Genomic DNA, 57671 nt, shown 5'->3' on the forward strand with positions numbered 1-57671 from the left:
TCCGGATCCTCGGAAACAGCGTCGGCAAAATCTTGGCCCATGGTCCGCGAGCGACGGGAGATCGAGTCCTCGGCATCAAAGGCGTCATCCTGCAAACTGCGACTGCTAAACTTTTTGCCCATCAGGTTCTCCTCGTCTCCCGGTTGATCGTCAAAGCTGTTTGGGAAGGAACACCAAGCACTGTTGGTGCCAGCGGAGAACTCAGGTAACGCATGGATCATCGCAAGTAATGGCCGCACAATAGGTTAGGCGATCAAATCGCCGGGGATCAGAGAAGCGTAGCGGCGCGGGGTGTGGACGAGGCTCATCGTGATGTTGCTCGCACGCAACATCCGGTGAATGCTTTCAACTCGTCCCACAACGGGCGATCGGTTGTCGATCTCACGTTCCCCAGCGTTCGCATGTCCAAAGGTAGGTTAGGTTTTGCGAGGGCAGCGCCAAAAAATCCATGAATTACCCGTCCACCGACTCCGCTACACCAACTCCCCACGGGGGCGTAAACTCGGGGCGATACGTCCCTAGCAAGTTTAGATGCCATCGAGTCGGGAAAGTTCCCGCCACACGCAGCAGCTAATCCCTCGGGAATGTCTACTAAATAGTGCTTCGCAGCGTTACGCTTCGGGCCGAATTCCCTCCCGGAGACGTGGAGCACTACCACACGGTGAAGCCGCACGACCCCCACGTCTCTGCGGAGGACAATCTGCCCCATCCACAAAATGCCCCGATGACGACTGCTGTGAATTCGTTCAACGACTACCATCCGCTCAGTGGCAATCGCTTCGCTGACCCGACAAGCGTCCTCAATGCACTGGGCCAAATCGCCGCCAGTGGTGTCGCACCGGACCTGTTGACGGGGTTATGGACGGCCCTGCACGACCATTTGGGGTTGGTGGACGAGCCGGATGAGGCGGTGCGTTTATTGAGCCGATTCGTGGACGTTTCACGCAGCCCGACCTCGTTGCTGGCCCTATTCGACCGCGATCCCCAAGCCCTTCCCGCGCTCCTGCAGGTGCTCTCGACCAGTCCCGCGGTGGCGGAATTGCTAATCAGCGACCCGGAAAGTTTTGACTTGATCCGTGCCAGTGACGGGCGCCCGACGTCGCGGGAGCAGCTTCGCGACGAATTGGCACATGAACTCGGCACGACCGCATCAAATCCCCGCGCCGCGGTCGCGATTCGCAGGTACGTCGGTCGGGAAGTTCTGCGAATTGCCTATGGCGAATTCGTCCGCGGTCTCGCTCCCGATCGCGTCGCGCGGCAGATCAGTCATCTGACCGACGCCGTGCTTTCATGCGCACTGGATTTCACCATCGAGCAGGTTGCCTCCCAGTTCCATTACCCGCAACGGATCGATGCCAGTCGACCGAAGTACGCGATCATCGCCCTGGGCAACTACGGTGGCGAGGAAATTGGCTACGACTCGCCGTTGGACCTGTTGCTACTATGCGATCAGATCGACCGCAAAAACGAGAGTCATCTCAAGTTCAACCGTCACATCGTGGCTGGATTGATCAGCCTGCTCGGGTCCAACCGCGGGCCGGTCGTATCGATCCACATGCGGTTCGTGCAGCAGCCCGGTGAAGAGTTCGCTGCCGCCGATACCCATCGGCTCAGTGATTTTGTCCGCATGGGAGACTCGTCCTCACGGCAAATTGACTTTCACGCTGCCAGCGATGCGGCGGCCTATTACGAGCGTGAGAACCAAACCTTTCAGCGTCTCGCATTCGTGAAAGGGCGGGTCGCCGCAGGCGATAGCGGGCTGGGCGATTGGTTCCTCCAGCGGATGGAACCGTGGGTTTACCATCGACTCCTGAGCCGCAGTGAGATTGCCGACATCCGGGTATTGCGACGAAAACTTGAAAAACGCGCCCTGTCCATCGACACGCAGCGTGGCACGCCGATCGCCGATTGTCCCGGGGGTCGTCGCGACATCGAGCTGACGATCCAGTTTTTGCAGCTTCTGCATGGCGGTGAACTCCCCGAACTTCGCGTGCCGGGCACCCTCGATGCGATCGCGGCCCTGAACCGACACGGTTGTTTGACGCAGCAGGAAGCCTCGATCTTGTCGGAAAATCACGCGCGACTGTGTCGGCTCGAGCATCATCTCGCCGTCCTGTTGGACCACCGCGTCACCTATCTGCCGGATGACGATCAGATTCGCACCCGGTTGGCCTGGCGATTGGGCGTACGCCGGTCATCGGACCCGCAACCCAACAGCGGTGATGGGCCCGACGACGATGTGGCGGTGGGTGACCGCGAGCGGTTTGAAACGCTGCTGGACGAAACGTTTGACGTCAATCGGAAGATCATCAATCACTTGATGGCCCAGAACGTCGCCGCCAGTCCGACCTCAGCATCCGACGTTGCCGGACCCACGGCGGCCCCGCAGTCGAATCTTGCCCCCGATGTCGATGTCGTCGAAATCGAAACCGAACTGATTCTCGATCCGGATCCCGACCCCGATACCTTTGCGGAGGTCTTACGAGGTCATGGTTTCACCGACCTGGACCGCGCCAGGGATCAGATTTCATCGCTCAGCCATGAAACGGTTTCGTTCCTTTCACCACGCCGGTGTCGCCAATTCTTCGCTGGCCTGGCACCCCATCTGCTGCGTGAGATTGCTCGCACTCCCGCTCCCGATCGAACGCTCGACCAACTCATTGAGGTCGCCGATTCCATTGGAGCGAAAGCGACCCTGTGGGAGCTGCTCGGAGCCAACCCGGCAACGTTGGCCTTGATGGTCAATCTATGCTCGCTGACCCCCTACCTGACAGGGATTCTGACCGAGAATCCGGGCATGATCGATGAGCTGGTCGACTCGTTGCTGATGAACCGCCTGCCGCCTTCGGAACGACTCGATGCTCAGTCCATTCGGTTGTGCCAATCTGCCGACGATCTCGGGCCCATTCTGCAAACGTTCCGCGCCGGTTGCCATTTGATGATTGGCACCCGTGACCTGTTAGGGAAAGAGACGGTTGATGCAATCGGACAATCACTCAGTGACACCGCCGATGCATGCCTGCGGCGGGTGATCGAGCGCGAACACGATCGCTTAACGGCGCGGTTCGGTGATCCCGTCAGCGAGCAAAATGAGCCCGTCGAAATGGTCGCCGTTGCGCTGGGGAAATTTGGCGGTCGTGAGCCCAACTATCACAGCGATCTCGATCTCACGTTTTTGTACACCGCCGAGGGGCAAACGCAGCGCCGCGTCGGCGGGCCGAAAGCAACGCTATCGAACCGCCAGTTTTTCAATCAACTCGCTCAAAATGTCGTCCGGCAAGTCGATTCGGCAGGCGATCGTCTCTACGAAGTTGACCTGCCGTTGGCTCAAGGCGCCGATGAAACCGTGCTCGCTTACTCGATCGACCAGTTCATCAAACCCTTTCGGCTCGGCGGCGCGCCGCTGTGGCGGCGAGCGGCGTTATGCCAAGCTCGGCCGTTCTCGGGGTCACGCCGCAACCGCGAACTGGTCAGCGACGCGATTGCCAAAGCGATCCGGCAAACGCCATGGCGAGAGAGCCAATTCGCCGAGTTCAAGACGCTGCGTCAACGCGGCGAATCCACGGCCGCGCCAGGCAATTTGAAACGCGGCATCGGCGGTACCGTGGACGTGCAGTTCATCGTGGCCGCGGGAGTACTGAAGTCAGCGGGCAGCCTCGGCACCGAAATCGCCACCGGCGTTGCCGCTGCACTCAGTGACCTCGCTGCTGCGGGCGTTTACGACCGGGCCGACGCTCAAACGCTGATCGACAACTATCGCTACTTGCGCCATGTCGAAACAAAACTTCGGCTGATCGATACACCCGCCCGGCACGAATTGCCCCTCTCCGCCGACGGCAGGGCCGACACGCTCGAAATGAAACAGCTCGCGGCCCTGCTCGGCGAATCCGACCCAGGGCAAATTGTCCGCCGCTGCGACGATGTCCGCTCCTCGAACCGCAGCCTGTTTGAGCGTTTGCTGTCACCGTGATGGTGCCTGCCGTTTTTGCCTGTAAAGCTTGGAAGGTCGTGGATCGCTCGCCGGTCCAACGTTCTGACCGCGGCGCGATCAGCGGGCCGTCATCCAGCCCGGTTCACGAGGGGCTCTCACGCAGGTGGCCGGCGCTGGTTTGAAACATCCGGTGTCGGCGTGTTTGCGAATCGCGTTCTTGGGCGATTGCCTGGTTCAAATCGTCGAAATTCGCGTTGCACACACGGCAGCCAATTTCCTCGAGATGAAATCGAATGTAGTCGCTTTCGGCGCCCGCCAATTCGCCGAGTAGATGGCGACGGAGCGATTCTCGATTCGGGCAGCTGAGCCGCTCACGCCGCCAGATCGCACCGATGGTATGTAGGCCGGCAACGTTTTGTCCTCGCAGTCGCACCAGTCGTTGGTGCAGCAGGGGACGCTCCCGGATCGCCACCTCAATTTTGGCGGACTCTTCCGGTGCGAGCGACTCATCCAAAAACGCGAGTAATTCAATATCGCTGAACTCCGGTGAGTCGCTGTCGTTGTGCTCGTGATTGTCGTGCTCGTGATTGTCGTGCTCGCCGTGGCCCATGCGGTCGTCATCCGGGAGAGGGAGTGGTTGGGGACGAGCATTCGTTGGAGTCGACACTGAACGCTCGGCACCGTTGTTTTCGCCGACGTCGTCGGGGCAATCGGTTAGGGGACGGCTTCGAGTACGGTTTTTAAGACATCGATCAATTGGTCCAAGCGAAATGGCTTGTACAGAACCGCTTTGGGGTGCAGTCCGTTTTGTTTCGCTTTGACGATCGAATGCCCAGGATCGTATCCGAAGCCCGTCATCAGGATCATCGGTACGTGATCCATGAACTTGCCGAGTCGCAGCATCAACTGATATCCGCTGTAGTCCGAAAGTCGGATGTCGCTGATGATCGCATCGTAGGAATTCTGGCCGCCACTGCGGCGGACCATGAGCAGGGCTTCGTCGCCCGCATGGGCCGTCTCAACGACGCATCCGTAGCGTTCGAGTAGACGGTGCGCGTCCTCGCGAACCTGCTCGTCCTCATCAACGACGAGGATCCGCTTGCCGCGTAGGATCAGGTGTCGTTCTGATTTTTCATCAGCGGCGACCGCTTCGAGCGGCGTCATCTTCTGGCCGATCTGCTGGATGGTGCGCTTGATGTCTCGTGAATTCTGCAGGATCCTACCGAGTCGATCCATCACCTCGCTGCTGTGTCCGATGTAGCCTTCCATCACATGCACGGCATCGTTGAGGATCGCATCGACTGGCATCGCGACCGCACTGTGAATGGCGTCGCAACTCTGCTGGGCCGTATTCGCTTTCTGAGCTACGAGCAACTCGAGCGTATTGAGCGCAAAGGCAATGTCACGAGCAAAAATCTCCAGAAATTGCAGGTCGCTGTCCGTGAACGTCGCAACGTCTGGACTCTCGACGTTGATCGTCCCGAGCACCTGGTCGTGCAGGATCAGGGGCACCGTTAGCGAACTGCGGGTATCGGCAACGCCGGGAATGAACAGCGGGTCATTGAGCACGTCGTGGCAGATGTACGGCACTCCGCTGGCGGCGACGTACCCGGTGATTCCATTTTCGTGCATCCGTGCCAGCAGCTTGCGGTCGGAGGCCTCCTCGTCAATGCCCACGCTCAGCAGCGGCAGTAGGTCGCCCGTGGATTGCTCGAGCACGCGGATTTCAATCACTTCAAAGTTCAGCAAATCACGCAGGTAGTGCTGGATATTGTCTTTGAGCAGATCGATCCGCTCATCGACCTCCATCATGAAGATTTCATTGGGGCGAAGATCAGCGAGTTCGCGGCCGGCTTGGTGAATCGCCGCCAGCTTCTGTTCCTGAAGGATCTCTTCGGTGATGTCACTGACGGTGACAATGAGATGCCGCGATGCTGCCGACGAGTGAATCGGAGCGGCATGCACCTTGAAGTACTGATTGCGGGTGCTGTGCAGGGTCGAATGGCTCGGATCGCCCGTCGCCAGCGACGTGTGGAACGGACAGAAATCCGGTCCCATGATTTCCGGATTGTGCAAAAGCTCGTAAAAAGTCATGCCCAACGGCGGGCCTTCGTCTCGTTCGGCCCACTGCAGTAGCTGCCGGTTGGCCCAGATCACTCGCAAATCCGAATCCAATAGGGCGACACCCTCGGGCATGTCACGCAGCATCAGTCCGCTTTGCGTGATCCCGCGAATCTCGGAAATTTGCGGCAGAGAGGAGCGTTCTAGCCAAATCCCGGAGACCGATTCGTCCTCGAGCATGGGAAATGCGTCGACAATCGAATCCGCATGGACCCACTCGATGTCACCGGGCAAATCGATGGAGTCGGCGGAGATCGCCTCGGGCGGCTGTCCCCCGTTGCCTACCCAAATCATTCTTGACACAGCTTGATTTCCCCCACCTCTGGAAGCCATTCATCCCGTCGCACAAAATGCGTATTCCAACGCTACACTCAAAACTATAGACGAAAAACCATGGCGGGACGTTCCTTATGTTTGCAGATTGGTCGCCGTTTTCGACGGCACTGAGGAAATTGCCTGATGGCTCGCCAGCGAGAATTTACCCGCCGCCAAACGCCGGCCGATCCGGCTGGGAGACAAGGGAGCGTTCGCCCCCCAAGAAGCCCGGATGGCGGGAGCCAGGTTGAAATAAGGCAAGCGTCCTCGAAATTCGCCCGAATTGCCGGCCGACGCGGCTGGGAAGGACCTCCTCCCCGACAACTGTCTCAAAAAGATCTAAATAATTTTTTTCGATTTATGGCAAGTACTTTTGAAAAATCCGTGAAACTTGCCGCCGAATCGTGCCCGGATTGTTGACATAGACTACCCAGCATCTACCTTGGATCGTTGTAGGGTGATGTCCACCCAAATTACGCAGCCGTTAAAGCTTGCCCGTGTTTCTTCTGTTGCCTCACGGCCACGTGAGCATTTCGAGAGGTTTTCAATGAAGTCTAGTGTTTTGAGGATGTTTATGGGGGTCGCCGCAGCGATGTTATTCGCTGCTTCGGTCCACGCAGGATGCGGAAGTTGTAGCGGTTGCGCCAGTGGAAGCGGTTGTGCTTCACAGGGTTCAACGGCTGGTTGTGGCGGTGGCTGTGCCAATGGTGGCGGAGCAGGCTGCGGCGACGCTGGAGCCTGTGGCTCGACAGTGTCCTATCAAACGCAAACGGTCATGCGTTCGCAGTACGTGACGGAAACCCGCTTGGTTCCCACCACCACGTACGAGCGTCAGACTCAGACACGCACTCGAAACGTGACGAAGCAAGTTGCCCGCGTCGAAACACGCTCGCAAGAATACACCGTTAACGTGCCCAAGACGGAAACACGTACCGAAACCTATGACGTTCAAGTCGCTGTGCCTTACACCGAAGAACAAACCTACACGGTCTCGGTGCCTGTGACGACGCAAGTCGAACAGACTTACAAGGTCTCGGTTCCTTACACCGACCAAGTCGAACAGACTTATTCGGTTTCGGTCCCCTACACCGAAACGAAGACCCAGGAATACACCGTCTGCGTTCCTTACACCGAGGAAGTGGAACAAACTTACAGCGTTCAAGTTCCCGTAACGAGCACGCAAACCCAAGAATATCAGGTTTGCGTTCCTTACACCGAAACCCAAACGCAAACGTACACCGTTCGTGTTCCGCACACCGAGACCAAGACCCAAGAGTACACGGTCAGCGTGCCTTTCACCGAGCAAGTTGAACAGTCCTACAACGTGACGGTTCCCTACACTGAGGAAGTAACTCAGACGTACAACGTCATGGTTCCCTACACCGAGGAAGTTGCCCAAACGTACACCGTACGTGTGCCTGTGCAACAAACTCACACTGCCCACCGTACCGTCAGCAAGTGCGTCCCCGTGACCAGCATGCGAACCGTACAACGCGATTTGGGTAGCTACGAGTGCCAAGCAGTAGCGGCCTCGAGTGCTTGTGGTTGTGGCAGCAGCGTCAATGCCTGTGGCAGCCCTTGTGGCGGCTGTGGTGGATGCCAAAGCAGCTGTGGTTGCGGTAGCAGCACAGCTTGTGCTCCAGCAGTGACTTATCGTCGCGTCTATGTTCCTAACATTGTGACCGAAGAAGTACCGACGACCTCCTATCAGCGTACGACTGAGCAAGTCCCTTACACCTACACCACGACTTCGTACAACTGCGAAACCAAGACCCGTATGGTCCCGGTTACTCGCATGCGTAGCGAAACGCGTGAGCGTAAAGTCAACGTGACTCGCTGTCGCACCGAAACCCGCACCCGCATGGTTCCTGTGACTCGTTGTCGTCAAGAAACTCGTACTCGTGACTACCAAGTCACCACGTACACGACCGAAGAACGCACCCGCGAAGTTCCCGTTCGCCGTACTCGCATGGAAACTCGCACCCGCGAAGTTCCCGTGACGACGATGACGACCGAAGAACGTACGCGTACCGTGACGCTTCATAAGACTCGTCAAGAACAACGCACTCGCGAATATCAAGTCACCAAGTGCCGCACCGAAACTCGGACTCGTACGGTTCCCGTCCAACGTTGCCGTACGGAAGATCGCACTCGCATGGTCAATCAAACGACCATGACGACCGAAGATCGCACACGCACTGTTAACTTGACTCGCATGGAAACGCAACAACGCGAACGTGAAGTTTCGCACACCGTCTGCGTTCCCGAAAAGCGTACTCGCACCTACAACGTGACTGTTTATGACACCGTCACCGAAGAAGTGCCAGAAACCTACACCGTTTGTGTTCCTGTGCAATCGACGAAGGAAGTTCAAGTCCGCGTCTGCAAGCAGGTTCCAACAACGATCCAGGTTCCTGTCTACAACACATCGGCTGCCGGATGTGGCTGTGGTTCGGTTCAAGGAGCTTCCGTTCAAGGAACTCCTGTCATGCAAGCCGGTGCTGGTTGCACCAACTGCGGAAACTAATCGAGCTCTCCGGCCGGCTCACTCCTCGGAGTGAGTCGCTGGAATCGAAACTACGAAACCGCGTGAGTTCCCACTCACGCGGTTTTTTTTTGAACGTAGGATGGGACCATTGTCCCGTCCGAGAGTTCGTCCACGCACACCGTCGGTGCACACCGTCCGAGAGTTCGTCCACGCACACCGTCGGTGCACACCCGTCCGAGAGTTCGTCCACGCACGTCGTCGGTGCACACCCGTCCGAGCGTTCGTCCACGCACGTCGTCCGATCGCACGTAATCCGTTTCTAAACCCAGTCCAGCTGCGTGATCTTGCGCAGTCGGTCGTCGAAATTGCCGATCAGGCCGCCGACCATGACCCATTCATGGGACTGGCGTAACTCAATTTCTCCGAACTTGTTAATTCGCAAGATCGAGTCGCCGGTGACACCGGAATCATGCAATTGACGCATGTCGATCTCTCCTTCGTTGACGATATCCAGCAATGTTTTGCCGGTGAGTTCGATGAACTGCATGACTGAGGTTGCCGACATGGCTTGCCGAGGAGCTAGAGGGAATCGAGAACCGGTCGTTCGGTTCCCCGTTGCCTTCAATTTTAGTTTAACGAATCCGCTTTTGAACCTCGGCGGTCAAATCTTCACCGGAAAAATCGAGGTGAACAACTCGCCCCTCGGCATCAATGACCGCGACAAACAGCAAGGTCACGGCACCAAATCGATAGGCGACTTCGTTGACGATCTCGGCTCTCGGATCGGATTCACTGCGGAAACTGGGGAAATCCAGCTGGTCGTGGCGCACAAACCCTTCCACGTCCGTCCCCGCCACGTCCAGGTTCATGCCCACGATCGCGACGCGATCTGGATATTGCGATTGAATGTCCTGCAGATTGGGCACGACCGCCAAGGAATCGGGGAACGCACTGGACCAAAACGGCATCAAGACGACTTTGCCGCGGTAGTCACTCATTTTCAGAGGCCGCCCATCAACCGAGGGCAGATCGGGATCGAACTCTCGACCAATGACCGCGTGTCGATTCTCCCTGGCGCGCAGAGCCGTCCGCGCCACCCGGCCGATGGCGTCTTGTCGGTCGGCGAATTGTTGTTGGAGCACGTCGTACGTGGCGTCGGCGATATCCTCCCGACCGACTGCTTCGGCTTCCAGACTGGAGCCACACAGGAACTCGACCGTCAATAGATCCGCGGGGGTCGCCAGGACCTCATCGATCGCCGCCTTCCAGGCCGACACACTGACGGGCTCTGCGTTGCTGGGATCGCTCGTCTCTGGGGCGGCGGCGACGACTTTTTGGCGAAGTTGGTCGAGGCGTTCCATGGCGGTATTGGCTTGGGAAAACCCGGATGCCGCAATCATTGCCGCCATCCGAGCGACTTCCGCGTCCTGGGCATGACCAAAGCGAGCGGTGATCAAATCTCGCACTTTCGCCGCTTCGTCCTGGTATTCGTACTGCAGGAGGGCGTCCTTGGCCTGCCCTAACACCATTAAGGTGGGCACGTCCACTCGTTGGTCACTGTCGAGTAATTCGTGAGCAAGTTTGATCAAGTTCTCAGCGGCGTCAGGTTTGCCGTGGCGGAGGGATTCAGTCTCCAGCCCGATGAGCACTAACCGGCTGTCCGATCGCAGAGCCGCGTTCGGAGAATCTCGCGATTCCATCACCACGGCCTGTAGTTCCTCGGCCGCCTGCAGGTCGCCTGTTGAGGCGAGATGGGAGAGCGCCTGCACAACGCCACGGTAGCCAGTGATTTGGTCTCGCTCGGTCGCGTCGGGATGCTCAGTCAATCGTTCGGAGGCCACCCGCTTGAGTGAGATCAGACGTATTACCTCCTCTTCTACCTCTTGTCGGTTCGTGATGCCCGCTTGTCCGTTGATCAAGGCTCCCAATTCACGATCGATGTCCCCTAAGAATGCGTTCAGCTCTCGCGGTCCCCAATTGGGACGAAGCTGTGGGCGATCCCGGGTCGCATCCATCGCCGGTATTTGGGGGGGCGACGACTCTGCAATGGGCAGCTCGGCCGATGCGCCAGCGCCGGTCGGTGAGGATCGATCGAGTGTCGCTGTGGGGGGGGGGAGTGACTCTATCTTCTCGTCACTCCTGTCGGCCGCCAAATGCTGGTCGCTCGGCGGCGGTCCCGCTGTTGTGGAATGGTCAGCGTCCGCTGAGGGCTCCGTTCGCCCGCAACCCGTCAAAGCCAACGTGACCAACCCGATGCTCGCTAATCGCAATGGACGCGTATGCAAATGGGTCGTAACGATCCGTTTGAAATAATCTCTAGGCACGCGCAGTGTCCCTCCCGTGGAAGCCAAAGCCGGCAGTCTAAACCGTTTGTCGCCAACAGGGAAACCCAAACACGTGCGAACGGCAACGTCTTAGGCGGCGGAATGGTCCAACGAGAGAGCTTCGAGTAAGCTCGCGAATCGCTCGCCCGCTGCTTGGCGACGTTCCATCCGTTCGGCCGCAGTCCAGCCGCTACGGATGCTGCGAACGCGACGCAAAATTTCAACATCAGACAATCGAGTCTCATTTTGAGGCGCGTTTGCGATTTGCGAGACGAAAGTAGTCGTAGCGGTCGAGGTGGTAGCAGAAGCAGTCATCATGAGTCTTCATCCTGAAATAGGGGGCTATGTCGGTCGCAAGCTAGTTAGATCGCGTTTCCGTTTTTAACGATAATGCGATCTAGTGCAGGACGCGTGCCAAAAACCCGGGTCACGCCAAATATTCATCGGGTTTTCCAGGATTCACCTTGAGGATGCCGTCCACGGTATGCGGAGAAAAGAGCTCAAACACGGGGTGTTGGGTGCTTTGAGGGCCACGGGCGGGCGGAGCAATTCGTGGGTGGTCGAGCAGCGGGCTGTCGCGGTGGGCGATCGCGAGTCAATCTTGGGCAAGCGACTCTTTTGCAAACTCGTGTAAGTTTTGCCATCGCCGATCCGGTAAACGCATGAAATTCAGCTGCTCCGGGTCGCCCCAGGCTGCAAAGAGGTCGCCAATTCGCTCAATGAGCAGACGGCAGCCCTCGCGTGACACCGCCCGGCCGTGCAAATCGACGTATTGAACCTGTTGTCCGTTATCGAAGATGGTGGCGTCAATTTGCCAGCCGGCCGTCTGGCTCGCCCACGTCAGTGAACCGTCCCACTCGAAAAACAGTCCTGGAAGCGAGTTCATTGCCTCGGCCAATTCTTCGAGTGTACGACCTAACGCGCACCCTTGTCCGCGATAAACATAGGCTTGAAAAGAAAAATAGGGGGACATTTCGTCACGATCGAGCGTATATTGGATGGAAAAGAGATTTTTACAGGTTTGTCAACCCGGAATTCCTTGACCGCGTCCGTTTTTGTCCTAGAGTAAAGTGCTCTAGGATCCCCGTCCACGGTTAAGAACCCTACGGCCTGTCCTTCCTATCGATGAATTGGAAGGCCGTTTTTGAGCGATACTGTGGCCATTGTAAAGGAATTAGTCCATGTTGGTTTTGTCAAGAAAGAAGAACGAAAGCATTATCATCAACAACGATATCAAAATCGTTGTCGTTGAGATTCGCGGCGACAAAGTTCGTTTGGGTGTCGAAGCCCCGCGTGAAGTGCCCGTTCATCGACACGAAGTCTATGAAGCGATCCAGCGTTCCAACGAAGCCACTGACAGTTCCATCGAGGGCTAGTTCGCGGTGACCCCGCGAATTTTAGACTCGTCGAGCTCGTCGCTGCGCCAGCCTTCGACTTCGCATTCCGCTCCGAACTCACCGTTTGGCTGCTCGTGCATGCGTTCGCTGAGCGAAGCCGAAAAGCAGACTTATCTCAAATTTTCCAGCTCAACGCCTGTGAACCCTTGACGCCCACCGCGTCTCCTTGTAAAACACGCCCATCACGGCAGCGATGCCTGATTGAGGTCCCTTCGTCTAGCGGTCTAGGACACTGCCCTTTCACGGCGGCAACACGGGTTCGAGTCCCGTAGGGATCATCTGGGTTTCATTACCCACCGATACTGACCCCGCAAAACCAAGCGTTTTGCGGGGTTTTTTCGTATCGGTGCTCTTTCCATGGTGGTCGATAGCGGCAGCGATAGGACCACCCGTGGGACCACGGCGCCGGGTGGTCCCATTGATCGTTACCGTCGATGCACCTGCCGCCCAGTGATCTGGGGTGACCTGCAAATAGTGTTTGGCGGCCACGGCGGCGGAATGACCTAGCCAAGCGTCGATGACGTGACCAGCGAAACATTCCTCGAGTTCGGTGCAACGGAATGCCGTCAAATTCTGAAAAGTTTTCGCCCACGGAACAATTCCCGCAGACTCGACGACGGCCAATGAGGGACACAGCACTTTTGTGAGGGGGATGCGAGGGCGACATCCATGAAAATTTGCAGCTCCGCTAGGCTTCGCAGCCTCTGCATGCCTCGTGTTCATGGCGGCGAGACAACTGCGAGTGAAATGAGCTGTGTCCCTCAGTCAGTGTCGTGTCCCTCAGTCAGTGTCCTGCAAGTCTGGCCCGGCAACCAGCGTGCGGTTTGAACCACGAAAGACACGAATCACACGAATGGTCAGCGTGGGTCACATTCGTGTGATTCGTGTTTTTCGTGGTCGAATCAATGCCCATGACAACGGAGTGCGAGGGCGGCATCCATGAAAACTTGCAGCTCCGCTAGGCTTCGCAGCTTCTGCGCGCCTCGTGTTCATGGCTGCGAGTGAAATGTGCTGTGTCCCTCAGTTAGTGTCCAGTCAGTGTCTCCCTCAGTTAGTGTCCTGCAAGTTTGGCCTGGCAGCCAGCGTGCGGTTTGAACCACGAAAGACACGAATCACACGAATGGTCAGCGTGAGTCACATTCGTGTGATTCGTGTTTTTCGTGGTCGAATCAATGCCCATGACAACGGAGTGCGAGGGTGGCATCCATGAAAACTTGCAGCTCCGCTAGGCTTCGCAGCTTCTGCACGCCTCGTGTTCATGGCTGCGAGTGAAATGTGCTGTGTCCCTCAGTCACTCACGAATGGTCAGCGTGGGTCACATTCGTGTGATTCGTGTTTTTCGTGGTCGAATCAATGCCTTTGACAACGACGACGGCCAATGAGGGCCAATGAGGGACACAGCACTTTTGTGAGGGGGATGCGAGGGCGACATCCATGAAAATTTGCAGCTCCGCTAGGCTTCGCAGCCTCTGCACGGCTCGTCATTCATGGCGGCGAGACAACTGCGAGTGAAGTGTGCTGTGTCCCTCAGTCACGTCCTCAGCGAGTGAAATGTGCTGTGTCCCTCAGTCACTTCCCTGTGTCCCTCAGTCACTTCCTGGATGGGATGGCGGCTGGAAGCAGTCGTCCCTACCGCGATCCTCCAAAACCTCCGGCGCACGCTTCCGGTGGATGATCCTAAATTAATCGTCTGCTAGCCGTGGGCATCAGTTCCCGAAATGGCTCACGCCCCTGCGGCTAATGGGGTGACGCGGAATGAATGACCCCGGTCAGTTTACTCGGCCGCTTGCATGCGTGCCTTGAGGCTGGCCAGTTCTTCGCTGAGCTCTTGCTCTTGTTCCTCTCGCTCGAAGCGTCGCTGTAGGTCATCGCATTCGTTAGGGTCGCCGTCGAGGCGTTGCCAGGCTTCGCTGACGGCTTCCTCGCGGTCGACTCGCTCTTGCAATCGATTGAACTGGGCGAAGGCCGATTGGCTGTCGGCGCGGTCGATCACGGAGTTGATCTTGTTCGTCGTCGAGGCCCGCGCCAGTTTCGCACTGAGTAGTGTCTTCTTCTGTCTGGCCTGGCGAATTTTGTCCTCCAGATTGCGGACTGAGTCTTGCAGTTTATGAACCTCGAATGCTTGCGAGGCATGTTCGCGGGCGTACTGATCGGCGCGTGTCTTGGCCGCCAGTTGCTGTTTGATCGCTGCCTTGGCCGACTCGTCGTCACCGCGTTGGACCGCCGCGGCGGCGCGGTCGGACCACACCGTGACTTCGGCATGTTCACGCTCGACCGTTTTTCGCATCAGGATTTCGTCCGCGATTGCTTCGGCGACGGACTGCTTCACTCGCGCAAGCTCGTCCTGCATGTCCAAAATGAGTTGGTGCAGCATCCGTTCGGGATTCTCGACATTCTCACACAACGAGGTGATGTTCGAACGCATGATTAAGCTGAACTGGGAAAACCATTTCATGGGAACTCTCCAAAAAGGGGGGGGATTTCATTCTTACTGCCACGTCGACAGTTCATCGCTGAGGATTCGGATCCGGCTGAGCAAGCTCTCGCGATAGTGCTCGCACATCGCACCCATCGCGATCACGGATGCTCCGACGACCAATCCGGTCACCCACAGCATGCCGGGATGATCGATCGAGGATCGGATCACCATCGCGACCAAGTCGACGCATAAGAACGCCGTACCTGCATGAATGAGAGCCCGTAGTCGCAAACCAATCGCGAGCAAAATTACCAAAACGGACAAGATCATCAGCGAAACGATGTGCAGCCAGCTGCCGCCGAGAATTTCAAAGCAGGGTGACACCAGGATTGCCAGGCCGCCGAGATAACGCAGCGGATCATGAGCCGACTGCGGAATGTCCATGCGAAGGAGTTCGACCAGTCCGATCACCGTCAATCCAATCGGAATCAGGTACATCTGGGGGTCGGTCAGTGACCAGGATACGAATAACGTGCACAGCCCAGCGTTCAGCATCGCCGCCGCGCCCACCACATACTGGCGCTTCGCGTAGACGCGTCCGTAGGCGAACCAAGTCGCCGCAGCAGCGAAGATGGTCAACAGTTCGGTCGGCCCGTGGGCGGATTCAAATAAGCTCCATAGCATCGCGAACAAGGGCAGGATGAGACCGGCCACGGTGGCGGTGCGAACAAACACATGCAGTCGTGCATGGTCGGTGACCCGTCGAGCGAAGACGAGCAAACCGGCTGCTACCGAAACGCACAGCAACTGCAGTAGCTCGTGGGGGGCGGGGATCGGTTGGTGCCAGTGAAACCACATCACCATCATTCCGGCGATCGCGCACATGCCCCACACGTGCTCCTCGAGTTGGCGGCGTAGGGCGGCGTGGCACTCGACACCAGCGGCCATGACGAGCGATCCGATGATGATGGCTCGCTCGTACCCGGCAAAGCCCGCTGAACCCAGGCATACGACAAAGAAGAATAACGCGAATGCTCGCAACGCCAGGCTCCACAGCCGACTCGCGGCCGCGTCCAGCTTCGCTTCGCAGCACTCAAACACAATCACCGCAGCGACGGTAGCGGCCAGCATCCACACACAGGCTGGCACGACCAAGGGGCTGGTGGGCAGTGTGAAGATGAACCCGCGGAAACCGGCGAGCATGGATGCGGACTGGATCGCCTGAATGCTCGCCAGGATCGCCAGGCCGGTGCGGTGTTTCGCGAGATTGCGGGCAAAGCGGCGATGGAGTACCAACATGGCGAGTATCGCCACAGTCGAACTGGCGAGCACCAGTGGCGACACATACAGAATCGCCAGCGGCGCGACCGTGGCTAACCACATCGAACTGACGGCGATCGCTAGCGGCTCGCGGACGCGGTTACCGTGAACGGCAATTGCAAGCATTCCCGCGGAGCTCACCGCATAAGCCAGCGGCAAGGCTTCGTAGCTGAACCACTGAGGCATCATCACCCCAATGCTGATGCCCGCGATGATAGGGCCAACGAGCAGAGCCGTCGTTGTGGCCAAGGTGCTGCGAAACACACTCGTGCCGATTGCGATGAGGGCAGCAACGATGCTCCATCCCAGGGGCAGGATGGAAACGTCGAGGGTGATCGTCGCCCACAGTAGCGTCGGTAGGAAAAAGAAGGCGCCAGCGAGCGAGAATGCAACCAGCGTGAGATCGGCCAGCGGCAGCAACACGGCGGCAGCAGGCGTGGGACAACGAAAGTTCTGGCTGCGTGTATGGTACGCCAGGAATCGCTGTGCCGAAGCATCGATTCGGCACGCCCGCAGGGTGAGGTGCGTGACGAGGGTCGTGACCCCCGCGGCGATGGAGCACGCGGACAGCATTACCTCGGCGTTCGGGACGAGATTGGCCACGGATAGCCCCGCGGCGCCCAAGATGATCCACCACGTCCACATTCCACTGAGATAGTTCTGCAGCCGAATGGTGAGTAGGCCCAGCGAAGTGGTGACGACGCCCATCACGATCCAATCCAGTCCATCGAGGATGGGAAGCGTCGACGCGTCCGTCCGCGTCAAAATGCTGCCGACCCAGAAGACGCTGGTCGCGACCGTGATCGCTTGACCGGTGCGGCAAAACCATGTGACCGGTTCACGCTGGTCAAACAATGGCGTGCTGAGAAATCGATCCAGCGCAGGCGTGCTGCTGAGAACAAGTCCGAGCAGGCTCAGGCCGACAAATGACCAACGCGGATCACCTTGGGCAATGTCCATGGCACCAGCGAAGGGAATCGCCGTGACGACAGTAAGGATGAGGCAGCCGATCGCAGCGAGTATGAAGCGACGGTCGCGCAGCACGATGCTATGGAACACGAAGGCGACGGTGCTGGCGGCACTGACGACGAACGCTGCCTTGAGGTTGATGAGTGAGAGCAGTGATAGGAATACCGACATGCCGCTGACGAACTGTTTAAGCGGTACTTGGAATTCGCTGCGATCGTGCCGCCCCAACGATCGGCTCGCCAGTGAGAACCCGGCTAGCAGAGGTAGATACGTCAGCCCGTAAAAGGCAACCGGCAGGCGGTCCTCCCGAACTGCCGATGCGGCACTTGATTTAAGAGTCTCAACCAGGTCACCGAGCAGCGTTGGGCATGACTGATACGCGATCGCGACCAGGATCAATCCCACCCACACGAATCCACGATGCCGCGTGTCGCGGCCGATGGTGAGCATCAGGCCCGCCGCCATGATCGCCGTCGGCACAACGGCGCGAGTCGCTGCCCCGGAGAATGAGAACCCATGGAACGAAAGTAATACGCCGACCGCCGTCAGCGTGAGTCCAACCAATAGCGGAGCGACAATCGACCAGGGCAATGGATGGACCAGGTTGCCGGTGCGTTGACGAAAGACGTCTGCGATTGTTTTGGTGGTTAACAGCATGGTTCCCGCCAGCATCACGAGCCCCAAGCCGAGCCAGTGAAAGGGCACCGCGCCAATCGTTTTCGTAGCGAGCAGGACCACACACTGAGTCGCCAGAATCGCGATCGGCAGAAAACCAAACACGCGTGGCAGGTGATGTTCCTCTGTCAACCAAAAGATATGGCGGTTGACTCTCACGACACCGATCGTCATCACCAGCCAGAAGCCGGCTGAGAACAGCACGGCGAGCCAGGTCGTGTTGATGACCGGCATCGCGCCGGCCAGACACAGCAGCATGTAGGCGGCGGCAAAGGCAACTTGCCGGCCGTGTAACCAATGCGAAAAAATTCGACCGCTGGCAAATACCATGAATCCCGTTGCTGGCACGAGCAGCAGGAACGTCATCGCCGAGTAGCTCAGTGAGAGCGAATCACCGGTCAGCCACGCCAGGGACAAAAAAACGATCGGGATCAGGACCAATGTCAAGCATCGAAGTACTTGCGCGGTCGCATTGAGTCGCATCCGCCGCCCGCAATATTCCGCTGCCGCGTAGATGCCCGCGGTATAGCCGAGAATGGTCAAGAATTTGAGCGTGACCGGCAGGCTCGCCCACTGTCGTGTGACGAGCATCAGCGACGACGCCGAGATGATTGCCGCCCCAATGACGAGCATCCACTGGATACTCGATTCCTGCAAGAAACTGTCGATCAGTCGCTCGAGCGCCGACGCTCGCTGCTTGTGTTGGGGAGGTGGTTCAGCGAGATCGCTTGGTTGTGCATCGGTAGCCATGGCCGTTGACCTGCGGGGCTGGAGAGGGGGGGGAAGTGCGATAGCTTCCCAGAGCCTGCCCTGCACCGGATGCTGCGCGGGTGTCGTGATATTGTCGACCGGCGGCTCGGCTCGTCCTGAGGAGGGTGCCTGGATCCGCTTAGGCGGACAGAGCCGTTTTTCAGCTCAGGCGGGCAGAGTCGTCTGGCGGGCGCTTTCAATGAGACGCCACGAATCTTCGCTTGGCGGCGTGTTGATTTTTTGAGCCGAGTCGCCTGAGCGACTGGGGGGCTCGCGCTGCCCGATGCCCTGCGGCTCACCATAGCCGGTCGGACTTCGGCTAGATCAGCAGCCTGCGAGGCGTTTGACGGCAGTTCAGCTGAGGTGGCAGCGCAGATTTTCTCTTGCGTCCATCGGCTAATTTCTGGGGTCTATCCAAGAACCTATTCGCAGATGCTTAGCGAACCGAGGAAGGGGCTTGCTCGCGCCAGTCGACGAGATGGATCTCGACACTTTTGTAGCCGCGGAACTCGTTGATGACGGGGCGGTAAGCGATCTCGATGGGACCCGCACAGTCATTGAGCGGATCGCACCAATCGGCGGCACCAAAGGCCACACCGCGGATGACCTTGTCACCCTGTTTGAGCCGCACTGTGAGGTGTCGCTCGCTCTTGCCCATCTTCTTGGCCGGCTCGGCCAGTTCGACACCCCGACCCATCAAGATCGGTCGGGGGTTGCCGGCGCCGAAGGGGGCCATGGTTTCGATTTGGCTCATGATGTGCAGATTGAGTTGACCAAGCGGTGCTTCCGCATCGATCTGGATCGCCGGTTCAATCTCCTCCTCCGCCCACTGCCGCGCGACCGCTTCGCAGAAGTCCCCACGAAAGGCTTCGATCTCCGATTCGGTAATCGTCAAGCCGCCCGCTGCAGGGTGCCCGCCGAACCGGACGAGTCGGTTTTCGCACTCCTGTAAAGCCTCGAACAAATTGATCCCCGTCCCGCCCACGCGTCCCGAGCCGACCGCGTCGGACTTGCCGGCTTGGTCGAGCGAGAGAACGATCACGGGCTTGGCATACTGCTCGGCGAGTCGTCCGGCGACGACACCGATCACGCCCGCGTGCCAGCCCACGCCATCGAGCACGAGCGCGGCGTCGGCCTCGGCGTCAAACTGCTCTTTAATCTGTTTTTGAGCGGCGAGCTGAACACTCCGCTGCAACGTGTCGCGGGTGCCGTTGAGCCCATCGATATATTCGGCCAGCATCTTGGCTCGCTCACCCGCTTCGATCGTCATCAGCTCGATCCCGAGCTGGGCTTGGCCGAGTCGGCCGGCAGCGTTGAGTCGCGGGGCGAGTGTGAATGCGACGTTCTCAGTTGTCAACTCGGAGACTTGATCGAGCTTTGTCAGCTTCATCAATTCGGCCAGTCCCGGCAACGGATCGGTTTGCAAGGTTTTGAGGCCGTGAGTGACCAGCACCCGGTTTTCGTCAATCAGCGGTACGACGTCAGCGATCGTGCCGATCGCGGCGAGGGCAAGCGACTGCATGAGCAGCCGTTTCATCGGCGGCGTGACCTTTTTCTGACCGGCTTTGGCTTGGCACAGCGACCACGCCAATTTAAACGCCACGCCCGCACCGCAGAGTTCGCCGAATGGATAGGCGGTGCCTGGCAAGCGTGGGTGGACGATCGCCGCAGCGTCGGGCAATTCGCTCCCCATCTGGTGGTGATCTGTGACGATCAATGTCAGATCGAGTTCCCGGCACAGCCTCGCGCACCCGGTGCTGGTGATCCCGCAATCGACCGAGACAATGATTTTTTTGCCACGGGTGTGCAGTGTGCGGATCGCATCCTCGTTGAGCCCATAGCCCTCTTCGAGCCGATTGGGCACGTAGTAACTCACGTCTGCACCGAGCAGCCGCAACGCGTTGACCATGATCGCAGCCGCCGTCATGCCGTCGGCGTCGTAATCGCCATAGATCACGACCGGCGTTTGGGCTTCGATCGCCGCGAGCAACAAGGCAGTCGCCTCGGGGATCCCCGGCAATTCTTGCGGATCACGCAGGTTGGTGAGCTTGGTCTCCAGAAACGCAGCGGCATCGTCGGACGTGTAAACACCGCGGCTGACCAACAATTGGGCGACGACGGGAGCGAGTCCCGACGTGCGAATCAATTGCTCGACCAACGGTGCGTCGTGCGGAGTGATCCGCCATTGCCGCTTCATTCCGGCAGCCTATTTCTTCTTTTCGACGTGCCAGGTGTGCTTGCGGACGTGTGGGTTGTACTTCTTCAACCGGAGCTTTTCGCCGCCAGGTTTCCGTTGGAGGGTGTAGTTGTAGTGGCCGGTTTCTTCACAGACGAGGAAGACGGTATCGGCTTTTTTCTTGCTTTTTGCCATCGAAATGCGGGCGTGGGTGGAGAGTGGGGGATTTGAAATATGCCAGTTTGGCCCGGAAGTATGATCTGTCGACCGTGTTTCTGGCAACCCGTGAATTTTCACGAGTTTTTTAGGGCACGCGCCGGCGCCAATCGGACCGAATCGGCCCAATGGTCGATTGGGGGAAATGGTCCACGGCCGCCGCCCGTCGCGATCTCCCCCCCGCCGACCCTGTCTGTCCCCACCGCACCCTGTCCCCACCTCACCCTGTCCCCACCGCGCCATGCATGATGGGGAACAGAGCTATCGTCCAAGCCAACCTGGTGCACACGAGCGGGCACCCGAATCTCCATTGGCAACGCCGCCCTACCCTCGTGCACTGCATTGGCTTGGCACCGGGCTCGGTTTGTCGGGCGATTCGCCAACGGGCGGCAATGCAGTGGCAACAGCCATTTCCGGCAGCATCAATATCGAGCCGATGAAAAATCCGACCGCACCGAATAGCGTGAACAGGACCGATGTCGTCGCGCACCATGGATGCGACGCGGGAAGGGCATTGGCGAATAAGGCCGAGACCATGAATCCGGTACAACCCAGTAGGTTCATCAACGCCACCCAGTAAGAAATACTCGCCGGCTGCCATGCCCAGTACCCATGGCACGTTTGGATCCATGCCAAATAACCCGACGTCAGAAATAGAACGCTGCCAACAAGATTGGGGACCCAAATTGCCAGCTCCCGTTGGAACCCATTCGGCCAAGTTCGCATGGCGTCAAAAGTGTCGAAGTTGAACAGGATCGTGCCGATCAACTGCAACCCGCTGCTCAGCCAGTCGATATTGTCGGGACGCCAGCGAAACAGCGTTCTGCGGTATTTCCGAGGCACCGCAGTGCCGGCGTCTGCCGTACTGGCGGACTGGTAAAACTGCAGGAAGGCGGCGGAGGTGAAAGGAATTGAGCCGGCAAAAAAGATCGCATTGACCTCCCACGTGCTCAACGACAACGCTTTGGCCAGTTCAGTGGAGAGGCTCAAACTGCTGGCGATGATAAAAAGTAGCGACCCCAGGGCAAAGACCGTCGCGATCCACCAATTCAGCTGAGCCGGTTTCCACAGGCAACGCCAAGTGCCGAATCCCCACGCCTCGATCAACCGAGCCTGCGCACCGATCCTCCTGGGTTGCGAACCGACGTCAGCTGCCGTTTGATTCGGCATCGTGTCACCGTTGCGTCGCTCGAGCAATGTGGATGTTCTCCTGTCGATAGAAACGATTCGTTCAGCCTGCTCGCGGGACCGCGATCGATCGTAGGGTTCTAAATCGGACGTGAGGAGCTAACGGATGGTGACACGTCGCTGGCATCGGCAGGCGGAATCCTGCCTAGTAATGCCCAGAATGCAGTACCAGACAGCATGACAGGGGGGACAACACCAACGCAGAAATAGGCGGCAATCCATGGGATACCGCTCCATTTCCCCCCCACCGATGCGGACGCACAAAAAACCGAAAACAGGACTCCCCAGCAGCACGCCGAAGCATGGATCGTGAATGCGTTGAGTGAGTTTCGGCGTCGAAGATAGAATGCAATCGGCATACCGATCAATGCCGCAACGAGATAGCACGCCGCCAGACCGACCGTGAAAGCTAGCACGGGGAGGACAAGAAATGCGGCGGGATTGATTTCAGCACCCGCGGCCGTCGCGATTGCGCCAACGGCAACCAACAGGACAAAAAAGGCGATCGGCGTGACCGCCGGAGCGATGGCGTAGGCACGCCACATCGCCCGGTTTGTGGGTGTGAGATTGGTATTTGACATGGGGATGCTCAAAAAAAAGGTTCATCCGACGGAAGCATGCTTTTGCCGAGTGGAAACCCATCAGCGTTCACCGCGTCAGGTGAATGGTGGTTTTTTCAAGTGCTGTCGTATCCAGATCGAACCTGTACGGCGCGCGTCCAGGGAACGGCACCCACAGCAAGATAGTTTTTGGGACACCGGATGTCCACTGATTGTCTGCTCCGTCACTCAGCCGTTCACGTCCACGACCACACGGCCCCTCACTTCTCCATTGAGCATCTTCGTTGCGAGCGGAATGAGTTCGGTCAGGCCAACTTGGTTGCCGATCGAGGCCAGCTTCGAGACATCGAGATCGAGACTTAGACGTCGCCACGCTTCGAGACGCTCCAGTCGCGGGCACATCACGCTGTCAATGCCAGCGAGCGTTATGCCACGCAGGATGAAGGGCGCGACCGTCGCAGGAAAGTCCATGCCGCCGGCCAGTCCGCAGGCAGTGACGACTCCTCGGTATCGGGTCGTCGCGCAAACGTTGGCCAGCGTGTGACTGCCGACGACATCGATCGCCCCTGCCCAACGCTCGGCGCCCAGTGGCTTGCCTGGTGACGCGAACATCGCGCGGTCGAGTATCTCTGCTGCGCCCAAACTCTTGATGTAGTCGGCTTCCTCTGGCCGTCCACTCACCGCGACGACGGTAAAACCGAGCTTGGTGAGGACTGCCGTCGCCACGCTGCCGACGCCACCGGCCGCGCCGGTCACGAGGATCTCTCCGTGCTCCGGCTTCACTCCATGCCGCTCCAGTGCCAGCACGCAAAGCATTGCGGTATAGCCAGCGGTGCCGATGGCCATCGCCTGCTGCGGTGTGAATCGCCCCCGCAGCGGCACCAGCCAGTCTCCGTTGACACGTGCCTTCTGGGCCAGTCCGCCCCAGTGTTTTTCACCGACTCCCCAACCATTGAGAATCACCACGTCACCGGGATTGTATTCGGAATGGGTCGAGTGCTCGACGATCCCGGCCAGATCGATGCCGGGAACCATCGGGAACTTTCGCACCACCGGCCCCTTGCCCGTGATGGCCAACGCGTCCTTGTAGTTCAGCGTCGAATGACTCACCCGAACCGTGACATCACCGGGGGGCAACTGCTCCTCATCGAGGTCCGTCAGTGACGCGTGATAGGCTGCCTCGTCTTTCCGAATGAGAATGCCTTTGAACATGAGATTTGTGTTCCTCGATGCTGGGGGATACATACGTTGGACGGCTTTTTCCGAACGGTAGCGGTCGCCAACGGACCGCATTCGATTGAATCAGAGTGATTGCATTTTGGGATGTCACCGCGATCCTGGTAACCACCCGAGAGGAAGTTCGTTCGTTCAACCGGATGCGCACCGCCCTCACGCCTCCGCCATCCAGATCGCGGCCCGCTGGGCACACCGTTCAATGATGTTTTCTGGCTCATCCGCCCGCCCGATGAGCCCTTTTTCTCGATATCTTCCTCGGTGATCTGTGCGTGGTTGATTCGCTCGTTCGCTGCCCACTTCGGGAAATGAGCGTTTATCCGATGTGCCCAGTTGATCCCCCTTACCTCGCAGGGATTCGACTTGCTGCGGTATGCACGGCTAGTGAGCAATCGCTGCCGGTTTCCTGTGCACCACGAAGATTTTCGATGCGGATAGCGCAGCGGTGCAAGTGATTTTGGCGTGGCCTGCTAACGGAGAATTCTTAAAAAACGATTTTTGTTGCGGGGATGCAGGGCATCTCCTGGTCTTCACAGTGGTTTCATCTCTGCCGTTAGTCATCGTTGGCGATGCGTTCTCCCGGGGCCGATTGGGGACGCGACATAGAAATGGCGCTCGAATTGCATAAGCCGATCTGACAACTAAGCAACGCAATGACTCCCTCCATGCGGCCGCGTCAGGAGGAACGTGCGGCTGCCGAGTACTGCATCCTATTCGCTATGGATCGTTGATCCGTTCTATCAAAATCAATTGAAGGATTGTTATGTTTAGTTGTTGTCGTCGCATCAATAGAAAAAGAGGAGCGTTCACGCTTGTTGAACTGCTCGTGGTCATTGCCATTATCGGGGTGTTAGTAGGATTGCTATTGCCGGCGGTCCAGTCAGCTCGCGAAGCGGCTCGACGAATGAGTTGTTCGAATAACATGAAACAGCTCGGTCTCGCAATGCATAATTATCACGATGCCTTCCGTAGCTTCCCATATGGTCACCTCAGCTCATCAAAGTCTGTGAGTCATAAGCGAGATTGCTGGTACCAGAATTTGCTTCCGTTCATTGAACAGCAGGCATATGCGGAGAACTATCAGAATGCGGCCACCATTTACAGTGTCTATGACGCGGAATGGATTCATCGTTTGCCCGTCGAGTTGGCAGGGATTGCAGTTCCAGCCTTCATGTGCCCCTCGGATCCCGCTGGTCCCGCGCTCGGCGGCGGTGGATCCGATAATGGATTTCAAGGAAGTTATGGTGTTTGCGCAGGTGGCGGTACGGAGCCCCAGGACCTGAACGGAGGAATTACTCCGGCACAAATCAACGTGGTGCAGGCGGATGCGGGCGGGATGTTCGGTGAGAACAAGCCTTTTCGGTTCAATGCCTGTCTCGATGGAACTTCCAATACCCTGCTCGCCAGCGAGACGATTATTCGCGGTGGGAACGGCGGGGGTTGGGGTGGCATGGGTGGCTATTGGGGTGGTGCGCCCCACGGTTCCTTCGGGTTCTCCGCGGCAGAACCTCCTAATACATCCGTTCCCGACCGGGTCTATTCTTGTAAGAGCACTACTTTTCCAAAATCGCCTTGTGAGAATGGAAATGCTGACGGGCTGGTTGGTAGGTGGAACTTTGCACGCAGCCACCATAGTGGTGGCGTTTTGACGGCACTCTGTGATGGGTCAGTCCGGTTTGTTACCGAATCAATCGAACGGCAGATCTGGCGTGACTTGGGCAACCGTGCCGACGGCCACACGATCAAAGAGTTCTGAGTGGCAGCCACTCGCTCCAACTTGTGTTGATCGTACGACAAGACAGTTTTCTAACTCTATAAACATTTCTTACTGTTGAGATCCTAGACTGATGAATACGAATGTAGTTTGTTGTCTTACGTTATTTATGACGCTGCCAATACTGGCCGGTTGCCCAAGTGGCAGCGAGATGGATCTGGAGCCGGTGACTGGGACCGTGACGTTTAACGGCAAGCCCATTGAGGTCGGCCGGATTCAATTCCGATCGATCTCGGGTGACCAGCGAAGTTTCAGCGGCGTAATCGAAGACGGCAAGTATGCGGTAGAGACGGCCACTGGGCCGATGCAGGTCGCCGTTCGCGCCTCAAGGCTGAAAGCGGGTAAGTTCGATGAGTCCAACCCCGGCGAAAAGTCACCGATGGGCGAGATGTACATCCCACAGAAATACAATTCTCGTTCGGAACTGACCGCTGAGGTGCCCGAGGGCGGAAACGCACTCGACTTCGACTTGATCGATTCTAAGTAGCCAAGCGGCGAGTTGATATCATGAGCCGAGTCGCATGAGCGGCCGGGTGGCTGGTGTCACCCGATGCCTTACGGCATTCGGCTCAGCATTGCCGGGCGAATTTCGGCTGCGGAGCGTTCGGCCACGAGATCAGACAGTCATTTCCCGCTCGTTCCTAAATCCACAGTCGAGCGAGCAGTGGGCGTACCGAGCAAGCCACGATGGGTGGCCCTGAGGGCGGCCAAATCTCGATTTCTTGTTTGAATTTGCGATCGGTCCGCTTGCTGATTCCCGTTGAAATACCGGAATCGTAGCTGGAACAGCAAGTAATCGGTGCCAAGAGTGCGCTCGGCTCGCAGCCAGAGACGCTGCCCTGGCGGGGATGGGGCAGTCGAACTGAGCGGGGGGGACCGGAGCGGGGGCGAGAACGGAGTGACCAAAGGTGTCACCGGCCCAGACGATACTCCATTCGAGCCCACTTTCCTTGGTTTCGCGGAGTTCTGACATGCCAACACTTGATTCACTGCCCGTCCTCCCGGATGATCTAGGCGTCGAACCACTCGTCTTGTCTCCGCCGGCTGCCCGCCGCCCGTCTGGATTGCCCGTGTCGCCTCCTCTGCCCGCCGATGACTCTGCCGAAGAGACAGACGAACACAACTCGCTCGATGACCTCGGCGGGTTGGATGATTTGGGGGAATTGCTGCCGGAACTCTCCGCGTTCGGGAAATCCTCGGCAAGTCAGCCCGAGCGCGAGGATGCGGCGCAGGCGGAACTATTCGAGACCGATCCGCCGCCATGGGAACTCGCCATCGAAGACGACGTGATGTTGGCGTCGATCGTCTTCCCCCGCTCGCCCCATGGACCCTACGACTACCGCATTCCCGATTCGATGCTGGACGAACTCAAGCCGGGGATGCGAGTGGCCGTGCCGTTGGGGCATCGCAAGAAGTCGACGCCGGGTTGGTGCGTGGGCGTCAAGAAGGGCACGGCCTTGCACCGCAAGCTGCGTGATGTGGCCGAGTGTCTCGACGATGCGCCCTTATGCGACTCGGCGCTGGTGCGGCTGGTGATGTGGATGAGTCACTACTACCAGGTGCCAGCCGGTCAGGTGTTTGACACGTTAATCCCATCGAGCGTCCGCTCGGGCGCGGGCACGAAGAAAACGACGTACTTCACGCCAGCGAAAAATCTGCCCGATGCCGACATCGAAAAACTGCCGGCGAAGCAGCAGGTTGCGATGCGGTTACTGATCTCGTCCGGCCGAGCGATGACGGCGGCTGAGCTCGCCGTGGGCGCCGAGTGCACCGAAGATCCGATCCGGCGGCTGAAGAAGAAGGGGATGATCGTGCCTGAAGTGCGCCGTGAGATGCACTCGGGGATTCGTATTCTCGCTCAACAGAATGACGGAGAAACGGACCAGAGTCACGAGCTCACCGAGCAACAGACCAATGCACTGGAGCGGATCAACGCGGCTGTCGATAGTGGCCGGGGCCGGACCCTGCTACTGCATGGGGTGACCGGCAGCGGGAAAACGGAGGTGTATATCAAAGCGATCGAGCACGTTGTCTCGCAAGCCGGATCGGCGATCGTGATGGTGCCTGAAATCAGCCTGACGCCGCAGACTCGCGGGCGGTTTGAAAGTCGATTCGGATCCGTCGCTGTCCTGCACTCCCAGATGTCCCCGTCGGAACGCCATTTTCATTGGCAACGGATTCGGCGTGGTGAGGTGCAAGTCGTCATCGGGCCGCGCAGTGCCGTCTTCGCACCGCTGCCGAATCTCGGATTGATCGTGCTCGATGAAGAGCACGATACCTCTTTCAAGCAAGACTCACAGCCTCGCTATCATGCGAGGAAAGTCGCTCATGCCCGCGCCATGTCGCTCGGCGTGCCGCTGCTACTCGGTTCCGCCACACCCTCAATGGAGGCTTGGCACGCAGCTCAGACCGGTCACGCGGAACTGATTTCGATGCCCAACCGCGTTGCCAACCGGCCCATGCCTGACGTTCAGCTCGTCGATCTGCGGGTTCGCGATGAACGCGGCGGTGGCGGGGCGATCAGCCGGCCGCTCAAACAGGCTGTCGATGACACCCTGCGCGACAAAGGACAAGCGATTCTGCTGCTGAATCGACGTGGGTTCGCGACCACGATCCAGTGCCCCGCCTGCGGTCACGTGGTCGCCTGTCCCGACTGCGACATGCCGCTGACCCATCACCGTGACGGTGGCAAGGCGATGTGCCATTACTGTGACTACACGATCGCCACCCCGCCGTGGTGCCCGGCCTGTCGATTTGATGGGATTCGCTATGGCGGTTTGGGGACGCAGAAACTCGAGGTCGAGACCAAAGCGAAGTTTCCCGGTGCGAACATTGCCCGGATGGATAGCGATACGATGAAGCGGCCGGGCAGCCACCAGCGTGTGTTGTCCGAATTCCGCAGCGGCGAGATCGATATTCTGCTCGGGACCCAGATGATCGCCAAAGGTCTCGATTTTCCAAACGTGTTGTTGGTCGGTGTGATCAATGCGGATTCAGCATTGCATTTCCCCGACTTCCGCGCCGCCGAACGCACGTTTCAGCTCGTCACCCAAGTCGCTGGGCGGACGGGGCGAGGTGACCGGGGCGGGCGTGTGATCGTCCAAACGTTCACGCCGGAGCATCCCGCGATCCAGGCCGCCTCACGCCACGATTACACGCGTTTCGTCGAGGAGGAAATGGTCAATCGGCGGAAGTTCAATTATCCACCGCTCGGTAGCGTCGCGAGGATCATCATTCGAGGCCCGATCGAAGACAAAACCGAAGCGGTGGCCGATGCGATTTTGGCGAGATTGGAATCCGCCCGGGACTTGCTCAATAGCGAAGTCCGCATTCTCGGTCCCGCACCGCCACCGATCGTGCGGCTGCGTGGAAAGTATCGGTTTCACCTGCTGTTGCAGGCTACCGAAGCGGCTGTGGTGGGCGAGACGATTCGCCGCGCACTGGCTGATTTTAAAACCGACCCGAAGGAAGACATCGAGTTTCTGATTGATATCGATCCGGTGAATTTGCTGTGAGGTGATTCGCTGCGTGATCTCGTGGACGCAGAAACCAGAGCGAGAAAACTGCTAAAATCGTCGTTTACCGCGGCGGTTGTTGATTGTTTTCGCAACAGGTTCTGTGAGCGCCCATGACACCTACCCGCAGCGACCCCGACCTTGAAAGATCATTCTCAACCCAAACCCCATTCGCCGTCGACGAACCACCTGTCGCATTTGATCGACGCTGCGCGGGCGGGTGACAGCGCGGCGTTGGGCGAATTGCTGGATAGCTATCGGCGTTTCTTGGTCTTCTTGGCCCGCGCCGGGCTTCACAATCACATGCAGGGCAAGGCCGATCCGTCGGACATTGCCCAAGAAGTCTGCTTGGCCGCACATGGGAATATCGCTGAATTTCGCGGCGAGTCCGTCGAGGAGTTTGCGGCTTGGTTGCGGAGCATTCTCGCCAATATCTTGGCGATGCATGTCCGCAAATACCTGGGGACCAAGAAGCGTGATCCGCGTCTGGAACAGCGATTGGACCAAAGCATGGCGAGCGCGACCGGGTTCCTGCAGTCGCAGCTTGCCGGTGACATGACGTCGCCGAGTCAACACGTCGCTCGCGACGAAGCCCTATTGCAGTTGGCGGGCGCGTTGGAGGATTTGCCTGACGACTATCGCCAGGTGATCGTGTTGCGGCACGTCGAAGGGTTACCGTTTGCCGAGATTGCCAGCCAGATGGGTCGCAGTGTTGATAGTGTTGAGAAGTTGTGGGTGCGTGGATTGGCGAAGTTAAAAGCGGCGATGAGCGAATCATGAATAATTACGATGACACCGACGATGGACGTGTGGTGGCCGCGGTGAAGGATTACATGCGGATGCTCGATGAGGGCAATGCCCCGGCGCATGCCGAGTTTTTGAAACAGCATGCTGAGATCGCTGACGAATTGCGACCATCGCTCGAAGGCTTGGCCCTCGTCCACCGGGCGGCCCCACCCAAGTCGGTCGCGACGATGGTGCCACCGGACGCGGAGTTCACCGCGCTTCCGATCGGCGATTTCAAGATCGTTGGCGAGCTCGGCCGCGGTGGCATGGGGGTGGTTTACGAAGCGATTCAGCTCTCTCTGGGGCGGCACGTGGCATTGAAAGTCCTGCCGTTCGCATCGGGGCTGAACGAGGTGAGGTTGCAGCGGTTTCGCAACGAGGCTCACGCGGCGGCGGCGCTCCACCACACCAATATCGTTCCGGTCTACGCGGTCGGTAGCGATCGCGGCGTGCATTATTATGCGATGCAATTGATTGATGGCACGACGCTGGCCGAATTGATCGAGAAAATGCGGGTGACCAATGAGAGTGATTCCGCCCAGTCCGCTGGGGGGCACAAACGATCGGCGGGGTCTGTGAAGCGGGATCCGCAAGGGGCGAGATCGGCCCCTGCGGATCGAGGTCATGACTCGAGAAATACCGATGACACGATCGCGCGGTATTCAACGATCCTCAATGACAGTTCCGCGGGCCGGAACCGCTACTATCGATCGGTCGTCCGAATGGCCCATCAGGCTGCTCTGGCGATCGAGCACGCTCATCAATATGGCGTGGTCCATCGTGATATCAAGCCAGCAAACCTGCTGTTGGATTCTGTTGGCAAAATATGGGTGACCGATTTTGGTCTCGCGCAGATCCAAAGCGAAGCGACACAGTTGACCCGGACCGGCGATCCCATGGGCACGCTGCGGTACATGAGCCCTGAACAGGCGGCGGGCAATCGCGATGAACTCGATCATCGCACCGATATCTATTCGCTCGGCGTGACGCTGTACGAACTGCTGACGCTGCAGCCTGCAATCCAGGGAGAAGGCTACCGAGAGATGTTGAACAATGTCGCGCTCCATGACCCGCCCAGCCCACGCACGGTGGATCCCACCCTGCCCGTTGAGCTCGACACCATCGTGCGCAAAGCGATTGCCAAGATCCCCGGTGAGCGATACGCCAGCGCTGGCGAACTGGCTGAGGACTTGCAGGCCTGGCTGGACGACAAGCCCATCGCTGCCAAGCCGCCGACAGCGTGGGAACGCGCGAGTAAGTGGCGGCGCCGGAATAGTGGTTTGGTCACCGTCGCGAGCGGATTTTTATTGTTGGCGACGTTGGGGTTGCTGGCGACAACACTATTGATCTGGCGCGAGCAGCGGCGGACGGCTTCGGCACTCGGCCGAGAAACACAGCAACGGATGCAGGCACAACGAAGTTTTCAGCAGGCCCGCAGTGCTGTCGATACCTTCAGTCGTCTGAGTGAGAGCGAACTGGCCTACCGGCCCGATTTGCAAGACGTACGGCGTAGTTTCTTAGAGGCATCGTTGGAGTTCTACCAAGACTTCTTGCGAGATCGGGCCGAAGACCCAACACTCGCCAAGGAACTCGAAGCAACCTCGAATCGTGTTGCGAAGATGGTTGAAGAGTTGCAGATCTTGGAGAGTATTTCGCCACTGCGTGCACTCGCTGACCAGCGCGTTCAACATGAGATCGGGATGGAACCCGATCAAGCCGATGCGATTGTGATCGCGTTTGATGAGTTCAATGAGCAGCGTCGATTGATGGCGACCCAAGTTGTCGGCGGCCTGACGACGGAGAACGCAGGGATGAACGAGTTGACAAAGGATTTCAACACGTTCGTGACCAACCAGATTTCGGAGCCGCAGATGACGCGGCTTCGGCAAATCATGCGGCAGGAACGGCTGCCGTTTACATTCACCTCGTCGGCAGTTGTCGCCGCCCTCGGGTTAACCCGCCAACAACGCGACGAAATCAGCCGCATCATCGAGAACACCCTACCTGGCCGTGGTGACGGAAAAGAAGGGCCAGGGAGTGGCGGTCCGCCGCGTTTCGGCGGTCCTCTCGGCAGAGGGGGCGGGCCGATTGGTCCCGGTCGTGAGGGGCCTGGGCGTGAGGGGCCGGGGCGTGAGGGGCCGGGTCGTGAGGGCCCCGGTCGTGATGAAAGAGGTCAATGGCGATTCGACCTATTACGATTCGCCGCCACGCAAAACACCGTGAATCAGATCCTGGAAATTCTGACGCCGGCCCAGCGGGCCAAATGGGACGAACTCATTGGTAGCCCCTTCGCACGCTGAACTATTTTCTCAAAGGGCGATGGACTTTTTTGTGGCGGTTTTTCGTTGGCTGGGCAACAGGGTTAGTAACCAACTACTTTCCCGTTTCCCCGAGACCCGTCCATGTCGATCAGAAATGTATTTCTCGTCCTCCTATTTGGTGCTTGGTCACCGACACTCTCAATCGCCCAGCCACCTGGAATGGGTGGCGAAGACCGCGAGATACTCGATCAGTTCGACGCTGATCAAAGTGGTTGGTTGAACAACGCCGAGCGTCAGGAAGCCCGAGCATTCCTGAAAGAGAACCCACCACAGCGTCGCGGGTTCGGTGGCCCTCCCGGTGGCCCCGGTGGACCGGGCGGACCGGGCGGACCCGGTCAATTTGGCCCCGGTGGACCTGGTGGATTCGGACCCGGCGAGGTTGGACCCGGCCGCCCCGGTGACGCTGGCGGTCCTGGCTTCGGACCGCCTCCCGGCATGGAGCGTGAAGGGCGTGGGGGTGCGGATGGTCGCCCTCGCGACGGTCGTGGGCCTGGCCCAGAGGATGGTTTCGGGCCTCCCGACGATCGTGGCCCCAATGATCGGGGCCCCGGTGCACAGGACGGACGTGGTGGGCGTGGTGGACAACGCGATCGTGGCGACTTGGGGGGACGCGGACGCGGCCCGGGTGGCCCTGGTGAACGCGGCCCCGGTGGACGTGGGCCTGGCGGCCCTGGTGGACGTGGACCAGGGGGCCCGGGCGGAAATCGCCCCGCAGCGACCGAGGGGATCCAGGTCGACAAATCATCGGTCGCCCCGATCGCTGGCGAACTGTACGACCTCGGCGCCTTTCGAACCGTGTTCATCGATTTTGAAAACACCGATTGGGAAACCGAGCTCGAAGATTTTCACGGTACCGATGTCGATGTTCCCGCGACCATAACGGTCGATGGCAAAACGTACGAAGGGGTCGGCATTCACTTCCGAGGCATGTCGTCCTATGGCATGGTCTCGGCTGGATACAAACGCTCGCTGAATCTGTCCTTGGACTTGGTCGATGACGAGCAACGGCTGATGGGTTACAAGACACTGAACCTGCTCAATGGTAGTGGCGATGAGTCGATGATGAGCACGGTTTTATATTCGCACATTGCTCGGCAACATCTCCCTGCCCCCAAAGCCAACTTTGTTCGAGTGGTGATCAACGGTGAAAACTGGGGCGTGTACACCAACGTTCAACAATTCAATAAAGACTTCGTGAAGGAAAACTACGGCAGCGATAAGGGTGCACGCTGGAAGGTCAGCGGCTCACCCCGCGGCGGCGGTGGCCTTGATTATCGCGGTCAAGATCCTGCGAACTACCAGTATCCCTACGAGCAAAAATCGGGCGGCAAGAAGTCTCTGGCAAAACTCATCGAGTTGTGCCGTGTGCTCGATGAGACGCCCACCGAGGAGCTGCCCGCCGCACTCGAGCCGATTTGTGACGTCGATGAATTGCTGTGGTTCTTGGCTCTCGACAATGGACTGATCAATTCGGACGGCTATTGGATTCGTGCGAGCGACTACAGCATCTATTTAGATAAGGACGACAAATTTCATATCATTCCTCACGATATGAACGAAGCGTTTCGTGGTGGGGGAGGACCGGGAATGCGTCGCGACCGTGAGGGCGGTTCGCCCGTAGAACTCGATCCCTTGGTCGGACTGGACGACGCCAGCAAACCGTTGCGGAGCAAAGTATTGGCGGTACCGAAGTATCGCGAACAATACCTTGGCAACCTACGCGAACTCGCGGAGAAATCGCTCGTTTGGGAGACGTTCGGTCCGGTGGTCGCCCAAGCGACCGCCGTCATTGACGACGCGGTTAAAACCGAAACGCGAAAATTGGGTTCGTATGAAGCGTTCGTTGCAGCCACCCAGAGTGAACCATCGGACAGCGAGCAGCCGCAAGCCCGTGGCGGACATGGTGCGATGAATTTGAAAGAGTTTGCCGACGCTCGGCGGGAATATTTGCTAAAGAAGGAGTCCAAATGAGTCCCTCCCAACCAGCCATCCAACGTATCGAGATGAAGTTTCAGCTCGATGCCGCATTGTCGGATCAAGTCAAAGACTGGGCGCGAGATCATCTCGGTGTCGATGAGAACTGCAACGTGGTTAGTGGCGATAGCTACGACATCAACACCTTGTACCTCGATACCTCGGAATTTGATTTGTTTCATCGAACGGGTGTGATCGGCCCGGCCAAGCATCGCATTCGACGCTATGGCGACGAGCAGAAACTATGGGTCGAGACGAAACGCAAGAAACAGATGGTGGTTCGCAAGAATCGCACCGTCGTGTTTGAATCGGACCTGATGGCCGTCCTCAACCCACTCGCAGCGGCCGGCAGCGATGACGTTGAGGGGGACGCGGGACGTGTTCCGTGGTGTGCCGATTGGTTCATCGATCGGATTGCCGACCGTCGGCTGCAACCCGCGATACAAATCGGCTATCGTCGATTTGCACGCACCTCAACGCTAGGCGATGAGAACTTGCGGTTGACGATTGACAGTCGAATGACTGCCAGCCCAACGGACGGTTGGAATGTTTCCGGAACGACAACCGATCGGTCGGAGTCGATTGCGGATTGTGAGATTCTCGAGTTGAAGTTTCACAATCAGATGCCACCCCTTTTCAAAGAGCTGTTGCGGACCTTTCCGATTCCAGCAACAGGGTTTTCCAAGTACCGAACGGCGATGACGCATTGCGGAGGGCTCGCCCGTGGAGCCTCCGCCTCCGATCTGGATTCGCGAACATCGTTATCTCACCCGGCTTCCGTAGCAAGTATGGAGGAAGCGACGAATGCCTGAGTGGTTCAATAACGTCACCGCGACCCAAGTGGATCCGACGCTGCAAGTCCTCGCTACCCGATTAGTCCTGGCTTGGTTCTGTGGATGTGTCGTTGCTTGGATGGATCGACGGAACAAACCTCCCGGTACGGCTGACACGCTGTCGCTGACGCTTATCCTGATGAGTATTCTCATCGCGATGGCGACTCAGATTATTGGCGATAACATCGCGCGTGCGTTCAGTCTCGTCGGCGCCCTGTCCATTGTGCGATTCCGAACGGCTGTACCGGCAACCCGCGACGTGGCGTTCGTTTTGGCCGCCGTCGTGGTTGGGATGGCGGTCGGCGCAGGACAGTACTGGGTGAGTGGTCTGGGGTTGCTCGTCGTGGGACTCGCTACGCACTTCGACCATTCAGGCACGAGAGCGGCCGAGTCAAAATCGAGCACGTCAATGTCACGCATGTCGGCTTGGCGATTGACGTTGACGGTCGGCCTCAGCGCGACCGAGGGCTGGCAGTCGGAGTTGGAACGGTTCTCCGAAAGCTACGAACTGACGTCCGCTGAAACCACCCGCCGTGGCGGTGCCCTCGAACTCGTCTACCGTCTCGTCCCCCAGCAGGACGCCAATGCCGCCGATCTGGTCGCGGTCCTCAACTCAGTACCCACCGTCGAGTCGGTGTCCGCTAAGATGGTTTGAATTTCCGTTCCGCCACCTTGCAGGGTTTCGCCGTGTGTCTCCGTCAGATTGTTTTGCTGCTGGTATTGCTGCCCATTCCAACTTGTTTTTGCAGTGCCGACGATTCAACGTCCCCGACTGAACAGGGGGATCGCTTGGTCGCAGAGTATTTTGCGGGGGAAACGACGAAACTCAGTGAGTCGACGTTTGCGGAGATCAAGACACTCGAGGACTGGGAACAAAAACGAGTGGGGTACCGACACGAGCTGCAAGAGATGCTCGGACTCGATCCAATGCCAGAGCGAACGGATTTGCACCCGGTCACGACAGGCACTCTCGAAAGTGATGAGTTTCGTGTCGAGAAGTTGCATTTTCAGTCGCTCCCGGGGTTATACGTTACGGGGAATCTGTATCGTCCTAAGGGCGTGACGGAACCCTTGCCCGCGATCCTGTACGTGTGCGGTCATGGCGGCGAGACGTCCGGCGGAGTGAGCGTTGGCAACAAGACGCATTACCAGCACCACGGGGAATGGTTCGCCCGCAATGGGTACGTCTGTTTAACCATCGATACGATCCAGCTCGGGGAAATCGAAGGTGTTCACCATGGTACCTATCGGTACGGGATGTGGTGGTGGAATAACCGGGGCTACACACCGGCGGGTGTGGAAGCGTGGAATTCAATCCGCGCGATCGACTACCTGCAATCCCGCCCCGAAGTCGATTCCGATCGCATTGGTATTACCGGGCGCAGTGGCGGTGGTGCCTATTCATGGTGGGCAGCGGCGCTGGACGAACGCATCAAAGTCGCGGTGCCGGTCGCTGGCATCACGAACTTAAAAAATCATGTCGTTGACGGATGCGTCGAGGGGCACTGCGATTGCATGTATATGGTCAATACCTACCGCTGGGATTACCCCATGGTCGCCGCGCTGATTGCGCCGCGGCCACTATTGATTTCCAATACAGACAAAGACTCGATCTTTCCACTCGATGGCGTCGTCGATGTATACACCAAAGTCCAGCGGATTTATGAACTCTATGGGGCCAAATCGAAACTGGGGCTCAATATCGTCGAAGGACCTCACCTCGATACGCAAAATCTGCGAGTCCACGCTTTCCATTGGTTCAATCGCTATTTAAAGAAGGATGAGTCTCTGATCGAAAAGGTGGCGGCGCCCTACTTTGAAACCGGCGAACTGAAGGTTTTCGAGGAACTGCCTGATGACGAACGCGTCACCACCATTCAAGAAACTTTTGTACCGAAGGCTTCTGGCGCGGAACTGCCCGAATCGAAGGATGAGTTTCAGAAATTGAGTCAGGGTTGGATGAAATCCCTGCAAGACAAGTGCTTTCGCGGTTGGCCGGAATTCGATTCAGTATCTCTCGACACAAAAGTCATTGCCGAAACGGAGCAAGGCTCGTTGCGGATTCGAGCGATCGAATACACCGCGCAATCACCGTATCGACTGACCATGTTTGTCGTCGAGGACACCCACGCGGATGCAGCGAGAGACGGCGCTGTGCGTGACAGCAGTCCCATCGACGTGAAGGTCCTCGACGAGCAGCGTTGGGATGACATCGCTCCGGCGCTGGCTCATCTGTTTCCGGAAATCGTATCGAGCGTGGAACCGGATGCGGGGGCGTGGAATTCATTGAGTGAAACGCTCAAGGGCTCCACCTGCGCATGGGTCACTCCCCGCGGTGTCGGTCCTACGCAGTGGTCGACGGACGAAAAGACGCGAAGACACATCCGGCGGCGGTTCATGCTATTGGGCCAAACGGCCGCGTCCATGCAGATCTTTGACGTGCGCCGAGCATTGCAGGCAACGGCGGAGATCGACGCACTTCGCGGTCGCCCTCGCCGTCTCACCGCTACAGGCGACGCGGCTGTGTGGGCGTTGTACGCATCGCTGTTTGAGGATCACATCGCTGATTTGACGCTGGTTGATTTGCCAGCCCGTAATCGCAACGCTCCCGATATTTTGAACGTCAGCCGCTACGTCGAGATGCCACAAGTCGTGATGATGGCAGCGGATCGGGTGGAGCAATTGGAGATTGAAGTCTCCGGCGAGGAACTGGCTCAGTGGCAGTCAACGCAGTGGCCCGATTTCTGTGACGACATCATCATTGTCGAGAACACAAAGTAGTCAAGCTGTGGAAACGTCTGATGGCCGAATCGTTTTCGAAGCGGATACCGTTTATTGCGTTCGGAGTCGTTGCGATTCAAGTCGTCCTGGTTGTCTGGACCGCAACGAGATGTTCACCCACTTTTGATGAATCCGCGTACCTACCTGCTGGGATCGACCACTGGCAAACCGGTCGTTTTGAACTCTATCGAGCTTGTCCACCCTTAGTGCGATGTGTCGCGGCCCTGCCGCTGCTGGCAACGGATGTTTCGACGGATTGGGGGACTTACGTGCCTGCACCGGGCAGGATGCCTGTATTTGACGTCGCACATCGCTTCGTCGCCGCCAATGGCCGGAGTATTTATGCTTACATGACGTTGGCCCGCATCGCGTGCTTGCCCTTTTGCCTATTGGGGGCGTGGGTGTGCTATTCCTGGGCCAGCGACTTGTATGGTCGTGGAGCGGGCTTGCTCGCACTGAGTCTGTGGTGCTTCGATCCGAATATCACCGCTCACGCGTCACTCATCACCTCGGATGTTGCGACAACCTCTTTCAGCGTCCTGGTATTTTATATGCTATGGAAATGGCTCAGCGCGCCAACCATGGGTCGCACGCTCTTGTTGGGTCTTAGCTTGGGGTTGCTGTTGCTGACGCGGATGAACGCCATCTTGCTGCTGGTTTTTATTCCCCTGATTGGCTCCGTTTGGATTTTTAGAACTGACTGTGCCTGCTGTGGTCGTAGGCTTCGCTTTGCTCAGATGTTTTTCGCTCTCGTGCTAGCCTTGTACGTGCTGAATATGGGGTATCTCTTTGAAGGATCGCTGCGGCCGCTCGGGGACTTCGAATTCGCCAGCAGCTCACTCAGCGGCGAGGATGGTATCGGGAATCGTTTCCGGGACGGGTGGCTCGACCGAGTCCCGGTCCCCTTCCCAGAAGACTATGTTCTCGGCATCGACACGCTGAAAAGAAATTTCGAACGCAATCCAAAACTCGCCTACCTGGGCGGAGATTTCAGCCCGACGGGTTGGTGGTACTACTACCTGTATGGACTGGCGGTCAAAACGCCGATGGGGACCATCCTGCTGGTGATTCTTGCGGCAGTGTTTGGATGGCGATACCGGAGTTCGGCAGCAAACGAGGCATTCGTCGTCATTCCCGCAGTGTGTTATTTCGCATTTCTCAGTTCCCAGGTAGGGCTGAACAGTCACGTTCGCTACGCGATGCCGATCGCGCCGTTTGCGTTCATCTTTGTGTCCAAGCTGGCTCGGTCGTTTCCCGCCGGGCACCGCGCGATCGCGTACACGACTTCGCTGCTGGTGCTGGCGGTTCTAGCGAGCAGTGTGCGGATCGCGCCTCATGGATTGTCGTACTTCCATGAGCTCGCCGGTGGGCCGATGGGTGGGCACGCTCATCTGCTCGACAGTAACATCGACTGGGGCCAGGATCTGCAAGACCTCGACGATTGGCTGCAGCAGCATCCCGAAGCGAAACCGCTGGGCATCGCCTATTTTGGCAGCTATGGCCCCTCGGACGTGGGCATCCCCTTTCGGCTGCCACCAATGCATCCGCCAGATCAGGGACGCAAAATGGACGACCCTGATGTGGGACCGCAGCCCGGGTACTACGCGATCAGCGTGAACTTTCTGCGAGGTTATCGCTTTTTCGTTTGGCAGCCCGATGGCAGCACGCAGTGGCTCCCGGAACCTCGCTTCACTTATTTTCAACATCTCGAACCGATCGCGCGGGCGGGATACTCGATCTATATCTACCACGTCACGGATGAAGACGCCGTCCGGCTGCGACGTCAGTTGGGATACGACAGCGAGGGCATAGGTGACAGCGAATGAATAAGGATGGTAGGAACAATAAGTGACGGACTTTCCGTAGTGGATCTTGTTAAGACGCGCCCGACATTAGGTGGCTTTGCTGCGGGCGACTTTTTTTGGTGGTGCAAAAGTTTTTAGCTGGGGATCTCTGGAGGCCCTGGTTTGACTGTCGAGGAGTCGCAGGCTCTACATGAACCGTCGTCCTAGTCGCCTATTGCCCCTGTTTTTCCTAGTTAGTGGCCAATTGGAGCGAATTCTTTCGCTGGCGGCGCATTGCCACCGCTCGAAGCAGATTCCAACCGGCCAGCTTCAGTAGGATCGAAAGCTTCACCGCATTGTGGCCGCGAACGCGGAGCCGACCCAAGCCCATCATTCGCTTGAGGCAGCCGTTGGTCCCTTCGATACCCGACCGCCAACGGTACCTATCGCGGAACTCGTCGCTCTGCTCGTGGCGACGACGCGCGTCGGCTCGAACCGCACTGCCGGTAAATTGAATGCGGCCGGTCGGCTGCTCGGTGTCCCGATTGCGTTGAACGCGGCAGTGTGCAAGCAGCGGACAGTGCTGGCACTTCTCGGGATCCATCTGTGCGAAAGTGTAGTCGCCTTTGGCGTTGTAGTTGGTCGACTCGGGAGCGTGACCAGCCGGGCAAGACTCCAGTTCACCGGCGCAGTTGAGCTTGAATTGGTCGTAGCCGATTTCATCAGCATCGTACTTCTTCGAGCCTGGCACCGGAGCGACCAATTCGACGCCTTCTTGCTTAGCCGACTCGACGTTGGCATCGCCACCGTAAGCGGTATCAGCCAGCAGTTCGTCTGGCATGGCGTCTCGCTTTTTCAAGTCCTCCAACACCGGCGAGACCGCATCGGCGTCGTTGTCCGCAGCGGTTTCGACTTTGGCCGAAGTAATCAAGTTCGGCTCGCCGTCTTCGTTGAACGTCTCGGCGATTTGAACCTGGTATCCGGCTCCTTTGTGACCGCTATAGGTGGCGTCGGCATCCGACGGATTGACGATCACATGGCCGCCGGTTTTCTTGCGAACTTCGACGAATTCCTCCCGAAGCTCGCACTGCTGGTTAAAGATCGTTTGCAGTTGTTTGAAGGAGTCCCAGTCGCAGATCGGCTTGGTTTCGGTTAATTCATTGAGGATTAAGCAGAGGTCTTCGGCGGCTTGCTGCAACGCAATTTTCCGCTGTTCGGTAGTGCGTGCGTCGCCAAAGATTCGGCTGTCAGATTGCTTGCGGTAGCGGGCCAAAAGCTCGTCGTCAAATCGGTCGATCAGCCTAGCCGAACCAGACTGAGCGTCGTGCTTTTCGACTTTCTTGAAGAACCGCCGCAGTGCCACGCCGATCATTTGGGCGCGTCCCAGGGTGGCCATGTCGCTGAGCACATGGGTGGAATCGAGACGCTGTTTTTTGACTTTGACTTCCATGCTTTGCAGCAGGGTGTCGGTAACGCCTGCGAAGATCTCCTCACCGATCTTCTCGTTGCTTTGCATTCGAGCGATGTAGCGTTCAATGGTTCGCTGAGTGACTTCGGTGCTTGGCTCCAAGTTCAGTGCGTACTGGATGTCGGTTCGGAACAGCAGTGCTTCGTGGGTCTGGGGGACCGTCCAGCCTTGAAAGTCACGGATCCAAAGGAGCGCGATGATCGCGTGCAACTCAAAGGTTGGTCGTCCTTGATCGTCACTGAGATGCTCACCGACGAGGCCGATGGGCATCTGCTCCAAGAGCACGTCGCGAAGGAGGCCCTGCCATCCGTTGTCGATCATCTTTCGCCCCATGGGGCCGATGACGCCCTCGAACGGGTCGAAAAGTCTTTGCTGCGTAGGTAGTTCGATGGTTTTCACTGACTAACCGACCACTCGAAGAAAAAAGCTAAATCCATACAGCAAAAGGTAACGCATCTCGCCCACGAAAGAAGCCGGTAGCATGAGACTTTTGTCGGGCGCGTCTTAACAAGATCCACTACGCCAGTTATTGATCCCGCGTTGCTATCACATGTCGAGATTGGAATTCATCGTGAGCTACCGGAGCTGGACGGTGAAGGTGGTACCGTTGGGGCCCGTCTCGAAATCGAGGTTGCCGTTGTGTTGGCGGATGATTTTATCGCAGAGGGCGAGGCCCATGCCGGTACCATCGCTACGGGTCGTGAAGTAAGGGTCAAAGATTTGGGACTGGATGTCGGCCGGGATTCCCTTGCCGGTATCGATCACGTCGATGCGAATACCATCGTTTTCACTGGAGATGACGAATTGCAGGACACCACCGCTGGGCATCGCTGCGATGGCGTTGAGGGCCAGATTCAGGAAGACTTGTTCGAGGCGTGCCGAATCGGCTTGAATGAATGCAATCTCTTCATTGGACCGGTCCACCTCAAGCTTAACGTTCTGCTTCTCAGCATGTGGGCGAAGTAGACGCACGAGTTTCTCAACTAGCTCGCCGACATCGACAGGTGAGCGTCCAATGTCATTGATGGACGCATAGTTGCGAAAGCCATCGAGCACGTCACCGATGCGTTTGACTTCGGCATTGAGAATGCTGAGAGACTCGTTGACTTCGGCGTCGTCGGTTTCGGTGGCCAATCGTTCGCAGAGCAGTTGGATATGGAGCGCCAGTGCCGCGAGCGGATTTTTGATCTCATGTTGGAGGCCCGCGGCCAGGGAGCCGAGTCCCATGTACCGCTCCATGCGTCGCAGTCGTTCTTCCATCAGAGCTTTCTGGGTGACGTCGCGGACCTGCAGGACGAATCCAATTTCGTCGTCCGCCCGATTGTGGAGCCGCGTGCATCCGGCGCGGAGAGTCTGGGTATGGCCGTCTCGAATGATGCAGTAGTCGCGGTCGCGGATGGGGTGCCCGAAACGCCGGGTCTCATCAAGTATTTCGTCCAGCGACGCGTGCTCGAGGCCGATCTCACTAATATTGTGACCAATCCCCGAAGCGAGTTGTTGCTGATCTGGGTCGTGCAGCCCGATCAGTATTCCGCCGCGTGGGTTGATGCTGGTGAGCGTGCCGTCCGGGTCCGTCGTGATGACTCCGGCATCCATGCTGGCAAGGATGTCTGAGGAAAGCACCTTGACGTCTTCCAGGGATTGCTCACTCGATAGGTAGGCGCGAACGACGAAGACAAGTGCGACGCCTGCAGCGGCAAAATCGATCACGAGCAAAAGCAATAGGCTGCGCTGTAGAACGAGTTCCCCTTTCAGTTCCAAAGCCACCGCGAGATCGCTCTCGGGCAGGTGTTTGACGATCTGGCTGACGATTTCCTGTTCGCGACTGACGGCGGAGAAAATCCAGGCCGTGGTGAAAAACGATAGGCAACTGAGCACGGCCAGTCCGATGGCGAGCCGCCGAACACCGCGCCCCCCGGGAGCGTCAATCATTAGTGCAGCCCGAATCGGCCCATTTTGTAGTGCAGGGTGCGAACGCTGATACCGAGCGTTTTGGCGGTTTTTTCACGATGCATTCCCGACGCTTCCAAAGCCGCGGTGATCGCCTGTCGCTCACAGGCCTCAACCACTTCGGCTAACGGGACGACCGACGTGGCGGCGGCGGCAACTGGATTCACCGTTTTACGCAGTTCGGGTGGCAACTCGTTCTCATGAATCACGTCGCCAGCGGCCGTAATGACCATGCGTTCGATCACGTTGCGAAGTTGCCGAACGTTGCCCGGCCAGGCTGCGGTGATCATGGTTTGCATGGCCTCAGGGGACAGCCGTTTGATTTCGCGGCGGTGGCGAGTGCAGAAGTGTTCGAGGAAATGTTCAACGAGTAAAGGAATGTCTTCGCGGCGACCTCGCAACGGTGGCAGCTCAATCGGGATGACATTGAGCCGGTAATAAAGGTCGTCACGAAACGTGCCATCATCGATCAGGTCTTGGACGGGGCGGTTGGTCGCCGAGACGACGCGAGCATCCGAATGTAGGAGCTCCTCGCCACCAACGCGAGTGAAGCCGCGGGTCTCGAGTACGCGTAATAAGTCGACTTGGCTCTTGGCCGACATCTCCGTCACTTCATCGAGAAACAGCGTACCCGAGGAGGCTTGCTCAAAGCAACCAGGTTTCTGCCGCGTGGCGCCGCTGAAGGAGCCTTTCTCGTGACCAAATAATTCGCTTTCGAGCAGCGTTTCGGGCAATGCACCGAGGTTGACTGCAATGAACGGGCCTTTGCTGCGGTCGCTCAGTTCGTGGAGGGCGCGGGCGATGAGCTCCTTGCCCGTCCCGCTTTCGCCGTGGATCATGACGGTGGCCTCCGTGGCGGCAACTTGACGAATTTGCCGAAATACATCCTGCATCGCAGCCCCTCCCGCGACAATCTCCGACATCTCGCCGGAATCAACTAAACGGCTGCGCAGCCGCTGGTTTTCCATTTGTAAGTCGAAATGGTCGCGGGCCCGACGTACCTGCTGGCGAACGAGATTGAGATCGAGAGGTTTGAGCACGAAGTCAAATGCGCCGGCCCGCATGGCCTCGACGGCCGTCTCCACCGTGCCATGAGCCGTGATCACAATCACCGCGGTTTGAGGTCGCGAATGGATGATTTTTTGTAGTAAATCGATCCCCGTCATCTCGCAGTTCAGTCTCACATCGACGATCACGAGGGGGAAACTGCCCTTCTCAAGTTTCGCCAGCGCCTCGGACGCGTTGGCTGCCGTCTCGACATGGTCGGCATCCCCAGCGAGTCCGCGGGCAAGTCCGGATCGAATGTTGGGTTCGTCGTCGACAATCAAGACGCCAAACGGATCGGGGTGGGGCATAACGCTGAAGTGAGTTGCGAGGCGAGTTGACGGTCCGGTGGCCGGAAACCTTTGAGATGGCATGAACCCGTCTTCACGAGAGCACGTTGCGGGCCGAATACCCTCACAAGAGCTCAATATGCGACCAGCCGCTACCCAATGGGACACCAATGCCGCCCGAAACATGGGGCGGCTGCCATGGGGTGGTCGGCTACTCACTCGATATTTTATCAACAAAAAAAGCACTCAGCGAGCTGCCTGTGCAGATTGTTGCATATCATGGTGAAAAGTTTTGCAGGTAGGGGGCCGCCGTTTGATTTCATGAGCACGACGCGGCCGCTCGGTGAACCCAAACCTCGGTAGACTGTCGTGACTAAAAACGTTTGCTCAATTGCGACATAAACATGAATCGACTCAACGAACTCTATCGACCGTCCTTGTCTTTGTTGACCGATCTTTACCAGCTCACGATGGCCTACGGGTATTGGAAACAGGGGCTGGCCGAACGGGAGGCCGTGTTTCACCTCTTCTTTCGCAAGGCTCCGTTTGAGGGTGGGTACGCCATCGCATGCGGATTGCAAACGGCAGTGGAGTATCTTCAGGAGCTGCGATTTGACTCTCCGGATTTGAGCTATCTGGGAACGCTCACCGGTGCCGACAAGCAGCCACTCTTTGAGGACGCGTTCCTCGACTATCTGGGTGAACTGCGTTGGGCGTGCGACCTCGACGCGGTTGCCGAAGGTACCACGGTCTACCCGCATGAGCCTATATTGCGAGTGACGGGGCCAATTTTGCAGTGCCAGCTCGTCGAAACGCCGCTGTTGAATCTGATCAATTTCCAGACCTTGATCGCCACCAAAGCGGCACGGGTTTGCTCGGCAGCAGGAGTGTTTTTACCCCAGGCGTCTGATCGTGTGATCGAGTTCGGATTGCGGAGGGCGCAGGGGATTGATGGCGCGTTGTCGGCGTCACGGGCCGCCTTCATTGGTGGTTGTGCAGCGACGTCAAATGTCATGGCAGGTCGATTGTATGGAATGCCAGTCGTCGGGACACATGCTCACAGCTGGGTGATGACGTTCCCGAGCGAACGCGAGGCATTTGAATTGTATGCCGATGCGATGCCTAATAATTGCGTGTTCCTCGTCGATACCTATGATACGCTCGAGGGTGTCCGCAGTGCCGTGGAGGTCGGGCACCGACTGCGGGCATCCGGCCATGAGATGCTGGGCATTCGATTGGATTCCGGTGATCTGGCGTGGCTGAGTATCGAGGCGCGGAAAATTCTTGACGAGGCAGGTTTTCCCCATGCAAGCATCGTCGCGAGCAACGATCTCGACGAGCGATTGATCACCAGTTTGAAACTGCAGGGCGCACGCATCGATACTTGGGGTGTGGGAACGAAACTGGTCACCGCATTCGATCAACCTGCCCTGGGTGGCGTTTATAAACTGGGCGCGATTCGTGATGAATCCGGTGTGTGGCAACCTCGCATCAAGCTGTCCGAGCAAACCGCGAAGGTGAGCAATCCGGGGATCCTGCAAGTCCGCCGGTTTGAGCAAGCGTCCGAGCATCGAGGTGACATGATTTTCGATGAACAGACCAAGTGGGATCACGCCGGTGACGCTACGATGGTGGATCCTGCTGATCCCATTCGTCAAAAGACTTTTGCGAAGGACATGCAGGCCACGGATTTATTGCAGCCTGTGTTCCGGGCCGGTGAACGCGTCGGCGAGTCACCGAGTCTGCAGGCGATCCGTGATCGAGTGCGGGATCAACTGAGCCGGACGCCTATGGCGGTGCAACGATTTGAAAACCCGCACGAGTATCCCGTGGGGCTGGAACGAGGACTGAGTGATTTGAAAGCCGACATGATCCAAGCCGCACGGGAGCGAGCATGAACGCGTTGATTCTGGTTGATCTCCAAAATGATTTTTTGCCTGGCGGCGCGCTCGCGGTACCGCGCGGCGACGAGGTTATCGAGATCGCCAATCGTTTAATGCCGCGTTTCGACATCGTCATCGCGACCCAAGATTGCCATCCGCCCAACCATCTGAGCTTCGCACGCGAGCATGCCGGGAAGTCCGTAGGCGATCTCGTTGATCTCGACGGTCTGCCCCAAGTCCTCTGGCCCGTTCACTGCGTGGCGGGAACGCGCGGTAGCGAGTTCCCTACTCGATTGCAATCCGCTCTGATCACGAAAGTATTCCCAAAGGGCACCGATCGCAGGCGAGACAGCTACAGTGGTTTTTTTGACAATGGTGGCGCGGTGGGAACGGGCTTGGCGGACTACCTGCAACGCATGGGCGTCCAAGACGTCTACGTGATGGGCTTGGCCACCGACTACTGTGTCGGCGCGACCGCGATCGACGCCGCAAAACTAGGATTGACCACCTATTTAATCGACGACGGGTGTCGCGGGGTGGATCTGCACGCAGGTGACTGCGAGCGAGCCATCGATGAGATGGAACGGGCAGGCGTGCGGCGAGTGAACAGTAGTGAGGTGCCCGCAGTGGCCTGATTCCTGGGGCGTCAGCCCTGTCGGTTACCTACATATTGATGACGAAGGCATCGCAGATGGTAGCCGGTGGTCGCGGCAGCGCACCACCGGATAGTACGTGTTTCCACCAATTGGCCCCCGAAGGGGTCGCAGACGCCGCCGTGTTGTGCAACCACCTTCGGGGTCGGTCGTCATTTGTTTTGTCTACCGGCGGTGCGCTAACGCGACCGCCGGCTACCGTCTTGGACCGCTTTGCGGTGAACAACACGCTGTTCGCCTGCGGTGTTGTTCACCCCGCGTCCTCAAACGCCTTGCCGGTCATGGCGACGAAGACATCTTCGAGACTCGCTCGGCCGATCGAGATCGATTCGACGCCATCGCCGAGTCGCTCAGCGATGGGGCCGAGCAACTCGGTGAGGTCGCGCGAGCCTGATTGCTCGCTCGTTACGCGTAGCGTGCGACCAAGGCGCAGCGGATTCAGATGCAGCTCGTCTCGCAGGTATGCCTCGGCGCTCGACGTGTCATCGGCGACGATGCTCAGGACGCGGTCGCCAACGGAACGCTGTAGTTTTGCCGGCGGCGCGTCGGCGATCTTCTGGCCCGCGTCGAGCAGCACGACCCGAGACGCCTTGGCGGCTTCGTCCATTAAGTGCGTCGTTAACATCACCGCAACGCCTTCGGCCGCGAGTGATTCCAGGGCGTCCCACAGCGCCAACCGGGCCGACGGGTCCAGTCCCGTGCTCGGTTCGTCGAGCAGCATCACGGGCGGGCGGTGCAGCAATCCTTTGGCGAGTTCGACACGTCGTTTCAGGCCGCCTGACAGGGTTTGGCAAAACTCGTCGCGGCGATCTTCGAGGGTAAATTGTTTCAGCAATTCATCACAGCGATTTCGCAACCGATCGCCGGACAATCCGTAGAGGGCACCCTGGCAGCGTAGGTTTTCAAGGACGGTGAGTTTGATGTCCAAGCTCGGTGACTGAAAAATGATGCCGAGCCGACCGCGTGCCGCCATCGTCTCGCTGCTCACATCGGCACCAGCGATCGAGATGCGGCCCTGTTGCACCGGCAGCAACGTGCTCAAGAGACGGAACAGGGTTGTCTTGCCACTGCCGTTCTTACCGAGCACGGCTACAATTTCACCGCCGCTGACGCTCAGGTCCAAGTCGTCCAGCGCGAGCGTCGGGCCGTAGCGATGGCTTAGACCCAGGACCGATACTGCCGCGCTGGGAATCGTTTGAGGGTTCGCGTCCATTGTGATCACAGTCCGATCATGCGTAGCGTCATCACAAGCAACACCGCCGGCAACACGACCAGCGACCAACGCATCATCTTGCGAGCCCGCAGGTCATCAGGCTGGCCCGCAAACCGAACGGCGGCGGCCAATAAGGGCCAAGTTGCCACAATGACCAGGAAAGACGTCACAAAACTGGCCGCCGAGAGGATCAATTCGCCCGCCGGAGCCATGCATAAGATCACGCCGCAAGCCGCCAACGCGATGGCACCCACGATGCTCTGCCAAGCAGCACTGCGGCCACTCGGGTCGACCGTTGTGGTCATCTGAAAACCTGCTTCGGCGTACTGTCGGCGGCACAGCCAGGCGATGGCCATGAAGTGTGGGTACTGCCAACAGGCCAATACGCCGAACAGCATCCAACCCGCCACGTCGGTCATCAGTCCGCCCGCGGCGGTATATCCCATGAAAACGGGCATCGCCCCGGCGATCGCGCCGACCGTCGTATTCCAAGCCGTCCGCGTTTTCATCGGCGTGTAGATCAGCACATAAGCGATCCATGTCGCCACGCCAACGAGTGCCGGGGCGGCACCAAACCGCCATGCCAGCAGTGCCGTGCCGAGCAAACCCAAGGTTGAGGTGAACGCCACCCCGGTGGCCGGCGACATCCGACGAGACGCCAGCGGACGCGAAGCGGTACGCTGCATCAACGGGTCAATGGACCGTTCCCAAACCTGGTTCGCTGCCCCTGCACTGCCAGCAACCAAGCCTGTGCCGACCAACAGGATCAGCCAAGCACCGATCGACAGCATCACGCCCGCCGGAGCTGCCATGCCGATCCAGGCCGAGGCTACCGTCGTGACCAGAATCATCGTCACGATCCGCGGTTTGGTCAGCTCGATGAAGTCACCCATCATCGTCGGCTCACGTTCTCGCTGGGGCTTTTTCGCTGTTGATGGCGCGGCGGTTCCCGTTTGGATGTCAACCGATGGGCTCGATACAGTATCGATCGAGCGGTCCATCGCGCCGGGCGCTACCGGCTCCCCAGCCATTTCAGGCTCGTCGGGCATCACGGAATCGTCGGGCATCACGGGAGGTTCATCCAAGAGAGCGGTCGACGATTCGCGGCAATCGGTCGCCATGAGCGGCCCCGTCAAGAGAAGAGTTCATTGAAGAAAAAAAGTGTGTCAGCCCGTTCCGGCTGACTTGCTCGGTCGCACGCCCGACGCCAGCGCCCGATGAGCAAACCGATCACGCGGGCAATTGTGCCAACACCCAGCGACGACGTCGCAGCCGCACGGCCAATAGAGTCGAAATGGCCAAAATCAGCGACCCCATCGCCACGTGGCCTGTCACAATCCAAGCATCGAGCAGGTCTTTCGACGCCAGTCGGTACGAAGTGCTGCCAGGTAACCATTCCAAAAGGGATGGGTATCCGTAGTTCACGATCCAGGTCCCCGCGCCGAGCAGTAACTGCAGGGCGACAAAGCATACCAAGCCTGCCGCAGGACGCGAAAGCGTCAAATCGCCGCACCCCCGCATGACATTCCAGACAACCCACGTCAGGAGCCATAGGAAAATCCCTGTCGCGACGTGGGTCATCGCCGTATGGGCAAACATGCCGGGACTCGATGTCGGCAACGCATGCCGTAGCTGTGCCCCCAGTAAAATCTGTAAATATGCGACGGCGAGCAGCAGAACCGGCCACGCCATGCTAGGCGAGCGATTCACAGCGACCGGCGTTTCTCGTGTCCCGTCGGGCGTGCGTTCACTGTCTTGCCCCGCGCCCGCAGCGGTCAATACGGAACCACGCTGCCAACGCCGCCCCGTGACGCATGCCGCCACGACGCACAACGCAAAAAACAACGGTCCGGTACAGCCGTGCACCATCGCCAGCAACCGTGCGCTCATCGTGACCCGCATCCCACCTAACACACCCTGACCGATCACCGCCAGTAACACGCCCGCCGCCAGCACTGTTACCCAGCGGCGTTGATCGCCTCGCCATGCGGCAATCAAAAAAATAATCGCGACGAATCCCACCAGGGCGCCGAGCAACCGGTGGCCATGCTCGATGAGCAAGTCGAACGGTCCCAGCAACCACGTCGACAAGGGGTACAAAAACAAGTTATAGCCGTAGGTCCCCGGCCAATCCGGGACCGACATGCCCGCGTCATAGGTCGTGACCAAGCCGCCGACCCAGATCAACGGCCATACGAGCACGACCAACGTGCATGCCCATCGCCGCGGCCACGGCGAAGCAATCGCCGCCGTATCCGCAAGTTCGGCGGACGGAGTGCTGTAGGCGGTCGCGGAAATCGGTGTTGAGCTCGTTGTTGAAGTCGTTGTGGTCACTTGGGGCGGCCCCCTCGATCGGCAATCCGCTCGCCGCTCATCCCACCGAGCACAGCCCCGCCTGCACCGAAAATCGCGGCCGGCACCATCCCTCCCCACCCCAGCAACCACATCAGGCCCAGGCCCAGGGCCAGGCCGGTAATCGCACCAAAACTTCGAAAGGTATCGCGCATTGTGAAGGGTTCAGAGGAAAGAGGGTTCAGGGTTCAGGAGGGAGGGGGAAGGGAGGGGAAAGGGTGGGGGAAGAGGTTCAGGGTTCAGGGTTGGGGTTGGGGGGGAGGGTTAGGGTTAGAGTTGGGTCGTATTCATTGTAGGCGCTCAGTTCTTCCTGAACCCTGAACCCTCCTTTCTCTGAACTCTTTTCCATTTTCTTTTCGAGTTGCTTTTTCGCGAGGGCACGCATCATGCGGTTGAGTTGTTTCGTTTCGTCGATCAATCCAGCAGCGGTTTCGCCGTTCACTATCGAGAGATCCGCTGCAATGTAAAGTTGCGTTCGCAACTCAGAGGACGAGCCAATGGCAATCGCAAGAAATCTTGCAAAGTCTTTCGGTGAACGCTCATAACCTTCTGCAATATTTGAGGCGATGGAAACACTCGCACGCTGCATTTGGTCGCGTAAGCCAAAATCTCGACACTCACGCAACTCAACATAGACATCCACCGCCAATCGTCTACCGCGTTGCCAAACGATTAAATCTTCAAACGATTGAAAACTCATTTGCCTCCACCCCGTTTCTCTCCCCTGAACCCTGAACCCTGAACCCTGAACCCTGAACCCTGAACCCTGAACCCTGAACCCTGACTTCCTTCTTCACCCTTATTCTTCCTTTTTCTCTTCTAAAAAATTCACAAGATCCCACGCGTCACGTGGCGTGAGGCCTGTCGATTCTTGCGTGGCGTCGCGGATCTCGATGCCCGGCATCGGTGTTCCAGCAATGCCGAAATGAATGCGGCGGTAGAGCGTATCGGGATCATCGCCGCCGCGAAACAAACCGTCCGCCAACACGCGGGGTTCGATTTTCCGCGGTGGCAGTGCCCCCGCCTTGCGGAATGGCTTGACGGCCTCCGAGTCCTCGGGGGTGATCCCGATTCGGGTCGTGAATTCTTTCGTCCAGTCGTCATAGTCCAGTGATGGCAAGCCGCCGACACCGTCTTGGCCGTGGCAGCCAGCACAGCCCGCGATGGGGCCATTGAAAAGTTCGCGGCCATGGGCGATCGATTCGGCGAGCGCTTCGCCCTCAAGGGGTGGTCGTGGCGGGACCGGCGACGACGCGGCACTGACCCAGCGTTGGACCACATCGTTGATCACTGCGGCAATGGTCTGTTCGCCTTCGCTGAGCTGATTCACGTCGATCGATTCGTCGATGTCCGTTCCCACGTGCGAATCTCGCACCTGAATTCGGAGGTCCTGTGGCGGCGGCCCCTCGTCGTAATCCAGCATGTCCACGGCGAAGGCCAATAGTTCCCGTTCGACTTCGCCTCGCACCGCCAGATAGATCACGTAGTCCACCAATGCCTCGCGATCGGCCGACGGCAGGGTGCGGAAGCTGGGCATGGGGGTTCCCGGGATGCCGGTCACCAGCAGGTGAGCCAGATCGGAGCGGGTCGGTTTCTCAGATCTCGCCGTCGATTTCCACTTGAAGGTGCCGACCCGGAAGTCGCGTGGATAGGGCACTTGGAACCGCGAGGCCGCGCCTGTGCCGCTACCGGAAATGCCGTGACAGATCACGCAGTGCTCTTGGTATAGCCCCGTATGCACGTTCGCTTGATCGCTCGTCACGCCACCCGCTGCGACGGTGAGTTGCTCGAGCGATACCAGATTGCGCTCGGCCTCCGTTTTCATCCAGTTCCGTGGCCAGTTCGGCGATTGAGGGGTTCCGAACAACTTATCCACCGCGGCGGCGACGTCCTCCATCGCCGCCTCGGTCGGCACATCCCGCGAAATTTCCAAGGACATCGCCCGCACCCGATCGTGTTCAAATTCGGGCGCTGATTCTCGGCATCCCACGACCAGTCCCCCTGCACCGACCGCCAATAGCAGCGTTGCGGCCCGAAACGGGGGCGACAGCCGAAAAAAGCGACGGTAGAGAATCGGAATACGAGCCATCGAAAAAAATTTTTTCAGAGTCGGGGACAGCAGCGAGGTAAAACGTCGCCCCATTGTCGCCAAGCAACCCACGGTGAACACCACCCAAATCTAGGAAATCGACGCTCCGCGACAAAACGCAGCAGGCACCGTCCTCTGCGCCCAGCACAAAACGTGCTATCCTCCGCGAGATTTGGTCACCTCTCCTGACTCGCTTTCTGGAATCCACGACTGTGCCGCGACGCGACGACCTCAAAAAAATTCTCCTTATCGGCAGCGGGCCGATTGTGATCGGCCAAGCCTGCGAATTTGATTACTCGGGCACGCAGGCCTGCAAGGCACTCCGCGAGGAGGGTTACGAAGTCGTGTTGGTCAATAGCAACCCGGCCACGATCATGACCGACCCTGCGACCGCGGATGCGACATACATCGAGCCGCTGACGTGGCAGATCGTCGAGAAAGTCATCGCGAAGGAACGCCCTGACGCGCTCCTGCCCACCCTCGGCGGGCAAACGGCCTTGAACATCGCCATGGAACTCGATGCCCAAGGCGTGCTCGAAAAATACGGCGTTGAAATGATTGCCGCCAACGCCAAGGTGATCGCCAAGGCCGAGGAACGCGATCAGTTCAAGGAGGCCATGGAGAAAATTGGTCTCGATGTCTGTACGGGCTTCACGGTCAATTCTCTCATCGAGGCCCGCGCCGCCCTCGCCAAAGTCGGCCTCCCGGCTGTCGTTCGGCCCTCGTTCACCATGGGCGGTTCAGGATCGGCAATCGCCTACAATAAAGATGATTTCGATGCCTTGGTGCAAAACGGGCTGGATCAATCGCCGGTCTCCGAAGTCTTGATCGAAGAATCCATCATCGGCTGGAAAGAGTACGAGATGGAGGTCATGCGCGATTGCGACGATAACGTTGTCGTGATCTGCAGCATCGAAAACTTTGACGCCATGGGCGTGCATACGGGCGACTCCATCACCGTCGCCCCCGCCCAAACGCTCACCGACAAAGAATATCAGCGGATGCGAGATGCGTCCCTGGCCGTGATCCGCGAAATCGGCGTGGAAACGGGTGGCAGCAATATCCAATTTGCGATCGAGCCGGACACCGGGCGCATGATCGTGATCGAGATGAATCCACGGGTCAGCCGCAGCAGTGCCCTGGCCAGCAAAGCGACCGGTTTTCCGATTGCCAAAATTGCAGCCAAACTCGCCATCGGATACCGCCTGTGGGAGTTGCCCAATGACATCACGCAGAAGACCAAGGCCTGTTTCGAGCCCACTATCGATTATGTCGTCACCAAAATACCGCGTTTTGCCTTCGAAAAGTTCCCCGAAGCCGACGCCACGCTGACGACGCAGATGAAGAGCGTTGGCGAGACAATGGCCATCGGCCGCACGTTCCAAGAATCATTCCAAAAGGCACTCCGTGGCCTCGAAGTCGGTGCGTTCGGCTTCGGCAGCGACCCGAAGGATAAGTGGGGCACCGACGAGCAGCCTGATCGTGACGAAATTCGGGCCAAACTCAGCACCCCGGGTAGCGAACGCGTTTTCTACATTCGCTACGCCATGAAATCCGGCATGAGCGTCGCGGATATCCACGCCCTGACGCACATTGATGAATGGTTCCTCGAGCACTTGATGCACCTGATCGAGATCGAGAACGAAATCACGGCGCTCGGCTCGCTTGAGAAAATCGATGCCGAAAAACTTCGCGACATCAAACGACGAGGCTTCTCCGATCGGCATATCGCGGCCATGACGGGAACCACTGAATTGAAGGTCCGCAGCCACCGGCTCGCTCAAAATATTCGGCCCGTCTTCAAGAGTGTTGATACCTGTGCGGCCGAGTTCGAAGCCTTCACGCCGTACTTCTACAGTACCTATGAGTCCGAATCGGAAGTCCCGCCCAAAACCGACAAGAAACGGATCATGATTCTTGGTGGCGGTCCCAACCGCATCGGCCAAGGTATCGAGTTCGATTACTGCTGCTGTCACGCCTCGTTCGCGCTGCAGGAACTCGGCATCGAATCGATCATGGTCAACAGCAACCCGGAAACGGTTTCGACGGACTACGACACCTCCGATATGCTGTTCTTTGAACCGCTCACGATCGAGGATGTGCTCAATATCTGTGATGAAGTGCAGCCCGATGGCGTGATCGTGCAGTTCGGCGGGCAGACACCCCTGAACCTTGCTCGTGGTTTGCAGGAGTCGGGGATCCCAATTATCGGTACGAGCGTGGACACGATCGATGCTGCCGAAGATCGCGAGCTATTCCAAAGTCTGATCAACGAACTGGGGCTTCGGCAACCGCCTGCGGGCATCGCTCGCAATATGGAAGAGGCGCGGATCGAAGCGAAACGGATCGGATATCCGGCACTGGTTCGGCCCAGTTTTGTGCTTGGGGGACGCGCCATGGAAATTTGCTATGACCGGGCTCAGTTCGAGCGGTATGTCGCCGAAGCGTTCATTGTCGCTGATGGACAACCCGTGCTCATCGACCGGTTCCTCGAAGACGCTACCGAAGTCGATGTCGACGCGATCAGTGACGGCACCGATTGTGTCATCATGGGCATCATGGAGCACATCGAGGAGGCTGGCGTGCACTCCGGTGATTCGGCCTGTTGCATCCCCTCGTTTAGTTTGACGCAACCCGTGCTCGCCGACATCCGTGACGCGACGCGGAAACTCGCCGCTCGGCTGAATGTGGTGGGACTGATGAATATCCAGTTTGCCGTCAAGATCGAAGTTGACGGGCCACAGGTCTACATTCTCGAAGTCAATCCGCGGGCCAGTCGAACGGTGCCGTTTGTTGCCAAAGCCACCGGGATTCCCGTCGCAGGGATCGCTACCAAGGTCATGACCGGCAAAACGCTCGCCGAACTCGGCGTCACGACAGAGCCGATTCCCCGCCACGTCTCGATCAAAGAGAGTGTGTTCCCATTCCGGAAATTTGCGGGCGTCGACATCGTGCTCGGCCCGGAGATGCGGAGCACCGGCGAAGTGATGGGGATTAGCGAAGTGTTCTCGATGGCGTTTGCCAAGAGCCAGCTCGCCGCGGGCACCGTCCTGCCTGAATCGGGCAAGATCTTTCTCTCTCTCTCAGCACGGCATAAAGACGACGTCGTCAAGTTGGGCAAAGCACTGAGTGAACTCGGTTTTGAACTGCTCGCCACCGAGGGCACCGCGCTGCGACTCACCGAAGCCGGGATCGCGGTCACGCAAGTTAAGAAGATCGCCGAAGGGCATCCCAACCTTATCGACTATCTCAAGAACGATGACGTGCAGTTGATTCTGAACACTCCAAGCGGCAAGGGGGCACGCACCGACGAGGGCAAAATCCGCGCCGCCGGCGTCCAGCACGGTGTTCCCTGCATCACCACCCTGGCGGCTGCCGAAGCGGCCGTCCGCGCCATGTGGGCGGTCCGCGAAAAAGAGATGGACGTCGAGTCGCTCCAACATCGCTACGCTCTGAACAACCAAGCGTAGCCAAATGGCACCGTCCGTCCGAACTGACGGGCGATCTGTTCACCCGACGGACGGAACCGTCGGTCGACAAGGGATCACTGATAGCCTGCCAGCACACCACCACCACCGAGGGCTTGGTAGGCGTCGACGGCGGCCGTCAGCTGTTGCTGTTTGGTCTCGATCAAGACCATCTTGGCTTCGTTCATGTCACGTTGAGCCAGCAGCACGTCTAGATATTCGCCGCGAGCGTTCTGGAAGAGCGCGGTGGCACTATCGATGGACGCAATCAATGCCTCCAACTGCAGCTTTTTGTTCACGATACTCTTGCGATAGTTCTCCACCTTCGTCATGTAGTTGGTGACTTCGGTGAAGGCCTGCAGGATCGTGCGTTGGTACTCGTAAACCGCTTGCAGTTGCCGTGCGTTGGCGGTCTTGTATTCAGCCTGAATCGCCCGCTTGTTGATCAAGGGACCTACAAGGCCGCCAGCGAGATTATAAATCAAGGCTTCGGGCGTCCAGAACAGGTACTTCGGATTGAAAGCCTCAAAGCCAACGCCGCCGGTTACGATTAGCGTGGGATAGAAGTTGGCCCGGGCCACCTTGATATCCAGCCCCGCGGCTCGCAGCTCTCGCTCGGCTTGACGAACGTCCGACCGGTTTCTCAATAAATCGGCGGGGACGCCGACGCTGAGTGCCTGTAGATTCAGATCAATGTATTTTACAGACGAACGTTTGACGGGCTGAGGATAACGCCCGAGCAGAAAGTTGATGCGGTTCTCTGCTTCGACAATCTGTTGTTGAATGATGAGCTTGTTGCTTTGGTTCTTACGAACTTCCGCTTCAAAACGCTGGACCGCCAATTGGTTGCCGCGAGCTTGAGCCATCATGCTCTTGGAAGTCTCCAGACTCTGTTTCTGGAGAGCGATGGTCATATCAAGAGTGGCGATTTGGTTATCGAGTGCCATCAACTCGTAATAGTTCTCGGCAACTTCAGAGACCATTCGAGTGACGACGTAGTTCCACCCGTCTCGTGTACCGAGATAGCGCAGGCACGCTGCATACTGTGCATTGTGTAACTGATTCCAGATGTCGATCTGCCAAGAGAGCTCGGCGGCCATCAAGAAATTGGGCAGCGGGTCGGGGAAGCCTACGCCGGGGAGTGGATCAAGTTGCTCCTCGGCTGCGCCAAACGGTGTGAATAGGCTGGGTTTCTCTGCCCCAATGCCACCCCCGAAGGACAGGAAGGGGCGATACGCACCGCTTCGAGCAAGCACTTGGTTGTTGGCGATCTGGATATTCTCAGCCAGGATTTTCAGATCCTGGTTCCCGGTCATGGCCTGTGCGATCAGCGCCGAGAGATTCGAGTCTTCGAAAAAATCGTGCCATCCGGCAAGAGCCGAGTTTTGTGGCCGCGCTGGACCGAAGTCCAT

At 58.3% G+C, this 57671-nt stretch carries 40 protein-coding genes and 1 tRNA gene (2 of these 41 cut by a window edge); 17 read left to right on the forward strand and 24 right to left on the reverse strand.

From position 1 onward, the window contains the following. Positions 1-221, reverse strand: partial view of an RNA polymerase sigma factor RpoD/SigA gene (locus SH410x_RS03035; protein WP_473674491.1) — the 5' end (the start) only. Its footprint begins 1468 nt before the window's first position; only the first 221 of its 1689 coding nucleotides appear in the window; it begins with the start codon at positions 219-221; its stop codon lies beyond the left edge, outside the window. Positions 222-724: 503 nt separating this feature from the next. On the opposite strand from SH410x_RS03035, the gene SH410x_RS03040 reads away from it, so the two are divergent. Beyond that, positions 725-3970: a [protein-PII] uridylyltransferase family protein gene (locus SH410x_RS03040; RefSeq protein ID WP_473674493.1), complete on the forward strand. Its 3246-nt coding sequence runs from the start codon at positions 725-727 to the stop codon at positions 3968-3970. Positions 3971-4073: 103 nt separating this feature from the next. Here the strand turns inward: SH410x_RS03040 and SH410x_RS03045 are convergent, their stop codons facing one another. Further along, positions 4074-4541, reverse strand: a complete 468-nt coding sequence (locus SH410x_RS03045) for a hypothetical protein (protein ID WP_473674495.1) — start codon at positions 4539-4541, stop codon at positions 4074-4076. 104 nt (positions 4542-4645) lie between these two features. After that, complete coding sequence (locus tag SH410x_RS03050; protein ID WP_473674497.1) at positions 4646-6355, reverse strand: response regulator; 1710 nt, start codon at positions 6353-6355, stop codon at positions 4646-4648. A gap of 580 nt (positions 6356-6935) precedes the next feature. Between SH410x_RS03050 and SH410x_RS03055 the strand changes: the two genes are divergently transcribed. Continuing rightward, positions 6936-8894 (forward strand): hypothetical protein, encoded by a 1959-nt coding sequence (locus SH410x_RS03055; protein WP_473677232.1) that lies wholly within the window; start codon positions 6936-6938, stop codon positions 8892-8894. 280 nt (positions 8895-9174) lie between these two features. On the opposite strand, the gene SH410x_RS03060 is transcribed toward SH410x_RS03055, so the two are convergent. The 4 genes from SH410x_RS03060 to SH410x_RS03075 all read right to left on the reverse strand — a co-directional run bounded on the left by SH410x_RS03060 (position 9175) and on the right by SH410x_RS03075 (position 12065). Next, positions 9175-9420: a hypothetical protein gene (locus tag SH410x_RS03060; protein WP_473674498.1), complete on the reverse strand. Its 246-nt coding sequence runs from the start codon at positions 9418-9420 to the stop codon at positions 9175-9177. A gap of 67 nt (positions 9421-9487) precedes the next feature. After that, positions 9488-11179: a TlpA family protein disulfide reductase gene (locus SH410x_RS03065; RefSeq protein ID WP_473674500.1), complete on the reverse strand. Its 1692-nt coding sequence runs from the start codon at positions 11177-11179 to the stop codon at positions 9488-9490. Positions 11180-11269: 90 nt separating this feature from the next. After that, positions 11270-11413 (reverse strand): hypothetical protein, encoded by a 144-nt coding sequence (locus tag SH410x_RS03070; RefSeq protein ID WP_473674501.1) that lies wholly within the window; start codon positions 11411-11413, stop codon positions 11270-11272. 361 nt (positions 11414-11774) lie between these two features. Continuing rightward, entirely contained in the window at positions 11775-12065 is a 291-nt protein-coding gene (locus SH410x_RS03075; protein ID WP_473674503.1) for a hypothetical protein, read from the reverse strand. Between the two features lie 295 nt (positions 12066-12360). Between SH410x_RS03075 and csrA the strand changes: the two genes are divergently transcribed. Together csrA and SH410x_RS03085 are read left to right on the forward strand one after the other, a co-directional pair. Next, entirely contained in the window at positions 12361-12555 is a 195-nt protein-coding gene (gene csrA / locus SH410x_RS03080) for a carbon storage regulator CsrA (protein ID WP_146393445.1), read from the forward strand. Positions 12556-12781: 226 nt separating this feature from the next. Next, positions 12782-12854 (forward strand) — tRNA-Glu (locus SH410x_RS03085). A 1496-nt stretch (positions 12855-14350) separates the two neighbouring features. Here SH410x_RS03085 and SH410x_RS03090 read toward each other — a convergent pair. The 7 genes from SH410x_RS03090 to acuI all read right to left on the reverse strand — a co-directional run bounded on the left by SH410x_RS03090 (position 14351) and on the right by acuI (position 24061). After that, the gene (locus tag SH410x_RS03090) at positions 14351-15031 is read right to left on the reverse strand and encodes a PspA/IM30 family protein (RefSeq protein ID WP_473674505.1); all 681 of its coding nucleotides are present in this window, start codon (positions 15029-15031) and stop codon (positions 14351-14353) included. Between the two features lie 33 nt (positions 15032-15064). Beyond that, positions 15065-18709: a hypothetical protein gene (locus SH410x_RS03095; protein WP_473674507.1), complete on the reverse strand. Its 3645-nt coding sequence runs from the start codon at positions 18707-18709 to the stop codon at positions 15065-15067. A gap of 436 nt (positions 18710-19145) precedes the next feature. Beyond that, positions 19146-20906, reverse strand: coding sequence for a single-stranded-DNA-specific exonuclease RecJ (recJ, locus tag SH410x_RS03100; protein ID WP_473674509.1), 1761 nt, complete (start codon positions 20904-20906; stop codon positions 19146-19148). A gap of 9 nt (positions 20907-20915) precedes the next feature. Continuing rightward, positions 20916-21080, reverse strand: a complete 165-nt coding sequence (gene rpmG, locus SH410x_RS03105; protein WP_473674511.1) for a 50S ribosomal protein L33 — start codon at positions 21078-21080, stop codon at positions 20916-20918. Positions 21081-21425: 345 nt separating this feature from the next. Beyond that, entirely contained in the window at positions 21426-22298 is an 873-nt protein-coding gene (locus SH410x_RS03110) for a hypothetical protein (protein WP_473674513.1), read from the reverse strand. Positions 22299-22369: 71 nt separating this feature from the next. Then, complete coding sequence (locus SH410x_RS03115; RefSeq protein ID WP_473674515.1) at positions 22370-22870, reverse strand: hypothetical protein; 501 nt, start codon at positions 22868-22870, stop codon at positions 22370-22372. 207 nt (positions 22871-23077) lie between these two features. After that, positions 23078-24061, reverse strand: a complete 984-nt coding sequence (acuI, locus tag SH410x_RS03120; RefSeq protein ID WP_473674517.1) for an acrylyl-CoA reductase (NADPH) — start codon at positions 24059-24061, stop codon at positions 23078-23080. A gap of 784 nt (positions 24062-24845) precedes the next feature. Here acuI and SH410x_RS03125 point away from each other — a divergent pair. The 10 genes from SH410x_RS03125 to SH410x_RS03170 all read left to right on the forward strand — a co-directional run bounded on the left by SH410x_RS03125 (position 24846) and on the right by SH410x_RS03170 (position 39892). Next, a complete protein-coding gene (locus tag SH410x_RS03125) occupies positions 24846-25838 on the forward strand; it encodes a DUF1559 family PulG-like putative transporter (RefSeq protein WP_473674519.1) in 993 nt (330 codons plus the stop codon). 91 nt (positions 25839-25929) lie between these two features. Continuing rightward, entirely contained in the window at positions 25930-26343 is a 414-nt protein-coding gene (locus SH410x_RS03130) for a hypothetical protein (protein ID WP_473674521.1), read from the forward strand. A 484-nt stretch (positions 26344-26827) separates the two neighbouring features. Next, on the forward strand, positions 26828-29371 hold the full coding sequence (gene priA / locus SH410x_RS03135) for a replication restart helicase PriA (RefSeq protein ID WP_473674523.1): 2544 nt from the start codon (positions 26828-26830) through the stop codon (positions 29369-29371). Between the two features lie 141 nt (positions 29372-29512). Then, positions 29513-30151 carry a sigma-70 family RNA polymerase sigma factor gene (locus SH410x_RS03140; RefSeq protein WP_473674525.1) on the forward strand — a complete coding sequence of 213 codons (639 nt, stop codon included), beginning with the start codon at positions 29513-29515 and terminating at the stop codon, positions 30149-30151. Next, positions 30148-32457, forward strand: coding sequence for a serine/threonine protein kinase (locus tag SH410x_RS03145; RefSeq protein ID WP_473674527.1), 2310 nt, complete (start codon positions 30148-30150; stop codon positions 32455-32457). The genes SH410x_RS03140 and SH410x_RS03145 overlap by 4 nt, the downstream gene beginning before the upstream one ends. A 102-nt stretch (positions 32458-32559) precedes the next feature. After that, positions 32560-34449: a CotH kinase family protein gene (locus SH410x_RS03150; RefSeq protein ID WP_473674529.1), complete on the forward strand. Its 1890-nt coding sequence runs from the start codon at positions 32560-32562 to the stop codon at positions 34447-34449. After that, positions 34446-35264, forward strand: coding sequence for a polyphosphate polymerase domain-containing protein (locus SH410x_RS03155; protein WP_473674531.1), 819 nt, complete (start codon positions 34446-34448; stop codon positions 35262-35264). Before SH410x_RS03150 ends, SH410x_RS03155 begins: the two co-directional genes overlap by 4 nt. After that, positions 35257-35940 (forward strand): DUF4956 domain-containing protein, encoded by a 684-nt coding sequence (locus tag SH410x_RS03160; protein WP_473674533.1) that lies wholly within the window; start codon positions 35257-35259, stop codon positions 35938-35940. The genes SH410x_RS03155 and SH410x_RS03160 overlap by 8 nt, the downstream gene beginning before the upstream one ends. Before the next feature lie 32 nt (positions 35941-35972). Beyond that, a complete protein-coding gene (locus SH410x_RS03165) occupies positions 35973-38066 on the forward strand; it encodes an alpha/beta hydrolase family protein (protein WP_473674535.1) in 2094 nt (697 codons plus the stop codon). A 20-nt stretch (positions 38067-38086) separates the two neighbouring features. Further along, positions 38087-39892, forward strand: coding sequence for an ArnT family glycosyltransferase (locus SH410x_RS03170; RefSeq protein WP_473674537.1), 1806 nt, complete (start codon positions 38087-38089; stop codon positions 39890-39892). Positions 39893-40100: 208 nt separating this feature from the next. Here the strand turns inward: SH410x_RS03170 and SH410x_RS03175 are convergent, their stop codons facing one another. The 3 genes from SH410x_RS03175 to SH410x_RS03185 all read right to left on the reverse strand — a co-directional run bounded on the left by SH410x_RS03175 (position 40101) and on the right by SH410x_RS03185 (position 44623). Then, positions 40101-41717 (reverse strand): transposase, encoded by a 1617-nt coding sequence (locus SH410x_RS03175; RefSeq protein WP_473671510.1) that lies wholly within the window; start codon positions 41715-41717, stop codon positions 40101-40103. Positions 41718-41894: 177 nt separating this feature from the next. After that, entirely contained in the window at positions 41895-43250 is a 1356-nt protein-coding gene (locus SH410x_RS03180) for a two-component system sensor histidine kinase NtrB (protein WP_473674539.1), read from the reverse strand. Continuing rightward, a complete protein-coding gene (locus tag SH410x_RS03185; protein ID WP_473674541.1) occupies positions 43250-44623 on the reverse strand; it encodes a sigma-54-dependent transcriptional regulator in 1374 nt (457 codons plus the stop codon). The genes SH410x_RS03180 and SH410x_RS03185 overlap by 1 nt, the downstream gene beginning before the upstream one ends. A gap of 383 nt (positions 44624-45006) precedes the next feature. On the opposite strand from SH410x_RS03185, the gene SH410x_RS03190 reads away from it, so the two are divergent. After that, positions 45007-46500 (forward strand): nicotinate phosphoribosyltransferase, encoded by a 1494-nt coding sequence (locus SH410x_RS03190; protein WP_473674543.1) that lies wholly within the window; start codon positions 45007-45009, stop codon positions 46498-46500. Then, complete coding sequence (gene pncA, locus SH410x_RS03195) at positions 46497-47120, forward strand: bifunctional nicotinamidase/pyrazinamidase (protein ID WP_473674545.1); 624 nt, start codon at positions 46497-46499, stop codon at positions 47118-47120. The genes SH410x_RS03190 and pncA overlap by 4 nt, the downstream gene beginning before the upstream one ends. Positions 47121-47388: 268 nt before the next feature. Here pncA and SH410x_RS03200 read toward each other — a convergent pair whose 3' ends face one another. From SH410x_RS03200 to SH410x_RS03225, 6 genes are all read right to left on the reverse strand, one after another. After that, positions 47389-48351: an ABC transporter ATP-binding protein gene (locus tag SH410x_RS03200; RefSeq protein WP_473674547.1), complete on the reverse strand. Its 963-nt coding sequence runs from the start codon at positions 48349-48351 to the stop codon at positions 47389-47391. A 5-nt stretch (positions 48352-48356) separates the two neighbouring features. After that, positions 48357-49472: a protoheme IX farnesyltransferase gene (locus SH410x_RS03205; RefSeq protein WP_473674549.1), complete on the reverse strand. Its 1116-nt coding sequence runs from the start codon at positions 49470-49472 to the stop codon at positions 48357-48359. Positions 49473-49581: 109 nt separating this feature from the next. Further along, positions 49582-50685 carry a COX15/CtaA family protein gene (locus SH410x_RS03210; RefSeq protein WP_473674551.1) on the reverse strand — a complete coding sequence of 368 codons (1104 nt, stop codon included), beginning with the start codon at positions 50683-50685 and terminating at the stop codon, positions 49582-49584. Beyond that, a complete protein-coding gene (locus SH410x_RS03215) occupies positions 50682-50858 on the reverse strand; it encodes a hypothetical protein (protein WP_473674553.1) in 177 nt (58 codons plus the stop codon). Before SH410x_RS03215 ends, SH410x_RS03210 begins: the two co-directional genes overlap by 4 nt. Before the next feature lie 77 nt (positions 50859-50935). Further along, complete coding sequence (locus SH410x_RS03220; RefSeq protein ID WP_473674555.1) at positions 50936-51403, reverse strand: four helix bundle protein; 468 nt, start codon at positions 51401-51403, stop codon at positions 50936-50938. A 99-nt stretch (positions 51404-51502) separates the two neighbouring features. Further along, positions 51503-52792 (reverse strand): cytochrome c, encoded by a 1290-nt coding sequence (locus SH410x_RS03225; protein WP_473674557.1) that lies wholly within the window; start codon positions 52790-52792, stop codon positions 51503-51505. A 212-nt stretch (positions 52793-53004) separates the two neighbouring features. Between SH410x_RS03225 and carB the strand changes: the two genes are divergently transcribed. Further along, positions 53005-56262 carry a carbamoyl-phosphate synthase large subunit gene (carB, locus tag SH410x_RS03230; RefSeq protein ID WP_473674559.1) on the forward strand — a complete coding sequence of 1086 codons (3258 nt, stop codon included), beginning with the start codon at positions 53005-53007 and terminating at the stop codon, positions 56260-56262. Between the two features lie 74 nt (positions 56263-56336). On the opposite strand, the gene SH410x_RS03235 is transcribed toward carB, so the two are convergent. Next, a protein-coding gene (locus tag SH410x_RS03235) for a TolC family protein (RefSeq protein ID WP_473674561.1) crosses the window boundary here: on the reverse strand, positions 56337-57671 show its 3' portion. 648 nt of this gene lie beyond the right edge of the window; only the last 1335 of its 1983 coding nucleotides appear in the window; its start codon lies off the right edge, out of view; the stop codon is at positions 56337-56339.

It is taken from the genome of Rhodopirellula sp. SH410, from assembly GCF_055811895.1.

What these genes read in the sequence shown, in the direction of transcription:
- recJ (WP_473674509.1), bottom strand. Translation starts at nt 20,906, where the DNA reads ATGAAGCGGCAATGGCGGATCACTCCGCACGACGCACCGTTGGTCGAG.
- SH410x_RS03205 (WP_473674549.1), bottom strand. Translation starts at nt 49,472, where the DNA reads ATGGCGACCGATTGCCGCGAATCGTCGACCGCTCTCTTGGATGAACCT.
- csrA (WP_146393445.1), top strand. Translation starts at nt 12,361, where the DNA reads ATGTTGGTTTTGTCAAGAAAGAAGAACGAAAGCATTATCATCAACAAC.
- SH410x_RS03040 (WP_473674493.1), top strand. Translation starts at nt 725, where the DNA reads ATGACGACTGCTGTGAATTCGTTCAACGACTACCATCCGCTCAGTGGC.
- SH410x_RS03090 (WP_473674505.1), bottom strand. Translation starts at nt 15,031, where the DNA reads ATGAAATGGTTTTCCCAGTTCAGCTTAATCATGCGTTCGAACATCACC.
- SH410x_RS03045 (WP_473674495.1), bottom strand. Translation starts at nt 4,541, where the DNA reads ATGGGCCACGGCGAGCACGACAATCACGAGCACGACAATCACGAGCAC.
- SH410x_RS03200 (WP_473674547.1), bottom strand. Translation starts at nt 48,351, where the DNA reads ATGGACGCGAACCCTCAAACGATTCCCAGCGCGGCAGTATCGGTCCTG.
- SH410x_RS03115 (WP_473674515.1), bottom strand. Translation starts at nt 22,870, where the DNA reads ATGTCAAATACCAATCTCACACCCACAAACCGGGCGATGTGGCGTGCC.
- pncA (WP_473674545.1), top strand. Translation starts at nt 46,497, where the DNA reads ATGAACGCGTTGATTCTGGTTGATCTCCAAAATGATTTTTTGCCTGGC.
- priA (WP_473674523.1), top strand. Translation starts at nt 26,828, where the DNA reads ATGCCAACACTTGATTCACTGCCCGTCCTCCCGGATGATCTAGGCGTC.
- SH410x_RS03220 (WP_473674555.1), bottom strand. Translation starts at nt 51,403, where the DNA reads ATGAGTTTTCAATCGTTTGAAGATTTAATCGTTTGGCAACGCGGTAGA.
- SH410x_RS03190 (WP_473674543.1), top strand. Translation starts at nt 45,007, where the DNA reads ATGAATCGACTCAACGAACTCTATCGACCGTCCTTGTCTTTGTTGACC.
- SH410x_RS03145 (WP_473674527.1), top strand. Translation starts at nt 30,148, where the DNA reads ATGAATAATTACGATGACACCGACGATGGACGTGTGGTGGCCGCGGTG.
- rpmG (WP_473674511.1), bottom strand. Translation starts at nt 21,080, where the DNA reads ATGGCAAAAAGCAAGAAAAAAGCCGATACCGTCTTCCTCGTCTGTGAA.
- SH410x_RS03075 (WP_473674503.1), bottom strand. Translation starts at nt 12,065, where the DNA reads ATGAACTCGCTTCCAGGACTGTTTTTCGAGTGGGACGGTTCACTGACG.
- SH410x_RS03160 (WP_473674533.1), top strand. Translation starts at nt 35,257, where the DNA reads ATGCCTGAGTGGTTCAATAACGTCACCGCGACCCAAGTGGATCCGACG.
- SH410x_RS03150 (WP_473674529.1), top strand. Translation starts at nt 32,560, where the DNA reads ATGTCGATCAGAAATGTATTTCTCGTCCTCCTATTTGGTGCTTGGTCA.
- SH410x_RS03170 (WP_473674537.1), top strand. Translation starts at nt 38,087, where the DNA reads ATGGCCGAATCGTTTTCGAAGCGGATACCGTTTATTGCGTTCGGAGTC.
- SH410x_RS03155 (WP_473674531.1), top strand. Translation starts at nt 34,446, where the DNA reads ATGAGTCCCTCCCAACCAGCCATCCAACGTATCGAGATGAAGTTTCAG.
- SH410x_RS03215 (WP_473674553.1), bottom strand. Translation starts at nt 50,858, where the DNA reads ATGCGCGATACCTTTCGAAGTTTTGGTGCGATTACCGGCCTGGCCCTG.
- SH410x_RS03055 (WP_473677232.1), top strand. Translation starts at nt 6,936, where the DNA reads ATGTTTATGGGGGTCGCCGCAGCGATGTTATTCGCTGCTTCGGTCCAC.
- SH410x_RS03185 (WP_473674541.1), bottom strand. Translation starts at nt 44,623, where the DNA reads ATGCCCCACCCCGATCCGTTTGGCGTCTTGATTGTCGACGACGAACCC.
- SH410x_RS03125 (WP_473674519.1), top strand. Translation starts at nt 24,846, where the DNA reads ATGTTTAGTTGTTGTCGTCGCATCAATAGAAAAAGAGGAGCGTTCACG.
- acuI (WP_473674517.1), bottom strand. Translation starts at nt 24,061, where the DNA reads ATGTTCAAAGGCATTCTCATTCGGAAAGACGAGGCAGCCTATCACGCG.
- SH410x_RS03225 (WP_473674557.1), bottom strand. Translation starts at nt 52,792, where the DNA reads ATGGCTCGTATTCCGATTCTCTACCGTCGCTTTTTTCGGCTGTCGCCC.
- SH410x_RS03130 (WP_473674521.1), top strand. Translation starts at nt 25,930, where the DNA reads ATGAATACGAATGTAGTTTGTTGTCTTACGTTATTTATGACGCTGCCA.
- SH410x_RS03180 (WP_473674539.1), bottom strand. Translation starts at nt 43,250, where the DNA reads ATGATTGACGCTCCCGGGGGGCGCGGTGTTCGGCGGCTCGCCATCGGA.
- SH410x_RS03095 (WP_473674507.1), bottom strand. Translation starts at nt 18,709, where the DNA reads ATGGCTACCGATGCACAACCAAGCGATCTCGCTGAACCACCTCCCCAA.
- SH410x_RS03060 (WP_473674498.1), bottom strand. Translation starts at nt 9,420, where the DNA reads ATGTCGGCAACCTCAGTCATGCAGTTCATCGAACTCACCGGCAAAACA.